Source organism: Pseudomonas sp. WS 5051, assembly GCF_012985715.1.
GTDB lineage: Bacteria > Pseudomonadota > Gammaproteobacteria > Pseudomonadales > Pseudomonadaceae > Aquipseudomonas > Aquipseudomonas bubulae.
In genome coordinates this window covers 113910-171580 of record NZ_JAAQWV010000005.1, presented here as the reverse complement: position 1 = coordinate 171580, position 57671 = coordinate 113910, and the positions used below count along the sequence as shown (strand labels likewise).

General features: G+C 58.6%; 41 protein-coding genes (1 of these 41 only partly in view). 18 read left to right on the top strand and 23 right to left on the bottom strand.

Going from position 1 to position 57671, the window contains the following annotated elements:
• Positions 1 to 3: 3 nt before the first annotated feature.
• The 10 genes from aceA to HBN79_RS10075 all read right to left on the bottom strand — a co-directional run bounded on the left by aceA (position 4) and on the right by HBN79_RS10075 (position 11063).
• Positions 4 to 1329 carry an isocitrate lyase gene (gene aceA / locus HBN79_RS10120; RefSeq protein ID WP_048365296.1) on the bottom strand — a complete coding sequence of 442 codons (1326 nt, stop codon included), beginning with the start codon at positions 1327 to 1329 and terminating at the stop codon, positions 4 to 6.
• A 241-nt stretch (positions 1330 to 1570) separates the two neighbouring features.
• Positions 1571 to 2314, bottom strand: a complete 744-nt coding sequence (locus HBN79_RS10115; protein ID WP_095026155.1) for a secretin N-terminal domain-containing protein — start codon at positions 2312 to 2314, stop codon at positions 1571 to 1573.
• Between the two features lie 190 nt (positions 2315 to 2504).
• Positions 2505 to 2927, bottom strand: coding sequence for a GNAT family N-acetyltransferase (locus HBN79_RS10110; protein ID WP_095003299.1), 423 nt, complete (start codon positions 2925 to 2927; stop codon positions 2505 to 2507).
• Positions 2920 to 4086, bottom strand: coding sequence for a cupin domain-containing protein (locus tag HBN79_RS10105; RefSeq protein ID WP_095003298.1), 1167 nt, complete (start codon positions 4084 to 4086; stop codon positions 2920 to 2922). Before HBN79_RS10105 ends, HBN79_RS10110 begins: the two co-directional genes overlap by 8 nt.
• An 83-nt stretch (positions 4087 to 4169) precedes the next feature.
• A complete protein-coding gene (gene purB / locus HBN79_RS10100) occupies positions 4170 to 5540 on the bottom strand; it encodes an adenylosuccinate lyase (protein WP_169916677.1) in 1371 nt (456 codons plus the stop codon).
• A 127-nt stretch (positions 5541 to 5667) separates the two neighbouring features.
• On the bottom strand, positions 5668 to 6291 hold the full coding sequence (hflD, locus tag HBN79_RS10095) for a high frequency lysogenization protein HflD (RefSeq protein ID WP_095003297.1): 624 nt from the start codon (positions 6289 to 6291) through the stop codon (positions 5668 to 5670).
• Complete coding sequence (gene mnmA / locus HBN79_RS10090) at positions 6288 to 7421, bottom strand: tRNA 2-thiouridine(34) synthase MnmA (RefSeq protein WP_095003296.1); 1134 nt, start codon at positions 7419 to 7421, stop codon at positions 6288 to 6290. The genes hflD and mnmA overlap by 4 nt, the downstream gene beginning before the upstream one ends.
• Positions 7422 to 7480: 59 nt before the next feature.
• A complete protein-coding gene (locus HBN79_RS10085; RefSeq protein WP_095003295.1) occupies positions 7481 to 7927 on the bottom strand; it encodes an NUDIX hydrolase in 447 nt (148 codons plus the stop codon).
• A gap of 194 nt (positions 7928 to 8121) precedes the next feature.
• A complete protein-coding gene (locus tag HBN79_RS10080; RefSeq protein ID WP_095003294.1) occupies positions 8122 to 10344 on the bottom strand; it encodes an NADP-dependent isocitrate dehydrogenase in 2223 nt (740 codons plus the stop codon).
• 440 nt (positions 10345 to 10784) lie between these two features.
• Positions 10785 to 11063 (bottom strand): cold shock domain-containing protein, encoded by a 279-nt coding sequence (locus HBN79_RS10075; protein WP_095003305.1) that lies wholly within the window; start codon positions 11061 to 11063, stop codon positions 10785 to 10787.
• 230 nt (positions 11064 to 11293) lie between these two features.
• On the opposite strand from HBN79_RS10075, the gene clpS reads away from it, so the two are divergent.
• Together clpS and clpA are read left to right on the top strand one after the other, a co-directional pair.
• Complete coding sequence (clpS, locus tag HBN79_RS10070; RefSeq protein ID WP_016780211.1) at positions 11294 to 11656, top strand: ATP-dependent Clp protease adapter ClpS; 363 nt, start codon at positions 11294 to 11296, stop codon at positions 11654 to 11656.
• 29 nt (positions 11657 to 11685) lie between these two features.
• Positions 11686 to 13956 carry an ATP-dependent Clp protease ATP-binding subunit ClpA gene (clpA, locus tag HBN79_RS10065; protein WP_095003293.1) on the top strand — a complete coding sequence of 757 codons (2271 nt, stop codon included), beginning with the start codon at positions 11686 to 11688 and terminating at the stop codon, positions 13954 to 13956.
• A 204-nt stretch (positions 13957 to 14160) separates the two neighbouring features.
• On the opposite strand, the gene HBN79_RS10060 is transcribed toward clpA, so the two are convergent.
• The 6 genes from HBN79_RS10060 to aat all read right to left on the bottom strand — a co-directional run bounded on the left by HBN79_RS10060 (position 14161) and on the right by aat (position 21325).
• On the bottom strand, positions 14161 to 15789 hold the full coding sequence (locus HBN79_RS10060) for a Na/Pi cotransporter family protein (RefSeq protein WP_095024122.1): 1629 nt from the start codon (positions 15787 to 15789) through the stop codon (positions 14161 to 14163).
• A gap of 78 nt (positions 15790 to 15867) precedes the next feature.
• On the bottom strand, positions 15868 to 18582 hold the full coding sequence (gene mgtA, locus HBN79_RS10055; protein WP_169916676.1) for a magnesium-translocating P-type ATPase: 2715 nt from the start codon (positions 18580 to 18582) through the stop codon (positions 15868 to 15870).
• A gap of 227 nt (positions 18583 to 18809) precedes the next feature.
• The gene (locus HBN79_RS10050) at positions 18810 to 19049 is read right to left on the bottom strand and encodes a hypothetical protein (RefSeq protein ID WP_095003290.1); all 240 of its coding nucleotides are present in this window, start codon (positions 19047 to 19049) and stop codon (positions 18810 to 18812) included.
• 516 nt (positions 19050 to 19565) lie between these two features.
• Positions 19566 to 19784 carry a translation initiation factor IF-1 gene (infA, locus tag HBN79_RS10045; protein ID WP_002553999.1) on the bottom strand — a complete coding sequence of 73 codons (219 nt, stop codon included), beginning with the start codon at positions 19782 to 19784 and terminating at the stop codon, positions 19566 to 19568.
• Between the two features lie 98 nt (positions 19785 to 19882).
• Entirely contained in the window at positions 19883 to 20590 is a 708-nt protein-coding gene (locus HBN79_RS10040) for an arginyltransferase (RefSeq protein WP_095003289.1), read from the bottom strand.
• Positions 20591 to 20647: 57 nt separating this feature from the next.
• Positions 20648 to 21325: a leucyl/phenylalanyl-tRNA--protein transferase gene (aat, locus tag HBN79_RS10035; protein ID WP_169916675.1), complete on the bottom strand. Its 678-nt coding sequence runs from the start codon at positions 21323 to 21325 to the stop codon at positions 20648 to 20650.
• Positions 21326 to 21693: 368 nt separating this feature from the next.
• Between aat and ftsK the strand changes: the two genes are divergently transcribed.
• The 6 genes from ftsK to cysG are packed head-to-tail and all read left to right on the top strand — an operon-like array spanning position 21694 to position 29172.
• Positions 21694 to 24096 carry a DNA translocase FtsK gene (gene ftsK, locus HBN79_RS10030; protein ID WP_095003287.1) on the top strand — a complete coding sequence of 801 codons (2403 nt, stop codon included), beginning with the start codon at positions 21694 to 21696 and terminating at the stop codon, positions 24094 to 24096.
• Between the two features lie 38 nt (positions 24097 to 24134).
• Complete coding sequence (gene lolA / locus HBN79_RS10025; RefSeq protein ID WP_046809214.1) at positions 24135 to 24755, top strand: outer membrane lipoprotein chaperone LolA; 621 nt, start codon at positions 24135 to 24137, stop codon at positions 24753 to 24755.
• A 28-nt stretch (positions 24756 to 24783) separates the two neighbouring features.
• Positions 24784 to 26109, top strand: a complete 1326-nt coding sequence (locus HBN79_RS10020; RefSeq protein ID WP_095019126.1) for a replication-associated recombination protein A — start codon at positions 24784 to 24786, stop codon at positions 26107 to 26109.
• Positions 26106 to 26480 (top strand): fluoride efflux transporter CrcB, encoded by a 375-nt coding sequence (gene crcB / locus HBN79_RS10015; protein ID WP_095003285.1) that lies wholly within the window; start codon positions 26106 to 26108, stop codon positions 26478 to 26480. The genes HBN79_RS10020 and crcB overlap by 4 nt, the downstream gene beginning before the upstream one ends.
• 16 nt (positions 26481 to 26496) lie before the next feature.
• Positions 26497 to 27777, top strand: coding sequence for a serine--tRNA ligase (serS, locus tag HBN79_RS10010; protein ID WP_095019127.1), 1281 nt, complete (start codon positions 26497 to 26499; stop codon positions 27775 to 27777).
• Positions 27778 to 29172, top strand: a complete 1395-nt coding sequence (gene cysG, locus HBN79_RS10005; RefSeq protein WP_095003283.1) for a siroheme synthase CysG — start codon at positions 27778 to 27780, stop codon at positions 29170 to 29172.
• A 52-nt stretch (positions 29173 to 29224) separates the two neighbouring features.
• On the opposite strand, the gene HBN79_RS10000 is transcribed toward cysG, so the two are convergent.
• The 3 genes from HBN79_RS10000 to HBN79_RS09990 are packed head-to-tail and all read right to left on the bottom strand — an operon-like array spanning position 29225 to position 33957.
• Complete coding sequence (locus HBN79_RS10000) at positions 29225 to 30412, bottom strand: osmoprotectant NAGGN system M42 family peptidase (RefSeq protein WP_169916674.1); 1188 nt, start codon at positions 30410 to 30412, stop codon at positions 29225 to 29227.
• A 23-nt stretch (positions 30413 to 30435) separates the two neighbouring features.
• Positions 30436 to 32181 carry an N-acetylglutaminylglutamine synthetase gene (gene ngg / locus HBN79_RS09995; protein ID WP_095025108.1) on the bottom strand — a complete coding sequence of 582 codons (1746 nt, stop codon included), beginning with the start codon at positions 32179 to 32181 and terminating at the stop codon, positions 30436 to 30438.
• 3 nt (positions 32182 to 32184) lie between these two features.
• Positions 32185 to 33957, bottom strand: a complete 1773-nt coding sequence (locus tag HBN79_RS09990; RefSeq protein WP_095019129.1) for an N-acetylglutaminylglutamine amidotransferase — start codon at positions 33955 to 33957, stop codon at positions 32185 to 32187.
• Positions 33958 to 34300: 343 nt separating this feature from the next.
• On the opposite strand from HBN79_RS09990, the gene HBN79_RS09985 reads away from it, so the two are divergent.
• Positions 34301 to 39115, top strand: coding sequence for an NEL-type E3 ubiquitin ligase domain-containing protein (locus HBN79_RS09985; protein ID WP_169916673.1), 4815 nt, complete (start codon positions 34301 to 34303; stop codon positions 39113 to 39115).
• Here the strand turns inward: HBN79_RS09985 and mnmC are convergent.
• A complete protein-coding gene (mnmC, locus tag HBN79_RS09980; RefSeq protein WP_169916672.1) occupies positions 39102 to 41081 on the bottom strand; it encodes a bifunctional tRNA (5-methylaminomethyl-2-thiouridine)(34)-methyltransferase MnmD/FAD-dependent 5-carboxymethylaminomethyl-2-thiouridine(34) oxidoreductase MnmC in 1980 nt (659 codons plus the stop codon). The genes HBN79_RS09985 and mnmC overlap by 14 nt on opposite strands.
• 139 nt (positions 41082 to 41220) lie before the next feature.
• On the opposite strand from mnmC, the gene pap reads away from it, so the two are divergent.
• Both pap and HBN79_RS09970 read left to right on the top strand, forming a co-directional pair.
• Complete coding sequence (gene pap, locus HBN79_RS09975; protein ID WP_095002821.1) at positions 41221 to 42738, top strand: polyphosphate:AMP phosphotransferase; 1518 nt, start codon at positions 41221 to 41223, stop codon at positions 42736 to 42738.
• 135 nt (positions 42739 to 42873) lie between these two features.
• The gene (locus HBN79_RS09970) at positions 42874 to 47052 is read left to right on the top strand and encodes a DUF6543 domain-containing protein (RefSeq protein ID WP_169916671.1); all 4179 of its coding nucleotides are present in this window, start codon (positions 42874 to 42876) and stop codon (positions 47050 to 47052) included.
• Positions 47053 to 47060: 8 nt separating this feature from the next.
• Here HBN79_RS09970 and HBN79_RS09965 read toward each other — a convergent pair whose 3' ends face one another.
• Positions 47061 to 48455, bottom strand: coding sequence for a class II fumarate hydratase (locus HBN79_RS09965; RefSeq protein WP_095002819.1), 1395 nt, complete (start codon positions 48453 to 48455; stop codon positions 47061 to 47063).
• Between the two features lie 192 nt (positions 48456 to 48647).
• Here HBN79_RS09965 and HBN79_RS09960 point away from each other — a divergent pair, with 192 nt between their 5' ends.
• The 7 genes from HBN79_RS09960 (at position 48648) to HBN79_RS09930 (ending at position 56532) form a co-directional block, all read left to right on the top strand.
• Positions 48648 to 49163, top strand: a complete 516-nt coding sequence (locus tag HBN79_RS09960; protein ID WP_169916670.1) for a DUF2059 domain-containing protein — start codon at positions 48648 to 48650, stop codon at positions 49161 to 49163.
• 11 nt (positions 49164 to 49174) lie between these two features.
• Positions 49175 to 49471, top strand: a complete 297-nt coding sequence (locus HBN79_RS09955; RefSeq protein WP_130871743.1) for a BolA family protein — start codon at positions 49175 to 49177, stop codon at positions 49469 to 49471.
• A 114-nt stretch (positions 49472 to 49585) separates the two neighbouring features.
• On the top strand, positions 49586 to 50524 hold the full coding sequence (locus tag HBN79_RS09950; protein ID WP_095019032.1) for a rhodanese-related sulfurtransferase: 939 nt from the start codon (positions 49586 to 49588) through the stop codon (positions 50522 to 50524).
• Position 50525: 1 nt separating this feature from the next.
• Positions 50526 to 51161: a DsbA family protein gene (locus HBN79_RS09945; protein ID WP_095019031.1), complete on the top strand. Its 636-nt coding sequence runs from the start codon at positions 50526 to 50528 to the stop codon at positions 51159 to 51161.
• Between the two features lie 28 nt (positions 51162 to 51189).
• Entirely contained in the window at positions 51190 to 52971 is a 1782-nt protein-coding gene (locus HBN79_RS09940) for an ABC transporter ATP-binding protein (RefSeq protein WP_169916727.1), read from the top strand.
• A gap of 270 nt (positions 52972 to 53241) precedes the next feature.
• Positions 53242 to 55701: an EAL domain-containing protein gene (locus tag HBN79_RS09935; protein ID WP_169916669.1), complete on the top strand. Its 2460-nt coding sequence runs from the start codon at positions 53242 to 53244 to the stop codon at positions 55699 to 55701.
• Positions 55702 to 55746: 45 nt separating this feature from the next.
• On the top strand, positions 55747 to 56532 hold the full coding sequence (locus tag HBN79_RS09930; RefSeq protein WP_095019029.1) for an iron-containing redox enzyme family protein: 786 nt from the start codon (positions 55747 to 55749) through the stop codon (positions 56530 to 56532).
• A gap of 74 nt (positions 56533 to 56606) precedes the next feature.
• Here the strand turns inward: HBN79_RS09930 and HBN79_RS09925 are convergent, their stop codons facing one another.
• Both HBN79_RS09925 and mupP read right to left on the bottom strand, forming a co-directional pair.
• Entirely contained in the window at positions 56607 to 57347 is a 741-nt protein-coding gene (locus HBN79_RS09925) for a YciK family oxidoreductase (protein WP_095002811.1), read from the bottom strand.
• A gap of 27 nt (positions 57348 to 57374) precedes the next feature.
• Positions 57375 to 57671, bottom strand: partial view of an N-acetylmuramic acid 6-phosphate phosphatase MupP gene (gene mupP, locus HBN79_RS09920; protein ID WP_095002810.1) — the 3' end only. 375 nt of this gene lie beyond the right edge of the window; 297 of the gene's 672 nt are visible here — the last part of the coding sequence; its start codon lies off the right edge, out of view — the gene reads right to left on this strand; its stop codon occupies positions 57375 to 57377.

Sequence of the window (57671 nt, the reverse complement as noted above, 5' to 3'; positions counted from 1 at the left end):
TTATCAGTGGAACTGTTCTTCTTCTGTAGAGCCGGTCAGGGCGGTAACCGAAGACGAACCACCCTGGATCACGGTGGTCATGTCGTCGAAGTAGCCAGTGCCCACTTCCTGCTGGTGCGCCACAAAGGTGTAGCCTTTGGCTGCGTCAGCAAATTCCTGCTCTTGCAGTTTCACGTAGGCGGTCATGTCGTTGCGGGCGTAGTCGTGCGCCAGGTTGAACATGCTGTGCCACATGTTGTGGATACCCGCCAGGGTGATGAACTGGTGTTTGTAGCCCATTGCCGACAGCTCGCGCTGGAATTTGGCGATGGTCGCGTCGTCCAGGTTTTTCTTCCAGTTGAAGGAAGGCGAGCAGTTGTACGACAGCAACTGGTCCGGGTATTCCTTTTTGATTGCTTCGGCAAAGCGGCGCGCTTCTTCCAGGTCCGGCTTGGCGGTTTCGCACCAGATCAGGTCGGCATACGGCGCGTAAGCCAGGCCACGGGCAATGGCTTGATCAAGGCCGGCACGTACTTTATAGAAGCCTTCCTTGGTGCGCTCGCCAGTCACGAATGGCTGGTCGTACGGGTCGCAATCGGAAGTCAGCAGGTCAGCCGCGTTGGCGTCGGTACGAGCCAGAATGATGGTCGGCGTACCGGCAACGTCAGCTGCCAGACGTGCTGCTGTCAGTTTTTGCACAGCTTCCTGGGTCGGAACCAGTACCTTGCCGCCCATGTGACCGCATTTTTTCACCGAGGCCAGCTGGTCTTCGAAGTGAACGCCTGCAGCGCCCGCTTCGATCATGCTTTTCATCAGCTCGTAAGCGTTGAGTACGCCGCCGAAACCGGCTTCAGCGTCAGCCACGATCGGTGCGAAGTAGTCGATATAACCCTGGTCGCCCGGGTTTTTACCGGCTTTCCACTGAATCTGGTCGGCACGACGGAATGAGTTGTTGATGCGCTTGACCACGGTTGGAACGGAGTCCACCGGGTACAGCGACTGATCCGGGTACATGGATTCGGCAGAGTTGTTGTCTGCCGCCACTTGCCAACCCGACAGGTAGATAGCCTGGATACCGGCTTTAACCTGTTGTACCGCTTGGCCCCCGGTCAGGGCGCCCATGCAGTTGACGAAGTCTTTCTCAGGACGGAAGGACGGGTGTGCGCCCTGTGTCACCAGTTTCCACAGCTTGTCGGCACCCATTTTTGCAAAGGTGTGCTCGGGTTGAACCGAGCCGCGCAGGCGGACCACGTCAGCAGCGGAGTAATCGCGAGTCACGCCTTTCCAGCGTGGGTTTTCGGCCCAGTCTTTCTCAAGGGCTGCAATTTGCTGTTCGCGTGTCAGTGCCATGGTGATAAACCTCGTCGCATAGGTCTGGGTTGAAAAATGGTTGCTCCACCAGGCACACAACACTGTTGTTTGTATAAGTGCGTGAATGGCGGCTCGCTACGGGCAGTACAGGCCCCAGGGCCTTTGCGGGGCCTCTGATCAGCGGGAGCGGGGCCATCATGCCTTTGCATTTTTGAGGCGTCAAATGTTTTGTAGTGCTTTTTTTATAACACTACATAATTTGCGAAAAACGACTCTTCGGTCAGTTTTGGCCCTTTTGGTCGAGTACATCGACTTTGACCCGAATGGTCATGTCATCCCGGCTTTGCGTAGAGTAGCTGCGGGTTTGCGGCGGATTGTCAGTCTGGTTAAGAGCGTTGTTGCCCGCCACGGTTATCCATTGCCCCAGAGGGCCGCTGACTTGTGTGTCGGTACTTTGCGTGTTCACTACATCGGGTTGCTCCTGGCTCATGCGATCGCGAGTCGTACTGATCGCCAGGTGTACCGTTTCACCTGTGACGCTGGCGGTCACGTAAAAACCCCGGGTGACGTTGCGGTAGTCGGTCTGGGTAAGCAAGCGGCCGTAGGCGTCGGTCTGGGTGCTGGTCAGCGGTACGCTCTGGCCGATCTGGATAAATGCCGGGGTGCCTTCGCTGGTCTGGATTTGCTGGGTGCCGCCGTCGCGGCTGGCGGTGCTGATCACCCGGGTGTCCGGATCATTAGTGGCCAGGTTGTTGTCACTGGTATCGACCGTGATCAGCAGGCGCCGGGCGGGTGTGTCGAGTTGCGCCAGCAGGTCTTCGAGGTTCTGGATTTTCGAGGCGCCTGCCTCGACGATCAGTTGGTTGCCATAGGCGCTGACTTTGCCGTTTTTGCCGATAAAGTTCTGCGCGATGGGCAGCAAATCGGCGCTGGTGCGGTTTTGCAGGGTGATGACGCGGGTGTCGGCGATCGCGCTGAAGCTAGCGATCAGCAGCAGGCCAGCGATGAAGGGGCGTAGGGACATGTCCATTATCTCCGCAATGCTTGAAAGGGCTGGGTCTGAGTGTGCCAGATAGCAAAACGCCCTGCGATCCGGGGATGGCAGGGCGTTTTGCAAAACTGCTGTGGGAGCAAGCCTGCTCGCGAAGTTCTCAAGAGTGCCGCGCTAGCAGCCTTCGCGAGCAGGCTCGCTCCCACAGAGATGGGCGTGGCTGTTAGCTCACCCGCACCATATCAACGTGGGGAATCCCTGCTTCGAGGAATTCATCGCTGACGATCTTGAAGCCAAGGCGCTCGTAGAAGGGTGTGGCATGCACTTGGGCACTGAGCATTTGTTGCTTGAGGCCACGTTTTTCGGCTTCAAGAATCGTGGCCTGCATCAGTGCGTCGCCAACCTTCAGGCCGCGCCAGTCCTTGAGAACCGATACGCGGCCGATATGGCCGTCCGGCAGGAGCCGGGCGGTACCAATCGGGAAGTCGCCTTCATAGGCCAGAAAATGCACGGCATCGGCATCGTCTGCATCCCACTCCAGTTCTGGAGGTACAGATTGTTCGGCAATAAATACCGCCTCACGAATGCGTCGAAGTTCGGCGTTGTCCTTTTGCCAGTCGGCGACACGTACGTGAATGCTATTCATCAGCGAACCCCAGGCTTCCTTGTTTAACCAGCTCGCAGAGCAGGTTGCGTCCATCTTCATCGGCCAGCCATGTGCCGAGGTTGTCACTGTGCAGCGCGTCGGCGGCACAGATCATTTTCAGCAGTTCGCGCAGCTTGCCCGGCAGCAGGCGGCTTTGGCCGCTGGCGAACAACAACAGGTCGTCATCGACCTCGGACCATGCCAGGCGTGCGCTCGGGTTGCGGATCAGGATTGCGCCCTGTTCCAGGCTACCCAGCAGGTCTTCTTCTTCGAGTTCAGGGCCGACCACGAGTTCCGGATAACGTGGCTCGGTCATGAACTGGCCGAACCAGGTCAGCAACATGCGCTCGTCGCTCATGTGCTCGGTCAGCAGGCTCTTGAGGCGATCAAGGGCGTCGTGCTGGATCTGGTGCGGGTCGCTGACCGGTTGCGCGTCAGCGTCGGTGTAGCGATCTTCGTCCGGCAGGTACTGGCTGAGGAAGTCGGTGAAGTGGGTCAGTACTTCAGCGGCGCTCGGTGCACGGAAGCCCACCGAGTAGGTCAGGCAGTCGTCTACGGCTACGCCACAGTGGGCCAGGCGCGGTGGCAGGTAGAGCATGTCGCCGGGCTCAAGGGTCCACTCGTCGGTGGCCTGGAAATCAGCGAGGATACGCAGGTCCGCGTGCTCCAGCAGCTTGCTGTCGGAGTCGCACATCTGGCCGATCTGCCAGTGACGCTTGCCATGACCCTGCAGCAGGAACACGTCGTAGTTGTCGAAGTGCGGACCAACACTGCCACCTGGGGCGGCGTAGCTGATCATCACGTCGTCGATACGCCAGCTCGGCAGGAAGCGGAAGTTTTCCAGCAGTTCATTGACTTCAGGCACGAACTGATCAACGGCCTGCACCAGCAGAGTCCACTCGCGCTCTGGCAGTTTGCCGAATTCGTCTTCGGCGAACGGACCGCGGCGCAGTTCCCATGGGCGCTCGCCGTGTTCGATGATCAGGCGCGATTCGACTTCTTCTTCAAGGGCCAGACCGGCCAGTTCGTCGGCGTCGATCGGGCTTTCGAAGTCAGGAATTGCCTGGCGCACCAGCAGCGGTTTTTTCTGCCAGTAGTCGCGCATGAACTCGCGCGCAGTGATGCCGCCCAGAAGTTGAAGAGGAATGTCAGGATTCATGTGTAACCTATTGAAAAATTGCACTTTGTAATCGGGAATAAAAACGCCCGGCACGGCCGGGCGTTAATAGGTCGTTGCAGCGATCAGATGCGCTTGGCTTGCTCGACGGCGTTGCCAATGTAGTTGGCCGGAGTCAGCAGCTTCAGCTCGGCTTTGGCCGCTTCCGGCATTTCAAGGCCGTCGATGAAAGTTTGCAGTGCTTCAGGGCTGATGCCCTTGCCGCGGGTCAGCTCTTTGAGCTTTTCGTACGGGTTTTCGATGTTGTAACGACGCATCACGGTCTGGATCGGCTCGGCCAGGACTTCCCAGCAGGCGTCCAGGTCAGCAGCGATTTTCTGTGCATTCAGTTCAAGCTTGCTGATGCCCTTGAGGATGGCTTCGTACGCGATCACGCTGTGAGCAAAGCCCACGCCGAGGTTGCGCAGTACGGTGGAGTCGGTCAGGTCGCGCTGCCAGCGGGAGATTGGCAATTTGCTGGCCAGATGCTGGAACAGGGCGTTGGCGATACCCAGGTTGCCTTCGGAGTTTTCGAAGTCGATCGGGTTGACCTTGTGCGGCATGGTCGAAGAACCGATTTCGCCGGCAATGGTGCGCTGCTTGAAGTAGCCCAGGGAGATGTAGCCCCAGATATCGCGATCGAAGTCGATCAGGATGGTGTTGAAGCGGGCGATGGCGTCGAACAGCTCGGCAATGTAGTCGTGCGGCTCGATCTGGGTGGTGTACGGGTTGAAACCCAGGCCCAGCTCGTCTTCGATAAAGGCGCGGGCGTTTTCTTCCCAGTCGATCTGCGGGTAGGCCGACAGGTGGGCGTTGTAGTTGCCCACGGCGCCGTTGATCTTGCCCAGCAACGGTACAGCAGCGACTTGAGCGATTTGACGCTCCAGACGGTAGACCACGTTGGCCAGCTCTTTGCCCAGGGTGGTCGGCGAAGCCGGTTGACCGTGGGTGCGGGACAGCATGGGTACGTCGGCGAACTTGATCGCCAGTTCGCGGATGGCTTCTGCGGTTTGACGCATCAGCGGCAGCATCACGTCATCACGACCTTCACGCAGCATCAGGGCGTGGGACAGGTTGTTGATGTCCTCGCTGGTGCAGGCAAAGTGGATGAACTCACTGACGTTGGCCAGTTCAGGCAGCTTGGCGGCCTGTTCTTTGAGCAGGTACTCAATGGCCTTCACGTCGTGGTTGGTGGTGCGCTCGATCTCTTTGACGCGTTCGGCGTGCTCAAGAGAGAAGTTCTCGGCCAGTTCATTCAGAACGGCGTTGGCTTCGGCAGAGAAGGCCGGGACTTCAGGGATGGCAGCGTGGGCGGCCAGGCGCTGGAGCCAGCGAACTTCAACCAGAACGCGAGCACGGATCAAGCCGTATTCGCTGAAAATTGGGCGCAGGGCCTGGGTTTTGCCGGCGTAGCGGCCGTCAACAGGGGAAACCGCAGTGAGCGAAGAGAGCTTCATGGGGTGTTCTCGGACAGTCGGGCAACGAAATGGGGCGCGTATCATACATGAAAAAACGGCCGGTCCGTTGCCAAGTGACCGGCGTCATACGCGTATCGATTTTAAATTCTGTGCCTGCCGGCGTGTTTCAGTTGCCGCGCAGCATCGGGTAAAGCTCTTTGAGCAGCTTGCGTCGGCTGATGACCAGCTGCCAGCGGTGGCCGCCCAATTGGCGCCACAGCCTTGCGCAGCGGATACCGGCCAGCAGCAGGGCGCGAATTTTTGCCGCGTTGTTCGGTTGTTGCAGGTTGCGCATGTCGCCGTGCACCTGGATACGCTGGCGCAGGGTGCTCAGGGTGTCCTGGTACAACGCGCCACAGGCGGCCACCACGTTTTCATGGGCCGGGCCGAAATGCTCGACCTGGGACTGGATCTGCGGCAGGCGCTTGCCGATCAGCTCCAGCATGTCGTCCCGCTTGGCCAGTTGGCGCTCAAGGCCGAGCATCGACAGTGCGTAACGCAGGGGCTCGCGCTGCAGGGTGTTGGGATCGCGCTCAAGAGCACCGATCAGGGCACGATAGCCTTCGCGCAGGTTGATGTCGTCGCCGCCAAAGACTTCCAGGGTGTCCTTGGGGTCACGCACCAGCAGGCTGCCGAGCATGCAGCTCAGGTCGGCTTCGCTGACCTGGCCGGTCTTGGCAATTTTATCCACCAGCACCGCGGCCAGAAATACGCCGCCGAGGGCTACCAGTTGCTCCTGAGTGGCGTTCATGGGCGTTTGCCCTTGCTCGACCAGGGCTCGGCCACTTCGATCACGCCTCCGCCCAGGCAGACTTCGCCGTCGTAGAACACCACGGACTGGCCGGGGGTGACCGCGCGTTGCGGGTCGTCGAAGGTGGCGCGGTAGCCGTTGGCGGTTTTTTCCAGGGTGCAGGGCTGATCGCTCTGACGATAGCGAACCTTGGCCGTCAGGCGCAGCGGGGTGCTCAGGTCGATCGGATTGACCCAGTAGATCTCGGAGGCGAGCAGGGCGCCGGAGAACAGCCACGGGTGGTCGTTGCCCTGGCCGACGATCAGCTCGTTGTGCTCCAGATCCTTGACCAGCACGTACCACGGCTCGTCGCTGGCGTCCTTGAGGCCGCCAATGCCCAGGCCCTGGCGCTGACCGATGGTGTGGTACATCAGGCCATGATGGCGGCCGATCACTTCACCTTCTGTGGTCTTGATCTCGCCCGGCTGTGCCGGCAGGTATTGCTTGAGGAAGTCGCTGAAGCGGCGTTCGCCGATAAAGCAGATCCCGGTGGAGTCTTTTTTCTTCGCGGTGGCCAGATCGTGTTTTTCCGCAATGCGGCGCACTTCCGGTTTTTCCAGCTCGCCTACCGGGAACAGGGTGCGGGCGATCTGTTCGCCGCCGACGGCGTGCAGGAAGTAGCTCTGGTCTTTGTTCGGGTCCAGGCCCTTGAGCAGCTCGGTACGGCCGTCAATGTCGCGACGGCGCACATAGTGGCCGGTAGCAATCAGGTCGGCGCCCAGCATCAGGGCGTAGTCCAGGAAAGCCTTGAACTTGATTTCGCGGTTGCACAGGATGTCCGGGTTCGGCGTGCGACCGGCCTTGTATTCGGCCAGGAAGTGCTCGAACACGTTGTCCCAGTACTCGGCGGCAAAGTTGGCGGTGTGCAGCTTGATGCCGATTTTGTCGCACACGGCCTGGGCGTCTGCCAGATCATCCATGGCGGTGCAGTAATCCGTTCCGTCGTCTTCCTCCCAGTTCTTCATGAACAGGCCTTCCACCTGGTAGCCCTGCTCCATAAGCAGAACGGCGGAAACGGAAGAGTCGACACCGCCGGACATGCCGACGATGACGCGCTGTTTTTCGGGGGCGACTAGGGCTGGATCACGCATAAGGATTCAATGAGTGTCTTGAAAAAGGACGCGATTCTAGCAGGCCCGAGCGCTCAAGGCTAAACCGAAGGGCGGATTAACGTCAGGTCGAACAGTTTGCCGCCCAGATAATCATCGATGCACTGCAGGGTCAGCTCGCTGCGCCAGCGTTCGCGCTGTGCAAGCAGTTCGTCGCGAGTCAGCCACAGCGGGCCAATGATGCCGGTGTCCAGCTGGTAGTCGGGGTGGTGCTTGAGCGCCTTGCCGGCAAAGCAGATGCGCTGGTAGGTCACGCCGTTGCTGGGAGCGGTGTAGAGGTAAATGCCGATCACACCGGTCAGTTCGACGTCATAGCCGGTTTCTTCGAGGGTTTCGCGGATGGCGGCCTCGATCAGGCTTTCGTCGGGGTCCAGATGACCGGCCGGTTGATTGAGCACGGCGCGGTCGCGCTTGAGTTCTTCGACCATCAGGAAGCGGCCATTGTCTTCGACGACAGTGGCGACGGTGATGTGGGGTTTCCATTCCATGGGGTGGGTCTCGGTTTATAGGTGGATGCATATCCCCTGTGGGAGCGGGCTTGCTCGCGATGCAGGCGCTTCGGTCTGTGCTTTTTACGCGGTGATGCTATCGCGGGCAAGCCCGCTCCCACCGGGTTTGTGTAGGCCGTAAAAACACAAACCCCGGCGTCGTGGGCCGGGGTCTGTGGTGTTGCCTGTTGCCCTTACACCGAAGCGATGATCGCGTTCAGTGTGGCGCTAGGGCGCATTACTTTGCTTACCTTGTCGGCATCGGCGTGGTAGTAACCACCGATATCGACCGGCTTGCCCTGCACGGCGTTGAGTTCGGCAACGATTTTTGCCTCGTTCTCGGCCATGGCTTTTGCTACTGGAGCAAATTGGGCTTGCAGCTCTTTGTCTTCAGTCTGGGCAGCCAGGGCTTGTGCCCAGTACAGCGCCAGGTAGAAGTGGCTACCGCGGTTGTCGATGTTGCCGACTTTGCGCGATGGCGATTTGTTGTTGTCGAGGAACTGACCGGTAGCCTGGTCCAGGGTCTTGGCCAACACCAACGCTTTCGGGTTGTTGTAGGTTGTGCCCAGGTGCTCCAGGGAAGCCGCCAGTGCCAGGAACTCACCCAGCGAGTCCCAGCGCAGGAAGTTTTCTTCCAGCAACTGTTGAACGTGCTTCGGGGCCGAGCCGCCGGCGCCGGTTTCGAACAGGCCGCCGCCATTCATCAGCGGTACGATCGACAGCATTTTGGCGCTGGTGCCCAGTTCCATGATCGGGAACAGGTCGGTCAGGTAGTCACGCAGCACGTTGCCGGTTACCGAGATGGTATCCAGGCCAGCGCGGGTGCGCTCCAGGGTGAACTTCATGGCCTCTACCGGCGCCATGATGCGAATGTCCAGGCCGCTGGTGTCGTGATCTTTCAGGTAGGTTTCAACCTTTTTGATCATTTCGGCGTCGTGGCTACGCTTTGGATCGAGCCAGAACACGGCCGGAGTGTTGCTGGCGCGGGCACGGTTGACGGCCAGCTTGACCCAGTCGCGGATCGGCGCGTCTTTGGCCTGGCACATGCGCCAGATATCGCCTTCCTCGACGTTCTGTTCCATCAGCACGTTGCCGTTGCTGTCAGTTACCCGCACAACGCCCGGGGTCTTGATCTGGAAAGTCTTGTCGTGGGAACCGTACTCTTCGGCTTTTTGCGCCATCAGGCCAACGTTTGGCACGCTGCCCATGGTGGTCGGATCGAAGGCGCCGTGTTTCTTGCAGTCTTCGATGGTGGCCTGGTAGATGGTGGCGTAGCAGCGATCCGGGATCACGGCCTTGGTGTCTTGCAGCTGGCCTTCGGTGTTCCACATCTTGCCGGAATCACGAATCATGGCCGGCATCGAGGCGTCGACGATTACGTCGCTCGGCACGTGCAGGTTGGTGATGCCTTTGTCGGAGTTGACCATGGCCAGCGCAGGGCGGTTGGCGTACACGGCTTCGATGTCGGCTTCGATTTCAGCCTGCTTCTCGGCTGGCAGCGCCTTGATGCGGGCGTACAGGTCGCCGATACCGTTGTTCAGGTTGAAACCGATTTCTTTGAGGACGTCAGCGTGTTTTTCCAGCGCATCCTTGTAGAACTCGGCCACGATCTGACCAAACATGATCGGGTCGGAAACCTTCATCATGGTGGCTTTCAGGTGAACCGAGAACAGTACGCCCTGCTTTTTGGCGTCTTCGATTTCGGCCGCTACGAACTCGCGCAGGGCTTTTTTGCTCATGACCGAGCAATCGATGATCTCACCAGCCTGGACGGCGGTTTTTTCTTTCAGTACGGTGGTGGTGCCGTCTTGAGCGATCAGTTCGATTTTAACGCTGCCCGGTGCTTCGATCAGGGCGGCTTTTTCGCTGCCGTAGAAGTCGCCTTCGCTCATGTGAGCAACGTGGGACTTGGAGTCTGCAGCCCAGGCGCCCATTTTGTGCGGGTGCTTGCGCGCGTAGTTCTTGACCGACAGCGGTGCGCGGCGGTCGGAGTTGCCTTCGCGCAGTACCGGGTTTACGGCACTGCCCATCACTTTGCTGTAACGCGCCTTGATTTCTTTTTCAGCGTCAGTGGTGACGGTTTCCGGGTAGTCCGGGATGTTGAAGCCCTGCGCTTGCAGTTCTTTGATCGCGGCCTGCAACTGCGGGACCGAGGCGCTGATATTGGGCAGCTTGATGATGTTGGCTTCAGGGGTAACGGCCAGGGCGCCCAGTTCGGCGAGGTGGTCTGCTACAGCCTTGTCACCCAATTGCTCGGGGAAGCTTGAGAGGATGCGGCCAGCCAGAGAGATGTCGCGCGTTTCAACGGCGATATCGGCGCTGGCGGTAAACGCCTCGATGATAGGCAGCAGTGAATAGGTGGCGAGCGCCGGAGCTTCGTCGGTGAAGGTATAGATGATCTTCGAACGGTTGGGCATTTCGGATTAACTCTCTTCTTTGCTGAGCGTGCTCAGATACTCGAGATGCGCAGGGTAGGCGCTTTCGTTCACAGTGAACAATGAGCCGAAAGTCGAGGTTCTTCGCGGTGATGTGAATGCATCAGTAGAGCGTCAAGCGGTCGGGCCGGGGTAACGGCCCAGCCTTTCTAGGCCTGAAAGACTCATTCCAGCATGTGTTTGCAGGTGACTCCATGGTCACCGGCGCAGTATACATAGGTCACCAAGGTTGCTGCGAGGGGGGCGGCCTAACACGAATCATCCATTGGTCTAAGTCCCTGCGGCAAAATGCCCTGATTTTTCGCGGTTTGCCCCGTGATTACGGGGTTTTTCGGCAACCTCAATTTTTCCTCGTGATGGCGCGGGCATAAAAAAACCGGCCGATTCGCATGATCGAATCGGCCGGTTTCTTGGGCAGCGGGTCAGACCGGGAGGCTGGTCACCTCTTGCGCGGTCGCTGAAGCGCTGGCTGGAACTTGAGCGTTGGTGATTGCAACAGCATGCAGGCCCTTGGGGCCCTGGATTATTTCGAAGCTCACGGGTTGGCCTGCCTTGAGCGTCTTGTAACCGTCCATCTGGATTGCCGAAAAATGCGCAAAAAAGTCGATCGGGTTTCCGTGTTCATCGATGCCTTCCTTGGCCTGCGTATTAATGAAGCCGAAGCCTTTGGCGTTGTTGAACCACTTGACCTTGCCTTGCATACTCATATCCCTCTGCTGCAAACAACTCCATCACTGGAGTATCATCCAGTCAACTCGCACAGAAACCAGTAAAAGTGGTTGACTGCGCGGACCATTTTTCCCCACTGTGGGTACTATATGGTTGTAACACCGTTTTACCGATAGTCAAGGTCACGCGGCGGCGGTGTTGAAATTTGACACCTTTGCCTCCATCACTGTAGTTGCACAACCAACGACGAACCTTTCTTTCCATGCATGCAATCAGCCAGACTCGACTAACATTTAATCAGGATCACCCCGATTTTGATGACGAAGACTCCGCTGGCTTGGCTGTGCAAGAGGCTAAGCCTGCGCTTCAGGCGCCGCCGATGTACAAGGTGGTTTTGTTTAATGATGACTACACGCCAATGGATTTCGTTGTAGAGATCCTTGAGGTGTTTTTTAACTTGAATCGCGAATTGGCGACCAAGGTCATGCTGGCCGTCCATACAGAAGGACGGGCTGTGTGCGGCATCTATACCCGCGACATTGCCGAGACCAAGGCAGCGCAGGTAAATCAGTACGCACGTGAAAGCCAGCATCCGCTACTCTGTGAAATCGAGAAGGACGGTTAACGCCGACCACTTGGGTATGAGGTGAAGCCATGTTAAATCGCGAGCTCGAAGTCACCCTCAATCTTGCCTTCAAGGAAGCCCGCTCCAAACGTCATGAATTCATGACGGTTGAGCACCTCCTTTTAGCGCTTCTGGATAATGAGGCGGCCGCAACCGTTCTACGCGCCTGTGGCGCAAACCTCGAAAAACTCAAGCATGACCTGCAAGAGTTTATTGATTCCACAACCCCCCTGATCCCCGTCCATGACGAAGACCGCGAAACGCAGCCAACCCTGGGTTTTCAGCGGGTCTTGCAGCGTGCCGTGTTCCACGTGCAGAGCTCTGGCAAGCGTGAAGTCACCGGCGCCAATGTGCTGGTAGCCATCTTCAGCGAACAGGAAAGCCAGGCCGTATTCCTGCTCAAGCAACAGAGCGTGGCGCGCATCGATGTGGTCAACTTTATTGCCCACGGCATCTCCAAGGTGCCCGGGCATGGCGAGCACAGCGACAGCGATCATGAGATGCAGGATGAAGAGGGCGGCGAATCGTCGTCTTCCAGCAATCCTCTGGACGCTTATGCCAGTAACCTGAATGAACTGGCCCGCCAGGGCCGGATCGATCCGCTGGTGGGTCGGGAAATGGAAGTTGAGCGTGTCGCCCAGATCCTGGCGCGTCGGCGCAAAAACAACCCGTTGCTGGTGGGTGAGGCAGGCGTGGGTAAAACCGCGATTGCCGAGGGTCTGGCCAAGCGCATCGTCGATAACCAGGTGCCTGACCTGCTGGCTAACAGCATCGTCTACTCCCTGGATCTCGGCGCCTTGCTGGCAGGTACCAAGTACCGTGGCGATTTCGAGAAGCGCTTCAAGGCGCTGCTGGGCGAGCTGAAGAAACGCCCGCAAGCGATCCTGTTTATCGACGAAATCCATACGATCATCGGTGCCGGTGCGGCTTCGGGCGGGGTGATGGATGCGTCCAACCTGCTCAAGCCGCTGCTGTCTTCGGGTGACATTCGCTGCATCGGTTCCACCACGTTCCAGGAATTTCGCGGGATCTTCGAAAAAGACCGCGCCCTGGCGCGCCGTTTCCAGAAAGTCGACGTATCCGAACCTTCGGTTGAAGATACCATCAGCATTCTGCGCGGGCTTAAAGGTCGTTTCGAGCAGCACCATGGCATCGAGTACAGCGATGAAGCCCTGCGCGCAGCGGCGGAGCTGGCCTCGCGCTATATCAATGACCGGCACATGCCCGACAAGGCCATTGATGTGATCGACGAGGCGGGTGCCTTCCAGCGTCTGCAACCGGTTGAAAGCCGGGTTAAACGCATTGAAGTCGCGCAGGTTGAAGATATCGTGGCGAAAATCGCCCGTATTCCGCCTAAACACGTCTCGGTCTCGGACAAGGAGCTGTTGCGCAACCTCGAGCGCGACCTGCGCCTGACCGTGTTCGGCCAGGATGCGGCAATCGATTCGTTGTCCACGGCAATCAAGTTGTCCCGTGCGGGGCTCAAGTCGCCGGACAAACCGGTCGGTTCGTTCCTGTTCGCAGGGCCCACCGGTGTCGGTAAAACCGAGGCAGCACGCCAGTTGGCCAAAGCTTTGGGTATCGAGCTGATTCGCTTCGACATGTCCGAGTACATGGAGCGCCACACCGTATCGCGTCTGATCGGTGCGCCTCCGGGCTATGTCGGTTTCGATCAGGGCGGTTTGCTGACCGAGGCCATCACCAAGCAACCTCACTGCGTACTGCTGCTCGATGAAATCGAGAAGGCGCACCCTGAAGTCTTCAACCTGCTGCTGCAGGTCATGGACCACGGCACGCTGACCGACAACAACGGGCGCAAGGCGGACTTCCGCAACGTGATCGTCATCATGACCACCAACGCGGGTGCCGAAACCGCCTCTCGGGCTTCGATGGGCTTTGCCCATCAGGATCATGCTTCCGATGCCATGGAAGCGATCAAGAAGAGCTTCACCCCCGAGTTCCGTAACCGTCTGGACACCATTATCCAGTTTGGTCGCCTCAGCCATGAGGTTATCAAGCATGTGGTGGACAAGTTCCTTACCGAACTGCAGGCGCAGCTGGAAGACAAGCACGTGCAGCTCGAGGTGTCGGATGCGGCGCGTGGCTGGCTTGCAGCGGGTGGTTATGACGCGCTGATGGGGGCACGGCCGATGGCCCGTTTGATCCAGGACAAGATCAAGCGTCCGTTGGCTGAGGAGATTCTCTTTGGTGAACTGGCCGATCATGGCGGTGTGGTACACATCGACCTGGAAAACGGCGAGTTGACCTTCGAGTTTGAAACCGCAGTCGAAATGGCTTGATGTAACACCGTAGTCATAAAAGGCGCCTTCGGGCCAGTGACGATCAGTTGGGCGGGATGCAAAATCCCTGTGGGAGCGGGCTTGCTCGCGATTGGAACAGCGCGGTTTGATAGTTGAACCGCGTCTGGATCGCGGGCAAGCCCGCTCCCGCAATGCCCATGACTGGTTTGCATGGGTGCTTGGGCGCCTTTTTGCTGTCTGCGATCAAGCGGCCTGGGCCGACGCGGTATTGCGCTCCAGTACCGTATAGCCGAGTGCGGCAATATGATGATGGACGCGTCGGTAGTCGCGCAGCACCCGCTGGAAGATATCCCCGGATTCGGCCCAGGCCGTCTTGTCGTTCTGCAGCTTGCGAAAGTGCTCGCGGCTGGCGCTGGCTTCCAGCTTGCGCACGGTCTCCTTGTGGCCGATCAGTGCCTTGGCAGCGCTCACGTCCTCACGCAAAAACGCGGTAATGGCCAGGTTCAGGCTGTCCAGCAGGGCCAGGTGCATGGCCTGGATCTGGATCAGTTCGAATGAGGAAAAGCGTTCGCCACGGCGTGTGCGGCGAACAGCCAGTTGCGCGAGGTTGCCGAGGATGTCGCCGGCGTGCTCAAGGTTGATCACGAACATCAGCACTTCCTGGGCGCGATCGGCATCGTCATCGCTCAGGCCATCCTGGCCAATGTCTGCAAGATAGGCGCGGATCGCGGCACTTAGCAGGTCGATGGAGTGATCCAGTTGGCGCACCTTGTCCGCTGTGTCCGGATCGGGTTTCTCGAACAGCTGCAACACCTGGTTGAGCATCAGTGAGGTCATGTCCGCCAGGCGCAGGGCTTCGCGTACGGCATTGGACAGACCGATATTGGCCACTTCAAGCCCGGCCTCGTCCAGGTATTGCGGCATGCCGGGGTCTGCTGGTGGCTCCTGCTGGGGAAACAGGTAAGTCAGCAGGCGTGCGCAAGGTTCGGTCAGGCCGATAAACACCACGGCCAGCAGCAGATTGAACGCGGTATGCAGGTAAACCACCCAATGTGCCAGGCCGATATCGCTGCGAGCCAGCAAGTTGGCTATCAGCGGCAGGCAGGGCAGCAGCGCCAGGGAGCCCAGCAGGCGCGCCAGCAAGTTGCCCATAGGCAGGCGTCGCGCCACTGGCGAACTGGCGCTCATCACGGAGGGCAAGGCGCCGCCGATATTGGCGCCGAGCATCAAGGCGATGGCGGTGGCGGGCGTCATCAGGCCAGCACCTGCCAGCGAGGCGATCAACAGCACCACCGCGACGCTGGAGTGGCAGATCCAGGTCAGCAGCACGGCAGCGACCACCGCGATGATCACATCGCCTTCCAGGCTTTGCATGATGGCGCGAAACACCGAGGTGGCTTCCATATGGCCCAGAGTGGCGCTGAGCAAGCCCAGGGCCAGCAGCATCAGGCCCAGGCCTATCAGTGCGCAGCCGACGCTTTCAAACCGCGAATCATCGCGCAGGCGAAAGACGATATAACCTGTCAGCAAAGTCACCGGCATTGCCAGCGAGGTATCAAAACTCAGCAGTTGTACCACCAGGGTCGAGCCGATATTGGCCCCCAGCATCACGGCCAGGGCGGGCGCCAGGCCCAGGGTGCCGGCTGCGGTAAAGGACGTGGCCATGAGGCTGACCGCCGTACTGCTTTGCAGTACGCCGGTAATGCCTATGCCGCTGATCAGTGCCATCCAGCGGTTATTCAGATTGCGCCCCATCCAGTTGCGCAGCTGGGTGCCAAACCCGCGCAGCAGGGCCGTGGAAATCATATGGGTGCCCCACAGCAAAAGTGCGATGGCGCCCGCGAGGTTGAGTAACAGAGTGGTTCCCGACATGAGGAATCTCCACAGAACACGCATTCATTTTTTGCGCGCGGGCTGGCGCGGTGTGGCGCCGGCCTGCGTTGTTTCAACTCAGTACCACTGCTTGAAACGGCGGATGTAGATCGTTTTCATCAGTTGCGCGACACAGCAATAGCTGAACAGGGTGGCCACCAGCCAAGGGAAATACGACAACGGCAGTGGTTCCAGGCCCACCATGGTGCCCAGGGGCGAGAACGGTACGTAGATACCCAGCACGATCACGATGAGGGTCATCATGATCACCGGCCATGCTGCAGTGCTCTGGAAGAACGGAATCTTGCGCGTGCGCAGCATGTGCACCACCAGGGTTTGTGACAGCAGTCCCTCAATAAACCAGCCGGACTGGAACAGGGTCTGCATTTCCACGCTGTTGGCCGAGAACACGTACCACATCAGGGCGAAGGTAGTGATGTCGAAGATCGACGACGTTGGCCCGATCCAGATCATGAAGCGGCCGATGTTCTTGGCGTCCCACTTGCGCGGTTTTTGCAGGTATTCCCTGTCCATCTTGTCCCACGGCAAGGCCAGCTGGGAGATGTCGTACATCAGGTTTTGCAGTAGCAGGTGGATCGACAGCATTGGCAGAAAAGGGATGAAGGCGCTGGCTACCAATACCGAGAACACGTTGCCGAAGTTGGAGCTGGCGGTCATGTTCAGGTACTTCATGATATTGCCGAAGGTCTCGCGCCCCTTGAGCACGCCTTCTTCGAGCACCATCAGGCTCTTTTCCAGGAGGATGATATCAGCCGACTCCTTGGCGATATCCGTGCCGCTGTCTACCGAAATGCCTACGTCGGCATCGCGCAGGGCTGGCGCGTCATTGATACCGTCACCGAGAAAACCGACGGTATGGCCATTGGCTTGCAGCGCTTTCAGCACCCGGGATTTTTGCAGCGGGGTGAGCTTGGCAAACACCGTGCGCTGCTCAACCTCCAGTTGCAGTGCGGCGTCGTCCATGGCCTCGATCTGTGGGCCAAGCAGTGGCGTGCCTGGCTCCAGGCCCACCTGCCGGCAGATTTTGCCGGTGACTACAGCGTTGTCGCCGGTCAGCACCTTGATCGCTACGCCGATTTCTTGCAGGGCAGCAATCGCCGGCCCGGCAGTTTCCTTTGGTGGATCGAGGAAGGTGAGCATGCCGCGGATGACCAGGTCGCGCTCGTCTGCGGTGTTGTACTGCTTGTGCGCCTGTGCCTTGGGGATTTCGCGGGTGGCGACCAGCAGTACGCGGAAGCCGTCCTCGTTGTACTCGTTGGCCAGGGCCAGCAGTTGCTCGCGGCGTGTGGGGTCCAGAACCACGCGGGTGTCGCCTTCCATGACATGGGTGGCGATGCCGAGCATTTCTTCGACTGCGCCCTTGCACACCAACAGGTGGTCGCCACGGTTGTCCTTGACGATGATCGACAGGCGCCGCCGTACGAAGTCAAAGGGCAGTTCATCGACCTTGCTGTAGTTGTGCGGCGCGTTGAATTTTGGGTCCTGCAGGGCAAACTGCACCACGGCCTGATCCATCAGGTTGCGGATGCCGCTTTGGTGATGGCTGTTGAGCCAGGCCAGGGCCAGTACCGACTCATCGCGCTGGCCACTGGCGTCGATGTGATGCTCGAGGATGATGTGATCCTGGGTCAGGGTGCCGGTCTTGTCGGTACACAGCACGTCCATCGAGCCCAGGTTCTGGATGGCATTGAGGCGTTTGACCACCACCTTGCGTTTGGCCATGGCCGTTGCGCCCTTGGCCAGGTTGGCGCTGACAATCATTGGCAGCATTTCCGGGGTCAGGCCCACGGCCACTGCCAGGGCAAACAGGAAGGCATCGCCCCAGTCGCCCTTGGAGAAACCATTGAGGAAAAACACAATGGGCACCATAACCAGCATAAAGCGGATCAACAGCCAGCTGACGCTGTTGACTCCGCGATCGAACGCGGTTTGCGTGCGCGAGCCGACGATGGCCTTGGCCAGCGAGCCAAAGTAGGTGCGCGGGCCGGTGGCCACGACTACGGCGCGAGCAGTGCCACTGACCACGTTGGTGCCCATAAAGCAGATATTGGGCAGATCCAGCAGGTTGCTCTGGTCGGCGGCGGTGCTGGAGGCGGACTTTTGTGTCACATCGCCCAGGGTGTCGTACTTCTCCACCGGCAAGGCTTCGCCGGTGAGCACGGCCTGGCTGATAAACAGATCGCGGGACTCGATCAGGCGAATATCCGCCGGGATCATATCGCCGGCCGACAGCTGCACGATATCGCCGGCCACCAGTTCGCGCATCGGTACTTCGTGCACCGAGGTGCGGGTACCGCTGTTGTCGCGCCGCACCACGGTCGCGGTGGTGCGGACCATGGCCTTGAGGGCTTCGGCGGACTTGGCCGAGCGGTGCTCCTGCCAGAACCGCAGCAGGCTGCTGAGGCCAACCATCAGGCCAATGATGATGACTTTGGTCAGGTCGCCTTCTTCGCCATCGCGTTCTGGCAGCCAGTAGTCAGTGAAAAAGCTGATCACACCCAGGGTCAGCAGCACATAGATAAAAGGGTTATGCAGGGCCAGCAGAAACTGCACCAGTGCGTGAGGCGGCTTGTCGTGAGCCACTTCGTTGTAGCCATCGCTTTGCAGGCGTTCAGTGGCTTCCTGCTCCGTCAGGCCTGCGGTAGTGGCGCGTACATTGGCCAGGGTGGCTGAAAGGCCGTTTTGTGCTTCCCTAGCGGCACGCATGGACAGTTTATTGCTGTCGCTGGCGCTGTTCTTGTCCCGAACTTTAGTATTTTTTACGGCGCTCATGATGAGTACTCCTGTCGCCAACTCTTGACCGGGCATATATTGAATGGCCTTTTAACAGGCGTGCCAATGTATGCCGAGTCGCAAACTTCGCAATCGGTTTAATTGAAGTGTTAAGTGCGCTTTAAAGTCCCGCTGCTGCGAAGTAATTAATACGCGGGCAGCGGGTGACTACTGGCTTCTTCCATAAGGAACTCCAGTGGGTTGGCAGGGTTTTAATTAATTATGAATCAGCGCAAGAACCGACTCTGCGGGTCCTGGGTGTCGGCCATGCTCCAGCGCTGCTCCAGTTGGCCTGTGGCAGGGCTGACGCGCCAATGCACCTGGCGGTGCGCAGGTTTTGCGTCGGCAACGGATGTGGAAAAGGGTGAGCGGGTCGAGCGGGCCAGGGTGGGCTCGCGTGAAAGTTTCACGCGCATGCTTGAGGCAAAGGCTTGAACGCCGGGTAGTACATGGGTTTTAAAGGTCATAACACACCTCGTGACCGGACTGTCGCCGGTGAGGTCGTTACGATGGAGCGTCAGGCTCTAGCGCAGTTGACCCCGCCGTGCAGGCGAGTCCTGTCAATGTCTGGATTTAGCGCCCGGATCGCCGTAGTGACGGTGACCGGACAGCGACTAGATACTGTGTCCATTGGCTTCTTTTGTGAAGTTTATAGGCGGCCTGAATGACCGGCCTGTGCAATCTACTCAGGCCGCGGGTGCAAGACAATGTTTAAACCCGGCAAGTGTGGCTGGTACAGCCAGGGTTCAGGAAGTTTGGAAGTTAGGTTTGGGTATATAGCTAATAAGACAAAACAGTTACAGGAGTTCAAACTTTATATGTTGAGCCCTGATTGTGGGAGCGAGCCTGCTCGCGAAGGGATCACTGCGGTTTGCCCGAAAAATTGCGTCGTTTGCTTCGCGAGCAGGCTTGCTCCCACGGCAGGCTCAAATCGCAGACAAACAAAAACGCCCGGCAGAGCCGGGCGTTTTGTATTGACTTGCTTAGCGAGCGCGGTAAGTGATGCGCCCTTTGCTCAAGTCATAGGGCGTCAGCTCGACGCGCACTTTGTCACCGGTAAGAATACGAATGTAGTTCTTGCGCATCTTGCCGGAGATATGCGCGGTTACGACGTGCCCATTTTCCAACTCCACACGAAACATGGTGTTGGGCAGGGTGTCGACGACAGTGCCTTCCATTTCGAAGCTGTCTTCTTTCGACATGCAGTAAAGCCCTCGGTGTCCAATGAATGGCCCGGTGCAACTGCGCCAGGCAAAAGCGGCGTGCATTGTGCCCGAAAAATGGGGGTTAAGCCAAGGGTTCAATCAAGAGAGCTCCATCTCTGATTGATTAAGAGCTCAATGGGCCGATATTCGGTCTTGTAATTCATCTTCTTGCAGTTCTTGATCCAGTACCCCAGATACAGCGCATCCAGCTCCAGGCGGCGCGCTTCGGCGATTTGCCAGAGGATTGCATAGCGCCCCAGGCTGCGCCGCTCTTCGTCGGGATCGTAGAAGGTGTAGACCGCCGACAGGCCATTGGGCAGCACGTCCGTGACGGCGACCGCCAATAAACGGCCATCAAGGCGGAATTCGTAAAATCTGGAAAACGCCAGGTCGCGCACCAGGAAGGTCGAAAATTGATCGCGACTGGGCGGGTACATATCGCCATCGGCATGGCGCTGCTCGATATAGCGCTGGTAAAGATCAAAGTTCTCTTCACTGAACGCCGGTTTTACCGCCTCTACCTGCAAGTCGGCATTGCGCTTGAAAATGCGTTTTTGCTGGCGGTTGGGCAGGAAGCGGGCAACCGGGATGCGCGCCGGGGTGCAGGCATCGCACTTCAGGCAATGCGGGCGATAAAGATGGTCGCCACTGCGCCGGAAACCCATCTCGGACAAATCGGCATAAACCTGCACATCCATCGGCTGGCTGGGGTCGAGGAACAGCGTGGTGGCCTGTTCGCCAGGCAAGTAGCTGCATGCGTGAGGTTGAGTGGCATAAAACTTCAAGCGCGCCAACTCGGTCATGATGAACCCTCGGAAAATCTTTAAATTAAGTGTAAGCCAGCGCGCAAAAGTCGCCTACTAAACCCACTGCGCAGTTGTGGGAAGATCCAGATGTTTTTGCAAATACTCAGCAAATATCTGGCGCGGGATTGAACGCGCTCCCAGGCTTTGCAGGTGATCTGTGGGCATCTGGCAGTCAATCAGCACAAACCCCCAGGCCTGCAGCTGTCTGACCAGCGTGGCGAAGCCGAACTTTGAGGCGTTGTCGGCACGGCTGAACATGGACTCGCCAAAAAACAACTGGCCCATGGCCAGGCCATACAATCCGCCCACCAGCTCACCGTTGTCCCAGACTTCCACCGAATGGGCATGGCCGCGGGCATGCAGTTCGATATAGGCGTTTTGCATGTCGTCGGTAATCCAGGTGCCATCCGCATAGTCTCGTGGAGCGGCACAGGCCTGGATCACGGCTGCGAAGTCGCGGTCAAAACTCACCTGGTAGCGTTGCTTGTGCAGCAGTTTGCCCAAACTGCGGGAGATATGCAGCTCTTCGGGAAACAGCACCGTGCGCGGATCAGGCGACCACCACAGGATTGGCTGGCCCTCGCTGAACCACGGAAAACAGCCATGGCGATAGGCCTGGATCAGCCGGTCGGCGGACAGGTCACCGCCAGCGGCCAGCAGGCCATTGGGTTCGCGCATGGCGTTGGCCAGTGGCGGAAATGTCAGGGTGTCGCGTTTTAACCAGGTCAGCATGGCATTGAGTCTTGCACAAGAAGGGGAGGGCGGCTGCAACTCTGTCACGCAAGTGCGGTCTCAGTCGATCTGCCAGTTAATTACAAGCTGTGTTTTGGTGGTGGTATAAGTCTTTGTCACAAAAGGTAATACATGCTCAAATTGGCGCTTCCCGGCGAGTTATGGCCAGCATGGCATCAGCGGCTCAAACCCGTACAATGGCCTGCCTGTATGAGCTGATCTAAACTGCTCCACGTTGCAGCACGCAATAATAAGGGCAGGGCTCATTTCAAGTCCGAACTTGTCGTCTGCTCGCTATGAGCAGTATTTTGCAGTCACATTAGTCAATTAATAGTTGGGCGCGCCACAGGCGCAGGAAAAGACCCGTTTTGAAGAAATCCACAGCAGCACCCAAAGCAGTTCCTCTCTGGCGTCAGCAATTGCACTACCGGCTCAAGGAAGGTGCATTGATCGCTATCGGCGCCCTGTGCCTGTTCCTGATGATGGCCCTGCTGACCTATGGCAAGGATGACCCCGGCTGGAGCCATAACAGCCGGGTTGTCGATGTACAGAACTTCGGCGGGCCAGCCGGCTCCTACAGTGCCGACATCCTGTTTATGGTGCTGGGTTACTTTGCCTATATTTTCCCGCTGCTGCTGGCGGTCAAGGCCTACCAGATCTTCCGCGAGCGGCATCAGCCCTGGCAGTGGAGCGGCTGGCTGTTTTCGTGGCGGCTGGTCGGCCTGATTTTTCTGGTGCTCTCCGGTGCGGCGCTGGCCCATATCCATTTTCACTCTGCCTCGGGTCTGCCTGCGGGGGCGGGCGGTGCGCTGGGCGAAAGCCTGGGCGACCTGGCCAGGAATGCACTGAATATCCAGGGCAGTACCCTGCTATTGATTGCCTTGTTCCTGTTTGGCCTGACGGTGTTTACCGACCTGTCATGGTTCAAGGTCATGGACGTGACGGGCAAGATCACCCTCGACCTGTTCGAGCTGATCCAGGGCGCGGCCAACCGTTGGTGGGCCGAACGTAACGAGCGCAAGCAACTGCAGGCCAAGCTGCGCGAAGTGGATGCCCGGGTCAATGAAGTGGTCGCGCCAAGCGTTTCCGACAAGCGTGAGCAGGCCAAGGCCAAAGAGCGCCTGATCGAGCGCGAGCAGGCGTTGAGCAAGCACATGTCCGAGCGTGAAAAACACGTGCCGGCAGTGATTGCCCCGGCACCGCCCAAGGCGCCCGAGCCGAGCAAGCGCGTGCAAAAAGAGAAACAGGCGCCGTTGTTTGTGGACAGCGCGGTTGAAGGTACCTTGCCGCCGATCTCGATTCTGGATCCGGCCGAGAAAAAACAGCTCAATTATTCCCCCGAATCCCTGGCGGCCGTTGGCCACTTGCTGGAAATCAAGCTCAAGGAATTCGGCGTCGAAGTGACGGTGGACTCCATCCACCCGGGCCCGGTGATTACCCGTTACGAAATTCAACCTGCTGCTGGCGTAAAGGTCAGCCGCATTGCCAACCTGGCCAAGGACCTCGCGCGCTCGCTGGCCGTGACCAGTGTGCGGGTGGTTGAGGTCATTCCTGGCAAAACCACCGTCGGTATCGAGATTCCCAACGAAGACCGCCAGATCGTGCGCTTCTCCGAAGTGTTGTCGACCCCTGAGTACGATAACGCCAAGTCGCCGGTAGCTCTGGCCCTGGGCCATGACATTGGTGGGCGGCCGGTGATCACCGACCTGGCGAAAATGCCGCACTTGCTGGTAGCCGGTACTACCGGTTCTGGTAAGTCTGTAGGCGTTAACGCCATGATCCTGTCGATCCTGTTCAAGTCTGGCCCGGAAGACGCCAAGCTGATCATGATCGACCCGAAAATGCTTGAATTGTCGATCTACGAAGGCATCCCGCACCTGCTGTGCCCGGTGGTAACGGACATGAAGGACGCCGCCAACGCCTTGCGCTGGAGCGTTGCCGAGATGGAGCGCCGCTATAAGCTGATGGCCAAAATGGGCGTGCGTAACCTCGCCGGCTTCAACCAGAAGGTCAAGGACGCCCAGGATGCCGGCGAGCCACTTGTCGATCCGCTGTACAAGCGCGAAAGCATTCACGACGAAGCGCCGCTGCTGGTGAAGTTGCCGACCATCGTGGTAGTGGTCGACGAATTTGCCGACATGATGATGATCGTCGGCAAGAAAGTTGAAGAATTGATCGCCCGTATTGCCCAGAAGGCTCGGGCTGCGGGCATCCACTTGATCCTCGCGACCCAGCGCCCGTCGGTGGACGTGATTACCGGCCTGATCAAGGCCAACATCCCGACCCGCATGGCGTTCCAGGTATCGAGCAAGATCGACTCGCGTACCATCATCGATCAGGGTGGCGCCGAGCAACTGCTGGGTCACGGTGACATGCTCTATATGCCGCCAGGTACCAGCTTGCCGATCCGGGTTCATGGCGCGTTTGTGTCCGACGATGAAGTTCACCGCGTGGTTGAAGCCTGGAAGCTGCGCGGCGCTCCGGACTACAACGAAGATATCCTCAACGGTGTTGAAGAGGCGGGCAGCGGCTTTGAAGGCGGTGGCAGCGAAGGCGGGGACGACCCTGAAACGGATGCCTTGTATGACGAAGCCGTACAGTTTGTACTGGAAAGCCGTCGTGCCTCCATTTCTGCTGTACAACGCAAATTGAAGATCGGTTACAACCGCGCTGCGCGAATGATTGAATCCATGGAAATGGCCGGGGTCGTAACCTCTATGAACACTAATGGCTCGCGCGAAGTACTGGCGCCGGCCCCGATGCGCGATTGATCAGCCCCAGGGCTTCTAACTAATCAATGAGGATGTCCATGCGTTTTGTCAGCATGCTGTTGCTACCGGTACTGGCCTTTTCCTCGCTGTCGGCCCATGCCGACGCCGAGAGTGTGAAGCGTCTTGGCCAACTGTTGGGCTCTGATACCATCACGGCCCGTTTTTCCCAGCTGACCCTCGACGGCAGTGGCACCCAGTTGCAGGAAACTGCCGGCGAAATGTCGGTAAAGCGTCCTGGGCTGTTCTACTGGCACACCGATGCTCCCCAGGAGCAACTGATGGTCTCCGATGGCCAGAAAGTCTCGCTGTGGGACCCGGACCTGGAGCAGGTTACGATCAAGAAACTCGATCAGCGCCTGACCCAGACCCCGGCCTTGTTGCTGTCCGGTGATGTATCAAAAATCAGCGAAAGTTTTGACATCACCTCCAAGCAGGCCGGTGATGTAATGGACTTCACCCTCAAGCCCAAGACCAAGGACACCTTGTTCGACTCCCTGCGCCTGTCGTTTCGCGGCGGCAAGATCAACGACATGCAGTTGATCGACAGCGTGGGTCAGCGCACCAACATCCTGTTCACCGGGGTAAAGGTCAACGAGCCGATCCCGGCTTCCAAGTTCAAGTTCGATATCCCGAAAGGGGCTGATGTCATCCAGGAATAAGCCCTGGAAGAGGTTTCAAACGCTGCCCATGGATCTGTTTCGAAGTGCCCCGATAGCCCAGCCACTGGCTGCCCGATTGCGGGCGGCCAACCTGGACGAATACGTCGGTCAGCAGCACCTGCTCGCCCGCGGCAAGCCCTTGCGTGAAGCGCTGGAGCAGGGTGCACTGCACTCCATGATCTTCTGGGGCCCGCCGGGCGTGGGCAAGACCACCCTGGCGCGGCTGCTGGCGGAAGTCTCGGATGCCCACTTTGAAACGGTCTCGGCGGTCCTGGCCGGGGTCAAGGAGATTCGCCAGGCCGTCGAAATCGCCAAGCAGCAGGCGGGCCAGTATGGGCGCCGCACCATCCTGTTTGTCGACGAAGTGCATCGCTTCAACAAGTCGCAGCAAGATGCCTTTTTGCCCTACGTCGAAGATGGCACCCTGATCTTTATCGGTGCCACCACGGAAAACCCCTCGTTCGAACTGAACAACGCCTTGCTCTCGCGGGCGCGGGTCTATGTGCTCAAAAGCCTGGACGAAGCGGCGCTACGCAAGCTGGTGCAGCGTGCGCTGACCGAAGACAAGGGCCTGGGCAAGCGCGGCCTGACCCTTGGCGAAGAAAGCTTTCAGATTTTGCTGCGGGCGACTGACGGCGATGGCCGGCGCATGCTCAATCTGCTGGAAAACGCTTCGGACCTCGCCGAAGACCACAGCGAAATCGGCACCGAGCTGCTGCACAACCTGCTGGGTGATACCCAGCGTCGTTTCGACAAAGGCGGCGAAGCCTTTTATGACCAGATCTCTGCCTTGCACAAGTCGGTGCGCGGCTCGAATCCTGACGGTGCCCTGTACTGGTTTGCACGCATGATCGACGGCGGCTGCGATCCGCTTTACATCGCCCGGCGCGTGGTACGCATGGCCAGTGAGGATATCGGCAACGCCGACCCGCGAGCTCTGAGCCTGTGCCTGTCGGCCTGGGATGTGCAAGAGCGGCTCGGCAGCCCGGAAGGCGAACTGGCAGTGGCCCAGGCCATCACTTACCTGGCCTGCGCACCGAAAAGCAACGCGGTGTACATGGGTTTCAAGGCCGCACTGCGCAGCGCGGCAGAACACGGCTCGCTGGAAGTGCCGCTGCATTTACGCAATGCGCCGACCAAGCTGATGAAGCAACTGGGTTATGGCGACGAGTATCGCTATGCCCATGACGAGCCTGACGCGTACGCGGCCGGGGAAGACTATTACCCGGACGAACTTGAACCCTTGAACCTGTATCAGCCGGTGCCACGGGGCCTTGAGCTCAAAATCGGCGAAAAGTTGAAATACCTCGCCGCACTGGACCGGGCCAGCCCCAAACAGCGGAGAAAACCGTGATTCCATTGATTGCAGCGGTCTCGGTGGGTGGCATTGCAGGTACATTGTTGCGCTTCGCTACGGGTAACTGGATCAACGCCAATTGGCCGCGGCACTTTTATACCGCGACATTGGCCGTTAATATCGTGGGCTGCCTGCTGATTGGCGTCCTGTACGGACTTTTTCTGATACGCCCGGAAGTACCGATTGAAGTCCGCGCCGGGCTGATGGTCGGTTTCCTGGGTGGCTTGACCACTTTTTCATCCTTTTCACTGGATACGGTGCGCCTGCTGGAAAGCGGGCAGGTGCCACTGGCATTGGGCTATGCGGCCCTCAGCGTATTCGGCGGGCTGCTCGCAACCTGGGCTGGCCTGTCCTTGACCAAACTTTGATAAACGAGAAACCGACATGCTTGATTCCAAACTGTTACGTAGCAACCTGCAGGACGTAGCGGATCGCCTGGCATCCCGTGGCTTCAAGCTGGACGTGGCGCGCATTGACGCGCTGGAAGCCAAGCGTAAAGAAGTCCAGACCCTGACCGAGAAGCTGCAGGCCGAGCGCAATGCCATCTCCAAAAGCATTGGCCAGGCCAAGGCTCGCGGTGAAGACATCGCGCCACTGATGGCCAGCGTCGAGACCATGGGCAGCGACCTGGCCAATGGCAAGGTTGAACTGGAAGCCATCCAGACTGAGCTGGACGCCATCCTGCTGGGCCTGCCGAACCTGCCGGATGCGTCCGTGCCGGTAGGCGCTGACGAAGACGGCAACGTCGAAATCCGTCGCTGGGGCACCCCGACTGCCTTTGATTTCGAGATCAAGGACCATGTCGCCCTGGGCGAGCAGCACGGCTGGCTGGACTTTGAAACCGCCGCCAAACTGTCCGGTGCCCGTTTTGCCTTGCTGCGCGGCCCGATTGCCCGTCTGCATCGTGCTCTGGCACAGTTCATGATCAACCTGCACACCGGTGAGCATGGCTACGAAGAGGCCTACACGCCTTATCTGGTACAGGCCCCGGCGCTGCAAGGCACTGGCCAGTTGCCAAAGTTCGAAGAAGAGCTGTTCAAGATCAGCCGTGAAGGCGAAGCCGATTTCTACCTGATCCCGACCGCTGAGGTCACCCTGACCAATATCGTTGCCGGCGAAATCGTTGAACACAAGGCTCTGCCGATCAAGCTGGTGGCGCACACGCCGTGCTTCCGCAGCGAGGCCGGTGCATCGGGGCGCGATACCCGCGGCATGATCCGTCAGCACCAGTTCGACAAGGTCGAGATGGTCCAGATCGTTGAACCGTCCACCTCGATGGACGCCCTTGAAGGCCTGGTCGGCAATGCCGAGAAGGTTCTGCAACTGCTGCAACTGCCTTACCGCACCCTGTCGCTGTGCACCGGTGACATGGGTTTCAGCGCAGTTAAAACCTACGATCTGGAAGTGTGGGTCCCGAGCCAGGACAAGTACCGCGAAATTTCGTCGTGCTCCAACTGCGGTGATTTCCAGGCCCGTCGCATGCAGGCGCGTTTCCGTAACCCGGAAACCGGCAAGCCGGAACTGGTTCACACCCTTAACGGTTCCGGTCTGGCGGTAGGCCGCACCCTGGTAGCCGTGCTGGAAAACTACCAGCAGGCTGACGGTTCGATCCGTGTGCCGGACGTGCTCAAGCCTTACATGGGCGGTATTGAGGTCATCGGCTAAATGGAGTTTCTGCCGCTGTTTCATAACCTGCGTGGCAGCCGTGTACTGGTGGTTGGCGGTGGGGAGATTGCCTTGCGCAAATCCCGCCTGCTGGCCGATGCCGGTGCCGTGCTGCGGGTGGTCGCACCCGCCATGGAGCCACAGTTGTGCGAGTTGATAAACAGCAGCGGTGGCGAACAGGTGCTGCGCGGATATGCCGAGGCCGACCTTGAAGGGTGCGTCCTGATCATCGCCGCCACCGACGATGAGCCACTTAACGCTCAGGTTTCCGCCGACGCCCATCGCCGTTGCGTACCGGTCAACGTGGTCGACGCGCCCGCCTTGTGCAGCGTGATCTTCCCGGCGATTGTCGACCGTTCGCCGCTGGTAATTGCCATTTCAAGTGGTGGTGATGCGCCCGTGCTGGCGCGGTTGATCCGGGCCAAGATCGAAACCTGGATTCCGTCGACCTACGGCCAGTTGGCGGGCCTTGCGGCGCGCTTCCGTAGCCGGGTCAAAGGCTTGTTTCCGGATGTGCAGCAGCGTCGCGGGTTTTGGGAAGATGTGTTCCAGGGCCCGATTGCCGATCGTTTGCTGGCCGGGCAGGGCGCTGAAGCCGAGCGCTTGCTGCTGGCCAAGATTGAAGGTCAGGCTGTCGAAACCACCGGTGAGGTGTATCTGGTGGGTGCCGGGCCGGGTGATCCCGATCTGCTGACGTTCCGTGCACTGCGCCTGATGCAACAGGCAGACGTGGTGCTCTACGACCGTCTGGTGGCCCCGGCGATTCTTGAACTGTGCCGTCGCGATGCCGAACGTATTTATGTGGGCAAGCGTCGCGCTGAGCATGCGGTGCCACAAGACCAGATCAACCAGCAACTGGTCGATCTGGCCAAGCAGGGCAAGCGCGTGGTGCGGCTCAAAGGTGGCGATCCGTTCATCTTTGGCCGTGGCGGTGAAGAAATCGAAGAGCTGGCCGCCCACGGGATTCCGTTCCAGGTGGTGCCGGGTATTACCGCCGCCAGTGGTTGCGCGGCGTATGCCGGTATTCCGTTGACCCATCGCGACTACGCGCAGTCTGTGCGCTTTGTTACCGGCCACCTGAAAGACGGCACCAGCAACCTGCCCTGGAGCGACCTGGTTGCTCCGGCGCAAACTCTGGTGTTCTACATGGGCCTGGTGGGCTTGCCGATCATCTGCGAGCAGTTGATCAAGCATGGTCGTTCGGCAGATACCCCGGCTGCGTTGATTCAGCAGGGCACTACGTCCAACCAGCGCGTGTTTACCGGTACCCTGGCCGACTTGCCGACATTGGTGGCGGAGCATGAAGTGCATGCGCCTACGCTGGTGATCGTGGGCGAAGTGGTATTGCTGCGTGAGAAACTGGCGTGGTTTGAAGGGGCTCAGGCTCAGGTCTGACGTTTGCCCTCACCCCAACCCTCTCCCTCTGGGAGAGGGTTGGGGCTTTGCTTCAGCTCCGATTTTCCCCCACCAGACTCTCTACCGACGGCACTCGCGTATCGCTTTCCATCTGCGCATCATGTTCGATCTGATGGCTGAAGCGGTCCAGTGAGCCCTGCGCCGGCTGGGCATCGCTGGCAAACACCGGCGGGCTGAGGATGTAGGCACCCAGCAAACGACTCAACGCCGCCAGGCTATCAATATGGGTGCGCTCATACCCGTGGGTGGCATCACAGCCAAACGCCAGTAACGCACAGCGAATATCATGCCCCGCCGTCACGGCCGAATGAGCATCGCTGAAGTAATAACGGAACATGTCCCGGCGCACCGGCAACTCATTGTCACTGGCCAGCCCCAGCAAATGCCGCGACAGGTGATAGTCATAGGGGCCGCCCGAATCCTGCATCGCCACACTGACCGCATGCTCGCTGGAATGTTGGCCCGTAGCCACCGGAGCAATATCAATCCCGACAAACTCGCTCACATCCCACGGCAAGGCCGCTGCCGCACCATTGCCGATTTCTTCGGTGATGGTAAACAGCGGATGACAGTCGATAAGGGGCTGTTCGCCACTGTCGACAATGGCTTTCAGGGCGGCGAGCAGGGCCGCCACACCCGCCTTGTCATCCAGATGCCGCGCACTGATATGGCCACTTTCGGTAAATTCCGGCAGTGGGTCGAACGCTACGAAGTCACCAATATTGACCCCCAGGGAATCGCAATCCGCGCGGGTGGCGCAGTAGGCATCCAGGCGCAACTCGATATGGTCCCAACTGATCGGCAGTTCATCCACGCCGGTATTGAAGGCATGGCCAGAAGCCATTAATGGCAGGACACTGCCACGGATCACGCCGTTGTCGGTAAACAGGCTGACGCGGCTGCCTTCGGCAAACCGGCTCGACCAGCAACCAACAGGTGCCAGCACCAGCCGGCCGTTGTCCTTGATCGCCCGCACGCTGGCGCCAATCGTATCCAGATGCGCGGACACGGCGCGGTCCGGGCTGTTTTTCTGGCCCTTGAGGGTGGCGCGCAAGGTGCCGCGGCGGGTCAGTTCAAAAGGGATCCCCAATTCGTCGAGGCGTTCGGCGACATAGCGCACGATGGTGTCGGTAAAACCGGTGGGGCTGGGAATGGCGAGCATTTCCAGCAATACCCGTTGCAGGTAGTCGAGGTCGGGTTCAGGGAGGCTGCGGTTCATAAAAACTCCTGAGGGCCGGTCAGCTATTGAGCAGGCTGACTGTGGGGAAACAACAGATCGATAAAGCGCTCGGCGGTGGGCTGTGGTTCATGGTTGGCCAGCCCGGCGCGTTCGTTGGCTTCAATAAATACATAGTCGGGTTGGTCGGCGGCGGGCACCATCAGGTCGAGCCCCACCACCGGAATATCCAGGGCCCGGGCTGCGCGAATGGCGGCGTCGGCCAGCACCGGGTGCAGCACGGCGGTGACGTCTTCCAGGCAGCCGCCGGTGTGCAGGTTGGCGGTGCGGCGCACGGCCAGTACTTGCCCTGCGGGCAGGATGCTGTCGTAGTCATAGCCTGCGGCCTGCACGGTGCGCAGGGTTTCGGCGTCCAGCGGGATGCGGCTTTCGCCACCGGTGGCGGCCTGGCGTCGGCGGCTTTGCGCCTCGATCAGGCGCTGAATGCGGTGCTGACCGTCGCCGATCACTTGCGCGGGACGGCGGATGGCGGCAGCCACCACCTCAAAGCCGATCACCACGATGCGCAGGTCGAGGCCTTCGTGAAAGCTCTCGAGCAGCACCCGGCTGTCGAACGCCCGCGCTGCCTCGATGGCCTGTTGCACCTGTTCGATGCTGTCCAGGTCCACCGCTACGCCATTGCCTTGCTCGCCATCCACCGGTTTGACCACCACCCGGCCGTGCTCTTCGACAAACGCCAGGTTGTCATCGGCATTGCCCGCCAGTTGCTGGGTCGGCACGTTCAGGCCGGCCTGGCTGAGCACCTTGTGGGTCAGGCACTTGTCCTGGCACAGGCTCATGCTGATGGCGCTGGTCAGGTCGCTGAGGGACTCGCGGCAACGAATCCGTCGCCCGCCGTGGCTAAGGGTGAACAGGCCGGCGGCCGCGTCGTCAATTTGCACGTCGATGCCACGTTTGTAGGCTTCTTCAACGAGGATGCTGGCATAGGGGTTGAGTCCGACCTCGGGGCCAGGCCCCAGAAACAGCGGCTGGTTGATGCCGTTCTTGCGCTTGATGGCAAAGGTCGACAGGGTGCGAAACCCCAGTTTGGCATATAGGTTCTTGGCCTGGGCATTGTCATGCAGCACCGACAGGTCGAGATAGCTCAGGCCGCGGCTCATAAAGTGCTCGACCAAATGCCGCACCAGCACTTCACCCACTCCCGGGCGTGAACAGAGCGGGTCGACCGCCAGGCACCAGAGGCTGCTGCCGTTTTCGGGGTCGTTGAATGCGGTGTGATGGTTCAAGCCCATGACACTGCCGATCACCGCGCCGCTGTCCTCGTCTTCGGCCATCCAGTACACCGGGCCGCCGTCGTGGCGCGAGGTCAGCAGGGTCGGGTCGATGGGCAGCATGGAGCGTGAGAGGTACAGGGTGTTGATCGCGTTCCAGTCCGCCTCGCTTTGTGCGCGGCGGATACGGAAGCCGCGAAACACGCGGGTGGCCTGGCGGTAATCGGTAAACCACAGGCGCAGCGTATCCGAGGGGTCGAGAAACAGTTGTTGCGGCGACTGCGCCAGCACCTGCTGGGGCGCGGCGACATACAGGGCAATATCGCGCTCGCCGGGCTGCTCGTTGAGCAGCTCTTCGGCCAGGGTGACGGGATCGGGAAAGGTATGCCCGATCAACAGCCGGCCCCAGCCGCAGTGTACGGCCACGGGGCAGGCATTCAGTTCGCTGCCATCCTCGGCAAAGCGGGCTTGCAGGCGTTCATAGGAAGGCGTCTGGCCACGCAGTAAACGCTGGCTATAAGCCGTAGCGAGAGGTTTCATCGATCAGATTCCTTGTTCGCTCAGCCACAGGTTCAGGGCGGCCAGTTGCCACAGCTTGGAGCCGTTGAGGGGGGTCAGCTGGCTTTGCGGGTTGGTCAGCAACTGGTCAAGCATGGCTGGCTGGAACAGGCCGCGATCCTGGCTCGGGTCCAGCAGCAGGTCGCGCACCCAGTTGAGGGTGTTGCCCTGCAAGTGCTTGAGCCCCGGCACCGGGAAATAGCCTTTTTTGCGGTCGATGACTTCGCTGGGGATCACCAGTCGTGCGGCTTCCTTGAGTACCTGCTTACCGCCGTCGGGCAGTTTGAAGCGCGCTGGAATCCGCGCTGACAGCTCGGCCAGGCGGTAATCGAGAAACGGCGTGCGGGCTTCCAGGCCCCAGGCCATGGTCATGTTGTCCACCCGTTTGACCGGGTCATCCACCAGCATCACGGTGCTGTCCAGGCGCAAGGCCTTGTCCACCCCGGCCTGGGCCCCCGGCTGTGCGAAATGCTCACGCACAAAGTCGCCAGCGGCGTCATTGGCTGTCAGCCATTGTGGCTGGACGGTGGCCTTGTACTCGTCGTAACTGCGGTCGAAAAAGGCTTCGCGGTACGCGGCATAAGGATCGCTGGCGCCATCTACTTGTGGATACCAGTGATAGCCGGCAAACAGTTCGTCAGCGCCCTGGCCGCTTTGCACCACCTTGCAATGCTTGGCCACTTCACGCGACAACAGATAAAAGGCGATGCAGTCATGACTGACCATCGGCTCGCTCATGGCGCGGAAGGCCGCTGGCAGTTGCTCGATGATTTCGTGCTCGCCAATGCGCAGTTGGTGATGGCGCGTGCCGTAATGCCGGGCAATCAAATCCGAATACTGGAATTCATCCCCGCGCTCGCCGCCTGCGTCCTCAAAGCCGATGGAGAAAGTCGACAGATCCTGTACGCCCACATCGCGCAACAACCCCACCAACAAACTGGAGTCGACACCGCCAGAGAGCAGCACGCCGACATCCACCGCCGCCCGTTGGCGGATAGCCACGGCTTCGCGGGTGCTGTCGAGGACACGATCGCGCCAATCTTCCAGGGTCAGATTGACTTCATCGGCACGGGGGCCGTAGGGCAGGGTCCACCAGGTTTTTTGCTCGGTGTGGCCATTGGCGTCAATACGCAACCAGGTCGCGGGTGGCAGCTTTTCGATACCGGCAATCAGCGTGCGTGGCGCTGGTACAACGGCATGAAAATTCAGGTAGTGATTAAGCGCCACCGGGTCGAGCATGGGGCTGATATCACCGCCCTTGAGCAGCGCCGGCAGGGTCGAGGCAAAGCGCAAGCGCTCACCGGTACGCGACAGATACAGCGGCTTGACCCCCAGACGATCGCGGGCCAGAAACAGGCGCTGGGCATCGCGTTCCCAGATGGCAAAGGCAAACATGCCATTGAGCTTGGGCAGCAGCGCTTCGCCCCAGGCGTGATAGCCCTTGAGCAGAACTTCGGTATCGCCACCCGAATAAAAGCTGTAGCCCAGGGCTTCAAGCTCGGCGCGCAGCTCGGGGAAGTTATAGATCGCGCCGTTGAAGGCCAGCGACAAACCCAGCTGGCTGTCGATCATCGGTTGGGCTGAACCATCCGACAAATCCATGATTTTCAGGCGGCGATGGCCCAGGGCTATCGGCCCCTGGCTGTGAAAACCCCAGGCATCGGGGCCACGTGGTGCAAGGTGGTGGGTGATGCGTTCGATGGCTGCCAGGTCGGCAGGGTGTTGATCAAAACGTAACTCGCCAGCTAATCCGCACATGGTGTGTAAATCCTTGGTCTTTCGGCATGTGGTGCTACAGGGATGAGTCAGCGTCTTTGCAGGACGCCTGGTAGCGCTTTGGGCCCGGTTTTAAAGGGCGATGCAGTTTTTGACTGCATCGCCAGCCCTTGCGGTGCAAGGCACAAGGCACTCGCTCCGGCATAAATGACCGTGTTTTATCGAGTGACCTGTGCCCGGATCGTTCAATAAAAGTTACAAGTGGTTGTTTTGTCGGGGCTTGGGAGGCCAGCAGGGTTTTGGCTGAAGAGCACTATTTATCTATGTCACATCCCCTGCGACGCCACGTTAGGTTAGGCGCTCTCTGACCTGCAGAAGACCGGATATGCCCCGCCATATGCCCCCGCTGGATGCTCGCGATACCACGCTCAGTGACCTGGAACCCCTGGAGCTGGTCCACAGCCATATGCCCAAATGGTTGTTGGGCGCTGATCCACAGGTCATTGCGGCCATGAATGCATCCATGGCCAGTAGCCGTTTCTATCATGGCCTGGTCGGCAAGAAGTTCGGTGAGCTGCAAAGTGTCGAGGTGTACTGCGGGGCATTGCTGGCAGCCGAGGTCAGGCGTGAGTTCGGGTCGTCACTGAATATTCACCGTGACTATCTGGCGGTGGTGCATGTTCACCTGATCCCCAATATCACGTTGTTCAGTTCCGTTCGCCATTACCTAGTGCATGACGAGCCGAAAACCCTGCTGTGGGCAGCCCTGCAGAATTTTTCGGCCGACGAGGCCCTTGCAAACGGCTTTAATCCGCAAAGCCATATCCGCTACGGTGGCCATCCTCAGCAGATCAGCCCTCTCGAGCCCTGCCACTTTGCCGCGCTATGCCGCAGGCTGGATCTGGGGCTCAAGTATCAACAGTATCTGGAGCATGCTTTGGGCGTTACGGCGTCGGGAACTCCCGGGCCCAGGCATTTGGCGACAGAGTCGAACCTCAGGCTTTTAAAAACCCATGACATGGCGGTCGACGCGCATGTCGCCTACCTCAAGAAACAAATCAGTCAGGCAGCCTATACCACACTGCTTGCCGCCCTGGCTCTGCCCGCCAGTACTGCCCAGGTGCACGGGGTGCAACTGGACGGCAAGCCGATGGTGCCAAGTTCCTTGTCGATACTGGACACGGAAATTGACGGGGTGGTGGTCTTCTCTTCCGACACCTTGTTGTTGCACCCCGGCAACCGCTTGATTGCCTATATCCCCAATGACCCGCGGGCACCCTTGTTCGAGTTCAGTTCATTGCAGGTATTCACCGATGAGTTGAAGCATCGCCTGCTGGATCCGGCGTATGCCAGGTTTTTCTCCCGCTTCACCGCCTTGAATGTACGGCCGCTGTTTATGCAAAAGGTCGCTGGCAGGCCCGAGCATCTGGCCCTTACCGCAACCCCTCTGACCATCAGCGCAGCGCATTACCTGTGCACGGTGCAGCTCAGGAACATGTTTGCCGATGCCCGGCAATTGGCCGTGCCCACCGGCGTGCTGGACGAGCGCGAACGCGAAGAGCGCTGGCAGATGTACAAAACGGCAGGGTTGTTTCTGGTAAACGTCGCGGCCCTTTTTGTGCCGGTGCTGGGCGATCTGATGCTGGCGGTGGCCATTGGGGAGATGCTCAAAGAAGTCTATGAGGGGGTGGAAGACTGGGCCCAGGGCGATGTTGACCATGCTCGCGAGCACTTGCTCAATGTCGCCACGGATCTGGCCGTCAACGCAGGGGTAGTGGTCGGGCTGGGAGCTGTCAAAGCCGCTGCCAGTCGTTTGAGCGCAGCCACCCGGGCGCACTTTGAAGGCTTTCAACCCGTCAGTCGTGATGATGGCACCACCCGGTTATGGAATAAAAACCTGCAGCACTACGAGCATAAAGTAATGGGCGAGCATCGCTATACAGCTGATGCCCAAGGTTTACTCAGCCTTCATGGCAGGCAGTATGTAGACGTGGACGGCAAGCACTATCCTGTCGAATTCGACAGCGAGCGCAGGCAATGGCGCATACCTCATCCGCGCAGGGCCGATGCTTTCAGGCCTGCCTTGCTACATAACAACGAAGGGGCCTGGCAGCATGCCCATGAGCGGCCACTGGAGTGGCAAGACAGTGCGACGCTGCTGGGCCGTTTGGGATCGGCAACAGCAGCACTGGACAGGCAGACACTGGAACGGATTCGGGAACTGACTGACACGGCACCGGGCGTCCTGCGCCGCATGCATCTGGAAAGTCTGGCGCCGCCTTCCTTGCTGAAAGCCAGCCTCAAGCGCTTTGAAATCAACCAGCTTATCGACACCTTTGTCGCACAGATGAGTACCGACCAGTATGCCTCCCGGCGCTGGAGCGAGCTGCAATTACAGCTCTTGCCGGCATTGCCGAAATGGCCAGCGGGCAAGGTGTTGACGGTTGCCGACGATACGGGAAACCGCCTTGCGCACTATGCCAGTGTGATGTGGCCGGCTACGTCCCATATCAACCTGACAAGCTCTGTCGTTGAGCAAGGCAAGTTGCTGGATGCTGTTCTTGCGGCCTTGTCCGACTCACAGGTCAGGGAACTGCTGGGCAATGACCTGCCTGCTCCGGGGGCACTGGCCCGCAGACTGGCCCTGGTATTGGGCAGTCATGCGCGGGATAACAAACGTCAGGTCTTCGAGAGGTTGTATGGGCTTTTCAATATCTCGTCTGCGGCAGAAGCCTTGCCCATCGAACGTGACTTTCCGGGGTTGCCCCGTACGGTAGCGCAAGCGTTGGTTGAGTCGGCCAGTAATCCGCAGCTTGAACATTTGCGCAGGGGCAGAGTGCCGCTGGAACTGGCCGAGCTGGCGCGCATGCACCTGCGTGAGGCCAGGATAAACCGGGCGATCGAAGGCTTTTATCTTGAGCATCAGGCCAATGACGACACTGAGCGGCTGGCCTTGCATTATCTGGATCAACTGCCCGGCTGGCCTGCTGACAAGGCGCTGGAGATTCGCGAAGATTCGATTTCAGGCGCCATGACTCATTATTGGGGCGGCGTACAGACGACCCCACCGCACGTGCTGGTCAAAACGCTGCGGGGCTACGAGCGTTACCGGCCACGCGGTCATGTCCATTTGCTTGAGCCTGGCGGTCCTCTGCCATTATCCACTGCCGTGTTTGAATCCCTGACCGATCTTGAGCGCGATGCCATGGGCTTTGCTGCAAACACGGATGCCCCGGCGTTCAATGCGGCCCTGGCAAAGCGGGCGGCCAATGCCCGTCAGGAGTCCGCCCAGGTGTTGCGCATACAGCCGATCAAACCGGGGTTCAAACCGCCGATTACCCTGGCAGATGGTCAGGTGGGCTACCCCCTGTGCGGAATGACATCCGGTGAGCACTCCTGGGAATTGCAGCGCCGTGTGCGCAGGATTTACTCCGACTTTGAAGATGAGCAAGTCATTGAATACCTCGACACCCTGGTCGAGCGGGGGCTTGAACCGCTCAATATCCTGCGTGAGCGCAAGCGCGAGAGAAGGGCCTTGCTAACGAGCCTGCAAGCCTGGATCGATGCCACTCCGGGTGAAGTTGTTCCGACCGATACCCTATATGACTACCCCGAGAACCGATATCAGGCTGCAGGGCTGATTGAGCGTTGCTGGCGTAAAAACCCCGCTCATATTCCCTGGGCTCACAACGAAGAGTTGCACAGCCTGAGCCTGGACGGCTTTCGATTGGGCAACTTTCCGGATCTGCCAGCCATTGCCGACTTCAGCCATGTGCGGGAATTGAAACTCAGCAACATGAATTGCCGGGACACGGCCAATGCATTCCTTGAACATTTCAGCGGGCTGGTTGCCCTTGAAATGGATAACAATCGCATGGTCAACCTGCCCAGGCAGTTGGAGCGCATGCCCAATCTGCAGCGTTTGTCCCTGGCCCGTAACCTGTTGTATCTGAACCCGGGCAACCTGTCGGTATTGAACTCGCTGGGCAAGCTGCAAGTGCTCAACCTCAATGACAACCTGCTGGGTCCGAACCTTAGCCTCAGTAATCTGGGTTTTTTGCGTCGGGTCTATTTGCGTCGTACCTGGATCGACCAATGGCCGCAAGACCTGATATCCCGCCCGTTTCTTGAGTCGGCCGATCTGCGGGAAAACCGTATTATCGACATACCTGAACATGTCTATCAGGCCTCACCCACTGTGACGCGCAATATTTCCCTGGCCGGCAACCCGTTGTCCGCCACCAGCCGCCTGCGTCTGGCCCGCTATGCCATGCAGGGTGGCAGCAGCATGGGCATCAACAGCGAACAGTTGATGAGCGAGGCGGCGGCGTTCGAGTTCTGGACGGCGGGTATTACCGCTCAGGAATTGCGAAGAAGAGAGCTGTTATGGAACAGCTTGCGAGCCGATGCGGCTTCAGACGATTTTTTTACGGTGCTCAGCCGTTTGACATCGACTGCGGACGCCCATGAAGTGCGTCAGGATTTCAGCCGACGTGTCTGGGAAATGATTGAAGCGGCCAACGAGAGCTCCTCCTTGCGCCGTGATGTGCTGGATATTGCGGCTTCGCCGCGTAGCTGTACAGACAGTGTGGCTTTTACGTTCAGCGAGATGGAAGTGCAAATGGAACTGTCCGGGCTTTCAGGCGCGGGCTCGCCTCAGAAGCAGCAACTGCTGACTCTGAGCAAAGGGCTTTTCAGGCTCGACAGGCTCGCCAGAATCGCCCACGAGCACTTTTTGTTACGCCTTGAGGGGGCAGGCCCGGCACCGGACGAGCTTGAGATGCACCTGGCTTACCGTGTGGGCCTGGCGCGAGCCCTTGAGCTGCCGGGGCAACCTGAAAGCATGGCGTTTAAATCACTGGCCGGGGTGACTCAGGCAGATCTGGACATTGCGCGGCTGGAAGTCGAAAAGGCCGAGAAAACGGCCTCGCTGAACATCTTTATCAGCACCCGCCAGTTTTGGCGGGAGTACTTGATACGTACCCACAGGACGCAATATGGCGCGCTGACCGAGCCGTACTTCGAGGCGTTAAGCAACTTGCTTAAAAGATCTCCAGAAATGAACAGTGAGCGCTATCTGCGCGAGGTCAGCGAAGTTCGCCATCAGATGGACGCGGCTGTCGATGTCTGGAGCCTGCAAAAGACCGAGGCGCTGCTGGCGCCCAAGTCCCTTGAGGGGTCGCCCTCTACAGCCCTTTGATCAGGGCCCGCAGCCCGAACCGGTTCGGCAGGCAGGCTTCGGCCACTGCTCTGGATACGGGCAGGGGTTCATCGTTGATCCAGGCGGCGAGTATTTCGCCAGACAGGGGTGCGGTGATGAGCCCGCGAGAGCCGTGGCCGCTGTTGACGTACAAGCCATCAAGCCACGGGCAGGGGACGTCAGGCACCTGTCGGGCATCCTTGCGCAACACGCCATAGGCGCTGGCGAACTGCTCCGGATCCGCGAGCGGGCCTACAATTGGCAAGTAGTCCGGGCTGGTGCAGCGGAACGCTGCCCATCCACGCAGGGTGTCAGGGTTGAGTTGTTCGTCACCGAGCCGATGGGCCAGGTCCGGTGAGATTTCCTCGAGCAGCTCGAGGTTACCTTGATGCCCCTGCGGGGTGGTGGTCAGGTCTTCGTTATCAAAGTCGAAGCTGGCGCCCAGCGTGTGCTCACCGAGGCGGCCAGGAGCCACATAGCCCTCGGCACACACTACGGTTTTCAATACGGCGCTGGCAGGGGTTTCTACCAGTTGAGTGATTTGCCCGCGAATCCGTTTGAGTGGCAGGCCGCTGCTGGCCGGGAAGCGCTTGACCTCGGCAGCGCCAGCCAGAATGACAACCGGAGCGCTGGCCAGTACCTGGTCGTTGTGGCACGCCTGCCATTGCTCATTGACCTTGTGCAGTTGCAAAATGTCATGGTGGGTCAGCACCCGAACCTTGGGGTGCAGGGCCTGGTAGTGGCAAAGCGCTGGAGGGTGAACCCAGCCGCCTTCGGGGTAGAACAGGCCGCCGTGGGCCAGTTCGATCCCGGCCAGGGCTTGTGCCTGGGGTTGGTCAAGCAGATGCACCAGCGCCGGGGGAAAGGCTGCGGCCAGTTGGGCCTGTCGTGCGGCTTCCTTGGCGTTGAAAGCCAATTGCAGGACCCCGCAATCATCCCAGTCGCGCCCGCGCTGCAGGTGTTCCAGCAGACGACGGGTGTAGCCAAAGCCGCTGACGATCATCTGCGACAAAGTCGTACCGTGTGCCGAGAGCTTGAGGTACAGAACGCCTTGCGGGTTGCCCGACGCTTCCTTGGCCAGTCTTTCGTGGCGCTCCAGCAATATCACCGTCCAGCCGCGGCGGGCCAGGCTATTGGCGCTGGCGCAACCCGACAGGCCGCCACCGATGACCAGTGCTGTACGCGGGCCTTTGACCCGGGGCGGGCGGGCAAACCAGGGTTTGACTGTGGGTGCTGTTGAAGCGGTGTCTGGCAAGCCGACAAAGGTGCCGCGCAGGATTTCCCACTTATGGCCTATGCCTGGCGTGCGGCGCATCTTGAATCCGGCGTCATTCAGTGCGCGGCGTACCCAGCCGGTGCTGGTGAATGTGCTGATTGTCGAATCGGGTGCCGCCAGGCGTGCCAATTGCGCGAACAGTTCCGGGGTCCACATGTCGGGGTTTTTCGCCGGGGCAAAACCGTCTAGAAACCATGCATCAACTTTGGCGTCGAGTTGCGGCAACTGTTCAAGTGCATCGCCGATCAATAACGTGAGCGTGACCCGGCCATCGGCCAGGGTCAGGGTCTGAAAGCCCGGATGGATTGCAAAATACACGGCCAGCAATTGTTCGCTGAGGGGCGTCAGCTCCGGCCACAGGGCCAGCGCGCGTTGCAGGTCGTTGCGGGTCAGCGGGTATTTTTCGACGCTGATGAACTGCAGGCGCGCATCGGGGTGGGCATGTTGCTCGAACAGCTGCCACGCGCACAAATAATTCAGCCCGGTGCCGAAACCGGTTTCGCCAATAACCAGATGGCCGTCAGCGGGCAGGGCGGCGAAACGCTCTGCAAGGGCGTTCTGTTCGATAAAGACATAGCGGGTTTCTTCAAGCCCCGACTTGTCCGAAAAATACACGTCATCAAACACCCGTGAATGGGGGCGACCTTGGTCATCCCAGTCGATCTGGGCATTGGCAGTTTCAGTAGTCATGTGTGGCTCGGCAACGGCAAGGCAGCCATTCTAGCCGATCAGTCAGGCCGGGACTGATCCATGACAGGTTTGCTCGGTTTCTTCCTGCATATTGCAGAGCAATCCGCTAGGCTTGGTTCATCTTGCCAGGGAGCATTCCATGTTCGAATCAGCTGAAATCGGCCATTTCATCGATAAAGAAACCTACGACAGGGAAGCCCCCGCTTTACGTGAAGCGTTGCTTGAAGCCCAGTTTGAGCTCCATCAGCAAAAGCGTGCTTCGGTCATTGTGCTGATCAATGGCATTGAAGGCGCCGGCAAGGGTGAAACGGTCAAACTGCTTAGTGAATGGATGGATCCGCGCCTGATCGAAGTGCGGACTTTTGATAGCCAGACCGATGAAGAGCTGGCTCATCCGCCGGCCTGGCGTTACTGGCGTCAATTGCCCGCCAAGGGGCGGATGGGCGTGTTTTTTGGCAATTGGTACAGCCAGATGCTCCAGGGCCGGGTTCACGGCCTGTTCAAGAATGCCGTGCTTGATCAGGCGATCACGGGCGCCGAACGCCTGGAAAAGATGCTGTGCAATGAGGGCGCAGTGATCTTCAAGTTCTGGTTCCACCTGTCCAAAAAACAAATGAAGGAACGCCTGCAAACCCTCAAGGATGACCCATTGCACAGCTGGCGCATCAGCCCGCTGGACTGGCAGCAGTCCAAAACTTATGACAAGTTCGTACGCTATGGCGAGCGGGCGATCCGCCGCACCAGTCGTGATTACGCACCGTGGAATATCGTCGAAGGTATTGACCCCTATTACCGCAGTCTGACTGTGGGCAAAATCCTTCTTGAAGGGTTGCAGGCGGCGTTGCATACCCCCAAGGTTGCAGCCCGCCCGGCGGGTGTGCCGCCGTTACCGGACAAGCAAGGCGAATTGACCCTGCTCGATTGCCTGGACCTGACCCGGCATCTTGAAAAAGAGGATTACCAGGAGCAATTGATCACTGAGCAGGCGCGTCTATCGGGCCTGATGCGTGACAAACGGATGCGCCGGCATTCATTGATTGCCGTATTTGAAGGCAATGATGCCGCAGGCAAAGGCGGCTCTATCCGGCGGGTGGCGGCAGCGCTGGACCCGCGTCAGTACATCATTGTGCCTATTGCTGCGCCTTCCGAGGATGAGCGAGCACAACCTTATCTTTGGCGTTTTTGGCGACATATCCCGGCGCGGGGCAAATTCACCATTTTTGACCGCTCCTGGTATGGCCGGGTGCTGGTTGAACGGGTCGAGGGTTTTTGCACGAAAGCGGACTGGATGCGCGCTTATGGCGAAATCAACGATTTCGAAGAACAACTTACGGCAGCAGGCGCGATTGTCGTCAAATTCTGGCTGGCAATCGACAAGGACACCCAGCTTGAGCGTTTTCAGGAGCGTGAAGAAATCCCGTTCAAACGCTTCAAGATTACCGAGGAAGACTGGCGTAATCGCGAAAAGTGGGATGTGTACCGCAGTGCGGTATGCGACATGGTGGATCGCACCAGCACCGAAATCTCGCCCTGGACCCTGGTTGAAGCCAATGACAAGCGCTGGGCACGGGTAAAGGTGCTACGCACGATCAACGAGGCTCTGGAAGCAGCCTTCGAGAAACGCGACAGGCAGGAAAAAAAGCGCAAGAAGAAGTAACACGGTACTTACCCTGTGGTGCTTCGCTTGTGCGCGGCAACACGGGGTTAGCCTGCGACTATATATCTACCACTGATGCACTCCGGGTTTCTGTTCAGATCAGGTGACTGTCGATCACTTGGGATGAACGCTTTCATGTCCGAAAACAGCCACACCCTTAACGCTGACCAGTACCTTTCATTTGGCAGCCTGTCTATCAATTTGCCCGGTACTCTGCGAGAGCGAAAAGTCTCACGCTACGAAGCAAGCCTGCAGTCATTTATAGGCACTGCTGATCAGGCGATGACTCGCTTGGCCGCTTACCGGGATACTCATGAGCAGGCTCTGACCCAGTGTGCCGAAACTCAACAGGCAACGGACAGGCTGCTCGAGGGGGCCGAGTCTCAGGGCACCGACTTCTGGACCCGGCTGGATGCCGGCGGGCTTAGTCTGTTGCAGCGTTTGTCTACGGGCAGGTCGCGCAGCTTGCTGGCCGAAGCACAGTTGCAAGTGTATGAAGGCCGGTTGAGCGAATCCGCGTATCAACAGATAAAAGAAGTTGTCAGCGAACCCTGGTCTTCACTCCGCGGGCAAAGTGTCAGCTGCGTTTGCGACCTGTCCCTGGGCACCTCGCAACGCTCTTATTTGCTGCAGGGGGCGATGGTGATAACTCGTCAGCCTGCGCTTGATGACCATCAACATCCGGAGCCCGTATTTCTGTTCGTTCCGGGCAATGCGGGCGGTTTGCAAGCATTCACTTCCGTGGCTCAGCTCAAGACCCAACTGGCCCGCAGCGTTCGGGCCGATCCGGACGGGTTCTGGCTCGGCCATGTTTCGCTGAAAAACCGCGCTGCTGCCCGGGCAGCGATAATGCTCGAGGGTACTGAAAGCCCCGTTATCCTGCGTGTGCTCGATGGTCATGCCTTCAGTCTGGGGGTTGAGGATCAAATCGCCGGCTATAAAGAAATTGCTTCGCTTATAGCCAGGGGCCAGTTGTTGTACAGCGAATCGACGGTTGCGCAGTCTCTTGAGCGCTTGCGTCTGGAAACCGCACAAAACCTGCTGGCGCCGGGCAATGAGGCCCGTGAACAGGGCATTGACCTTGTGGCGGAACAATTGCGTACGGCACAGGCTACGCAGGACTTGCCGGACTGGTTGCTGCGGGCATCGGTCGAAGAGCGGGCCGAATATGCCAAGGGACTTGTGGTTTACGCACGTAATGCCCTTTGGCTGGAGGACGATCTGAACCGTCATCTGCCGTCATTCGAGGTGTTTACCCGCGATAAGCTGGCTGAGCGGCTCAAGGCCGATTTAAAACGAGATATCGATCCGGATGCGATCAGGGTCGATATGCCCGATCGGGTCATCGTTGAGGTGTTGCAAACGAGCGAGAGGGCCGAGCGTCCGCATCTGGCGGGCGATACGTCGGAAAGCATAGCGATCACCGGCTTTTCAACCTGGGATGACGTCAGTCTTGCGCGTCACACCTTCAGCTTGTCCGAGCTGGCTCGCAAGAATATTGATGTGAATGACGAACAGCAGATGCTGCGTCTCAAGCACAGCTACTTCACTCTGGATGGCGTGGATACCAAGGCGCTGGGTATTGACCTTAAGTATCTGCTCAAAACCATTCCGGATCTGGATGTTGCCATGCTTTACAGCATGAGGATCACCCGTGCTTTTCTGGGTCGCACAGTAGGGGGTAGCCAGCCCGGAGCTCCCGATATTGCCAGGCGACTGGGAGTGTTCAGGCAAGCCATCAACCTTGAGGCCTGGGTCGCACGTCAGCGCAGCCACCTGTCAGAGCGGGGGTACAGGCTGGCGCAGGCAGCGACCGCACCCGGCAATGGTAATCACAAACCTGACGCCGAATTCGACATCGAATACCGTTATACCTGGTTACGCTCACCAGACCGGGGGGACAGTTCCTATACCGAACAAGCCTTGATCGGGGTGTCTGTGGTGCATGACAAAACCTCGGGGCTGGCGCTGATGTATCTGGCGGGCGCTCCGGGTAATCAGAAGTTCTTCGAAGGTTCCGGGTTCCAGCATCTGATTGAACGTCTCTCCAATCATGTGCTGCTCAACAGGGAGCTGCTCACCTACTTCGCAAACAGTACAGAGACCGGTTCGAGCGTTGCGCGGAATATTCAGAACATCAATGCCATTTTGCGTGTCGGAACTTACGGTTTTCTGGTGATTGACCCGGTCAAGGCGTCCCATGTGTCGCTGACGGACATGCAGTACCTGGCACGCATGGGGCGGCTCAAGGAGCAGGTCTATGGTTCCTCCAGATCGGCGCTGGATATCGAGCGCCGTCAGATGGAGCGTATTGCGCAGCGGGATCTGAGCTACATAAAGATTGGCCTGTCGGTTATTCCGGGTATTGGCACAACCATTGGTGTCTATGACGGCTGGAATGACGCATCTGCGGCCATCAGTGCGTTTGCCCGAGGCGATTACAAGGCGGGAGCGTGGCTGGCTTTCTCTGCCGCGCTTAATTTGGGCGAGGCGGTTCTTACGCTCGCACCTCTGGTGGCGCGCCCCAGAGCAGTAAGCGCAGTGCTGGGCAGCCTGGATGAAACGGTGACCAAGGCCGTAGCAACCCTATATGACGCAGGGTGGAGAGCCAGTAAATCGTTGCAGAAAAAACGCCTGAAGGATCTATTGCCGTCTGTCACTTCCCGCAAGCCCTGGCGTACCAAGGCATTCGAGGGCTATGAGGTCAAAGTCCCGCTCTATGACGCCGTGAGGCTCAGGGGGAAAAACGAAAATGTCTATCTCTTGAATAACAAGATGTACATTCAGATCGATGAAAAAGTGTACGAAGTGTATCGTCGCTCAGGTGAGAAAACCCTTCGCCTCAAGGCGCGCCCGCCCAAGAACTATGAACCGCCGATCAGGATGGATGCACGGGGGCGCTGGGAGTATCACGCCGATGTCGGGGGCAAGGGAGGGGCGCCGTTTCCGGAGCTGGAAGAGCTGATTGTTGATTCAACCCCCGTTACATCCACGCGCAAGGTTCCTGATGGATACGCTGTGACGGCCGCGGTTACCCCGGCGCCAATTCCTGCCGTACATCCTCAAGGCGTCGAGTCGATGGACAGGGTGGTTATCGGCCATCGGGATTTGTTTGTTTCCAGCGAACTTGATAGTGCAGGCAATTTTGGAATCTATCGTATTGATCCTGCTGATCCGACCCGACTGCAGGCTCAGGGTGTATTAACGCCCGAAGGGGTATATCGCCTCACCGATCAGCCTCTAGTCTCCGGTAGCGATCTGTTTGAAGAAGTCGCCGAAGATTTTGTCTTTATGGACAACAAGTTCTATCGGGTGCAACTGGATACTGAGCAGTTTTCCTGGAAAGTGGTGCGCACGGGTGATGAGGGTAGCAGCACGCTGTTTATCGAAAGTGATGGGGTATTTGATCCGGTCACACAACGGTTGGTCATCAGCAACTGGCACCTGATGCCAAGGCTCGGAGAACATCCCAGTCTGGAGGCCCTAGTGCGCCAGGCGCTTGACTTGCCTGCAACTGGTCTTGACCACGAAGTCTATGCATTTTTGCGCAACTACACGCGCCAGATCATCCAGTCTGTCGACACACAGGTGATACGGGCACCTGATGTGCTGGAGCTGGAGCGTCTGTGTGAGCAGAGCCTGCGCCGCAAGCAATTCCCGGTGGGCAGGCTGGACGAAGCCTTGACGGCCATGGCCAACAAGCAGCCCCTGCCGATCTGGGCACCGGTCTATGACGAACTGCAGGGTATGCGCTCGGTATTCCCGACGACATCCGGAAGGTATTACAACATTGATGCCGTGCGTCAATTGCGCAGTCATATGTCGATCCGCGATCTGGATGTGGAGGTTGCCGCCCTTATTGACAACTATGCAGCAATGCGTGCCGGATTGATCTCTACGTTTAATATGAGAACCACTCTGGCCAAAAGCGTCATGCAGTTGGTCTTGAAAAAGCGTGGCTACACATTGCTTGATGGCGGTCGCTACAAAGTGGGGGCTGCCGGTTTCGGTATGGTGCTACGTGGTCCCAACGGTGATCTGTATCTGATGGAAGTCAGGCATATACGGGCTACCGGCAACACCTGGGGGCATGTTTTTTTTGATCGTGGATCCGCGAGCAAACTAGTCATGATGTCTGACGAATGGGTCGATATCGTCGTGCGAAAATCCCTGGAGGAAGTGCCATTCAATCCTGCAGCTGTGGCAGTACAGCAAGCCAGGGCAGATGGCCGCTTGTTCAAACTGGTTGGCACCATCACCCCCGACAAGGAAGTGATGGTGTTCAAGGTTGCAACCCCGGGCCCAGGATTGTAAAAAACCGCCTAGCCGTGCTTGCCCGCGCCCAGCATGTTTTCAGGACGAACCCACTGGTCAAACTCGGCGTCCGTGAGGTAGCCCAGTTCCAGTGCTGCTTCGCGCAGGGTCAAACCTTCGGCGTAGGCCTTTTTGGCAATCTCGGCTGACTTGTCATAGCCGATATGGGGGTTGAGTGCGGTCACCAGCATCAGGCCGCGCTCCAGGTGTTCGGCCATTTTGGCGGCATCGACCTCAAGCCCGGTGACGCAGTGTTTGAAAAAGTTGCTGCAACCGTCTCCCAGCAACTGGATGGATTGCAGCAGGTTGTGAATGATCACCGGTTTATAGACGTTCAGTTGCAAATGCCCCTGGCTTGCAGCAAAGCCGATGGCAACATCGTTGCCCATCACCTGGCACGCCAGCATCGACAAGGCTTCGCACTGGGTCGGATTAACCTTGCCCGGCATGATCGAACTGCCCGGCTCATTGGCGGGCAGTTTGATTTCGGCCAGCCCGGCGCGGGGGCCGGAACCCAGCAGGCGGAAGTCATTGGCCAGTTTCATGAGGGTCACGGCCAGTGTTTTGAGGGCGCCTGACAAGGTGGTCAAGGGCTCGTGGCCGGCCAGCGCGGCAAATTTGTTCGGCGCGGTCACAAATGGCAGGCCAGATAACGCAGCCAGTTCAGCGGCAATCGCTTCGGCGAAACCGTGGGGTGCATTCAGCCCGGTGCCCACCGCGGTACCCCCCTGTGCCAGCTCGCACACTGCGGGCAAGGCCGAACGTATGGCTTGCTCGGCGTAGTCCAGCTGCGCGATATAGGCTGACAGCTCCTGGCCGAAGGTGATCGGCGTGGCGTCCATCATATGGGTGCGGCCGGTCTTGACCAGTTTCATATGCCGTGCCGACAACTCGGCCAGGCCTCCTGCCAGTTCATTGATCGCGGGCAGCAAATGATTGTGCACAGCCTTGGCGGCGGCGATATGCATGGCGGTGGGGAAGCAGTCGTTGGAGCTTTGCGAGCGGTTGACATGGTCATTGGGGTGGACTGGCGACTTGCCGCCACGGCCTTTGCCCGCCAGTTCATTGGCGCGTCCTGCAATGACTTCGTTGGCGTTCATGTTGCTCTGTGTACCGCTGCCTGTCTGCCACACCACCAGCGGGAACTGGTCGTCGTGTTCACCGTTGAGCACTTCATCGGCGGCCTGTTCGATCAGGCGGGCGATATCGGCAGGCAAATCACCGTTGCGGTCATTGACCCGCGAGGCAGCCTTTTTGATCAAGACCAGGGCATGCAGAACCGCCAGCGGCATTTTTTCGTTGCCGATGGCAAAGTTGATCAGTGACCGCTGTGTCTGCGCCCCCCAATAAGCCTCATCGGCCACGCTTACTTCACCCAGGCTGTCGGTTTCGATACGGCTCATCGGCTCTTTCTCCTTGAAGTCTGACCTGACAGCTTAGGCGTTGATTCACACTAAGGGTTCAATCTTGCGTTTTCGGTGCTTTTGGTCGGCTGATGAGAACGTCTATCAGTGTCGGGGTTGAGTGACACACTTTATTAGGCGCAGAATGGCCGCCCTTGGGGTTAAACCTCGCTTGCTAGAAAAGGAAACTCGATGACCCGTCTTCGCGCCATCTGTACAGCGGTAGCTCTGGTTTGCGCCAGCGGCCAGGTTTTCGCCGATGCAGCTAGCCACGCTGCCAGTGCTGAAACGTTCCTGAAACTGACACATGCCGATAAGCTGGGTACCCCGGTGTATATGCAAGTGCAGCAAATGTTCGCTCAGCGTTTCGAGCAAACCAAAGCACCAGCCTCCAAGAAAGCCCTGCTGGAAACTTACCAGGCCAAAGCCAGCACCGCTCTGGATCAAGCCATTGGCTGGAACAAGCTGAAGCCGGACATGGTCAAGCTCTACACCACCAATTTCACCGAGTCTGAGCTCAAGGACCTGGTAGCGTTCTACCAGTCGCCTCTGGGCAAGAAAGTGCTGGAAAAAATGCCGCAACTGACCCAGCAATCGGCACAAATGACCCAGGCCAAACTGGAAAGTGCAGTGCCGGTTGTCAACAAGCTGCTAGAAGACATGACAGCCGAGCTGGAGCCAAAAGCGGCCCCGGCCAAAAAGAAGTAAGCGGAGCCTGAATGAGCATGCAACAGCGTATTGAAGCGGCGCTAGGCGCTCTGCAACCCGAGCACCTGAGCGTGCTGGATGAAAGCCATATGCACAGTCGTGGGTTGCAGACCCACTTCAAGGCAGTGGTGGTCAGCGAGCAGTTCGCCGGGCTCAACAGCGTCAAGCGTCATCAAAAGGTCTATGCCACCCTGGGTGACCTGATGGGCGAGTTCCATGCGCTGGCTTTGCACACGTACACGCCTGTGGAATGGGCGAAAATCGGCACGGCCCCGGCATCGCCGACCTGTGCTGGCGGTGGGCACTGAGTTGGCGTAATCCGCCTGCTTTTTGTTAGAATCCGCAACGCGCCGCTTCGTCGGCGCGTTTTTTTTTGCGCCCGGTTCACCCTTTACGAGGGTAGCCACCTGGAGATTGATGCGATGACTTCGCCTGTTGTTGTAGCTGCACTGTATAAATTCGTCACCCTTGAGGACTACGTCGAGCTGCGTGAGCCACTGCTCAAGGCCATGGTCGACAACGGTATCAAGGGCACCTTGCTGATCGCCGAAGAAGGCATCAACGGTACGGTATCCGGCAGCCGTGAAGGTATTGACGGGCTGATGGCCTGGCTCAAGACTGATCCGCGCATGGTCGATATCGATCACAAGGAATCCTACTGCGATGACCAGCCGTTCTATCGGACCAAGGTCAAGCTCAAGAAAGAAATCGTCACCCTCGGTGTTGAAGGCGTGGACCCGAACAAGAAGGTCGGGACCTATGTCGACCCCGAGAACTGGAATGCGCTGATCAGCGATCCAGAGGTGTTGTTGATCGACACCCGCAACGATTACGAGGTTTCGATCGGTACGTTTGAAGGCGCTATCGACCCGAAAACGACCAGCTTTCGCGAATTTCCCGACTATATCAAAGCCAATTTCGACCCTGCCAGGCACAAGAAAGTCGCGATGTTCTGCACCGGCGGCATTCGCTGTGAAAAGGCTTCGAGCTATATGCTCAGCCAGGGTTTTGACGAGGTTTATCACCTCAAGGGCGGTATCCTGAAGTACCTCGAAGAGGTACCCCAGGAAGAAACCAAATGGCAGGGCGACTGCTTTGTATTTGATAACCGCGTTACCGTGCGCCATGACCTCAGCGCCGGCGAATACGATCAGTGCCATGCCTGCCGCACCCCGATCAGCCTCGCTGATCGCGAGTCCGAGCACTATCAGCCCGGTATCAGTTGCCCGTATTGCTGGGACAGCTTGAGCGAGAAAACCCGTCGCAGCGCCATTGATCGCCAAAAGCAGATCGAGCTGGCCAAGGAGCGTAATCAGCCGCACCCGATCGGTCACAACTACCGTAAAGCTGCCGAGGCCTGATATGACAGCGCGCCTGCTCTATGTGATGGATCCAATGTGCTCCTGGTGCTGGGGTTTTTCGCCCATCGCCCAGGCGCTGGTTGAGCAGGCGCAGGCCGCAGGCGTTGAGTTGCATCTGGTAGTGGGAGGTTTGCGCACCGGCAGTGGCTCGGCGCTTGAGCCTGCTACGCGGCGCTATATTCTTGAGCACTGGCAGGCGGTCACAGAGGCCACCGGGCAACCTTTCAACTTCGAGGGGGCCTTGCCCGACGGCTTTATCTACGACACCGAACCTGCCTGCCGGGCTATTGTCGCGGTACGCAGCCTTGCCCCCGATTGCGCCTGGCAGCTGGTCAAACTGATACAGCAGGCGTTTTACGTACAAGGCCGTGATGTGACCCAGGCCAGTGTGCTGGTCGAACTGGCTGAAATCGCGGGAGTGCCGCGTATCGAATTTGCTGCCGCTTTTGACTCTGCCGAGCAGCATGCAGCGACAGCCGCGGATTTTACCTGGGTGCAGGATCTGGGGATTGCCGGTTTTCCGACCTTGCTTGCCGAGCGCAACGGCCAGCTGGCGTTGTTGACCAACGGCTATCAGCCGCTTGCGCCCTTGTCTGACTTGCTTGCTCGCTGGCTTGAACGCGCTGCACGTGTTTGATCCTTCTGCTGTACCGCCTGCGGCTGCGGTGACGGATCGCCTGACCTGGGCCGAAATCCGCCGCCTGGCTCTGCGCCATAAAAAAGCCCTGTGGCTTGCCAACGGCGTTGCCGTGCTGGCGACCCTGTGCAGTGTGCCGATCCCCTTGCTTCTGCCTTTGCTGGTGGACGAGGTGCTGTTGGGTAACGGGGACGCTGCGCTGAAGATCATGAACCACTGGCTGCCGACTGCGTGGCAAAGCGCGGCAGGCTATATCGGCCTGATGCTGGCGATTACCCTGTTGCTGCGCTGCGGTGCTTTGCTGTTTAACGTGCTGCAGGCGCGGCTGTTTTCGCGGCTGGCCAAGGACATTGTGTTTCGCATTCGCCTGCGCCTGATCGAACGCTTGAAGCGAATATCACTGGCCGAGTACGAAAGCCTGGGCAGCGGCACGGTGACGACTCATCTGGTCACCGACCTCGATACGCTCGACAAGTTTGTCGGAGAAACCCTGAGCCGATTTTTGGTGGCGATGCTCACTCTGGTGGGCACTTCGGCGATTTTGTTGTGGATGCACTGGCAGCTGGCGCTGCTGATTTTGCTGTTCAACCCGCTGGTGATTTACGCCACGGTGCAGTTGGGCAAGCGGGTCAAGCACCTGAAAAAGCTTGAAAACGACAGCACGGCGCGCTTTACCCAGGCCCTTACCGAGACGCTGGATTCCATCCAGGAAGTGCGTGCAGGTAACCGTCAGGGCTTTTTCCTGGGCCGTCTGGGGTTACGGGCGCGAGAAGTGCGGGACTTTGCCGTGGCTTCACAGTGGAAGAGCGATGCCTCCAATCGCGCCAGCGGTTTGTTGTTCCAGTTCGGGATCGATATTTTTCGAGCCGCCGCGATGTTGACGGTATTGTTTTCGGATCTGTCGATCGGTCAGATGCTCGCAGTGTTCAGTTATCTGTGGTTCATGATCGGGCCGGTTGAGCAGTTGCTCAATTTGCAATATGCCTTCTATGCCGCTGATGGAGCCGTTACGCGGATCAATCAGTTATTGGCGCGCAACGACGAGCCACAATACCCCGGCGGCGCCAATCCATTTGTGGGGCGACAGACGGTCGGCATCGAAGTGCGTGACCTTAGCTTCAGCTATGGCGACGAAAAGGTACTCGATCACCTTAACCTGACCATTGCTCCTGGTGAGAAGGTGGCCATTGTCGGCACCAGCGGTGGTGGTAAAAGCACCCTTGTGCAACTGTTGCTGGGCTTATACACGCCGCAGTCGGGGAGTATCCGCTTTGCTGATGCCAGCCAGCCCGAAATCGGCCTGCAGACCATTCGCGAGCATGTGGCGGTGGTGCTGCAACACCCGGCATTGTTCAACGATACCGTGCGTGCCAATCTGACCATGGGCCGTGAACGAACCGATGAAGCGTGCTGGCACGCCCTGCAAATCGCTCAGCTCGATGGCACCATTGATGCGCTGCCCCAGGGCCTGGACAGCATCGTGGGGCGTTCGGGGGTGCGTTTGTCCGGCGGTCAGCGTCAGCGCCTGGCGATTGCGCGCATGGTATTGGCCGAACCCAAGGTGGTGATCCTCGACGAGGCCACCAGTGCCCTGGATGCTGCCACCGAATACAACCTGCATCACGCTTTGGGAAAATTTTTGAGCGGGCGCACAACTTTAATCATCGCTCACCGTTTATCTGCGGTAAAACAGGCTGACCGGGTGCTGGTGTTTGATGGTGGGTGCATTGCCGAAGAGGGCGATCACCAGCAGTTGATTGCAGAGGGTGGGCTCTATGCCAAGCTCTACGGGCATCTGCAGCAGACGTGATGTCGCAGGGTTGTGGGGGCGAGCCTGCACGCGAAAGCCCATGAACATCGCAGTTATCCGGCCAATACACGGTATTGCTCATGATCTTCTGGAGCAGGTTCTTTTGCACAGGCGCATTGCTTGCTTCAATGAACATAATGATGCGGCTGCACGCTTATTGAAGATTTAGATCGGCTCAGACTACTCAATTTTTGAAAAATTGGCCTAGGCTGACTTGTAGTGAGATTTTCTCTCTGGTTTTCATTTGACTCCATGAAGCAAAGGGAACTCATGAAATCTAAACGCCCCCTTGGTACACCACGCTTATTGGGCATTGTTTGGCCTTTTATTGCTGTCGTGCTGTTCCAGGCGTTATTGGGGTGCGTGAGTCTGTATATGCTTTCTGCCGTGAGGAGTTATGTCGGTGGCGAAAGTTTATGGTCCAAGGGGCAGAAGGACGCCATCTACTTTCTCTATCTGTATTCCGATACCCATGACCCGGTTTATTACGAAAAATACACACAGGCCATAAGTGTTCCCCAGGGCGACCATAAGTTACGCCTGGCGATGGATGAGTCCCCACCCAATGAAGTCGCTGCCCGCGAAGGCATTCTGCAGGGCGGCAACAGCGCGCAAGATGCCTCGAGCATTATCTGGTTTTACCGCTACTTCCGCCATGTAAGCTATATGGAAACCGCCATCGAGAAGTGGGCCATAGGTGATGCTTACCTGCTCAAGCTCGACAATCTGGCCCAGGAGATGCACAAGGCCATCCTCGCCGGCAGTGCCGATGCTGCGGAGTCCCAGCGCTGGGAAGACGAGATTTTCGCCATCAACGAGGGTATTGCGCCTTCTGCCAAGGCTTTCAGTGATGCGCTGGGTGAAGGCTCGCGCTTTATCTGGCGGTTGCTGGTGGTCATAAACCTGGTCACGGCGGTGGCGCTGATCCTGCTGGTACTCAAGCGCACCCATAAAGTGCTCAAGCAGAGCCGTGCTTTTGCCGAGGCGCTGCAGCTGGAAAAAGAGCGGGCGCAAATCACCCTGCAGTCGATTGGCGACGGTGTTATCACCACCGACGTCAATGGCGCGATTGCCTATATGAACCCTGCGGCCGAGAACTTGACCCAGTGGAAGTCCGAGCAGGCGCAAGGCATTTCCCTGGCTGCGCTGTTCAAGTTGCTTGATGACAACGATCAGGACGAAGGCCCCAGGCTGGTCGAGCGTATTCTCACTGGCGAGCTGAGTAACAGTCGCGAGCACTCCCGGCAGATTCAACGCATGGATGGTAGTACCGTTGCGGTAACCCTTGTGGGTGCGCCGATCCTTCACGATGGCGATGTCAGTGGCGCAGTGCTGGTGCTGCATGACATGACCCAGGAGCGCCAGTACATTGCCAACCTGTCCTGGCAGGCGACCCATGATGCACTGACCGGGCTGGCCAACCGACGTGAGTTCGAATACCGCCTGGAGTTGGTACTGAAGAACCTGGGGCGCCAGCAGGGCCGGCATGCCCTGATGTTTCTTGATCTGGACCAGTTCAAGCTGGTCAATGACACCTGCGGTCACGCGGCGGGTGATGAGCTGTTGCGGCATATTTGTACGTTGCTGCGTACCGGCCTGCGTGAAGGCGATACCCTGGCCCGGCTGGGTGGGGATGAGTTTGGCATCCTGCTGGAAAACTGCCCGGTGGACATGGCGGAAAAAATCGCCGGCGGTTTGCGTCAGGCGGTGCAAAGCCTGCATTTTGCCTGGAAAGGGCGCCCGTTCATGAGCACCATCAGCATCGGCCTTGTGCATATCCATAAAGCGCCAGTCACCCTTGAGTCTTTGATGCGGGCTGCGGACATGGCCTGTTATATGGCCAAGGAAAAGGGCCGTAACCGGGTGCAGGTTTATCATGTAGATGACACGGAGTTGTCATTGCGCTTTGGTGAAATGGCCTGGGTGCAGCGCTTGCATGTCGCACTGGAAGAAAACCGCTTCAGTCTGTATGCCCAGGAAATAACCCCCCTGGGACCTGTGCAGGACGGGGGCGGGCATATCGAGATTCTGTTGCGCCTGCAAGATGAAAACGGTCGCATTGTATTCCCGGACAGTTTTATTCCTGCGGCGGAACGTTATGGCTTGATGAGTTCGATAGACCGCTGGGTGGTCGAAAATGTGTTCAGGATCATTGCGGAATGTTCAGCCCAGGCGGGTGGGCGGCCAATGGCCATGTGTGCGATCAACCTGTCTGGGTCAACCATTGGCGATGATGACTTTCTTGCGTTTTTGCATGAACAATTTGACTGTTACGGCGTGTCGCCAAAACTCATCTGTTTTGAAATTACTGAAACCAGTGCAATTGCCAACCTGGGTAATGCCATCCGTTTTATCAATGATCTTAAAACCCTGGGTTGTCACTTTTCGCTGGATGACTTTTGTGCCGGGATGTCCTCATTTGCCTATTTGAAACATCTTCCTGTCGACTTTTTGAAGATCGACGGCAGTTTCGTCAAGGACATGTTGGACGACCCGATCAATCGTGCCATGGTTGAAGTCATTAATCATATTGGCCATGTCATGGGCAAACGCACGATTGCCGAGTTTGTTGAAAGCACACAGATTGAAGAGGCCTTGATTGAAATCGGCGTTGATTATGCGCAGGGCTATATTGTCCAGCGGCCACAGTTATTCACGTTCGATAGTTTGTTGCAGCGTCCTCAGCGTGCCCGGGCGTTGGCATTGAAGTCCCCGGGCACGTTGCGTTGATCTGTTCTACATTTCTAAAGTCTATTATCAAAAAGGATTTGGATTGTGAGTGAAGTCTTCAACCGAACGGGGCCTCTTATGGAGGAAGCCAGTTACCCCCAGTGGGCCCGGCAGTTGATTCGGGACTGTAGCGAAAGCAAGCGTCGGGCAGTCAAACACGAAATTTACAAGCGCATGCGTGACAACACCTTGAGCCCCAGAGCAATGCGCATGTTTCTCGTGGGCGGCTGGCCGGTAGTCGAGCAGTTTTCGTTGTACATGGGCCATAACCTGGGCAAGACCCGCTACGGGCGTCACCCTGGCGAAGACATGGCTCGCCGCTGGTTGATTCGCAATATCCGGGTCGAGCTTAATCATGCCGACTATTGGGTGAACTGGGCGCTGGCGCACGGGGTCAGCCTTGAAGACCTCAATGCCCAGGACCTGCCTGCCGAGTTTCAGGCGCTGAACGACTGGTGCTGGCATAGCTGTTCCAAGGATTCGCTGGCCGTGGCGATGGCTGCCACCAACTACGCCATCGAGGGTGCCGTGGGTGAGTGGGCGGCGATTGTCTGCTCGGCCGATATCTATGAAGAGTCGTTTGCGGTCGATCAACGCAAGCGCGCGATGAAGTGGCTGAAGATGCACGCCCAGTACGATGACGAGCATCCCTGGGAGGCGCTGGAAATTGTCTGTACCCTCGTGGGAATGAATCCGAGCCAGGAGCAGATCACTGAACTGCGCAAAGCCATCTGCAAGAGCTACGACTATATGTATCTGTTTCTGCAAAGTTGCCTGTTGTTCGACAAGGCCGCTGTGGCGCGTGAGCATCGGGAACTGGTCGAGAGCTGAACACCGGCTTTTCAGTGCATAAAAAAACCGCGGGCTGCATGGGATGCAGCCCGCGGTTTTTGTTTGTAGCCCTGTTACTGTGCGTTGAAAGCCTGCCCGTTGATCCCGGTACTGTCCGGGCCCATCAGGTACAGGTAAACCGGCATGATTTCGTGTGGCTCTGGATTGTTCTCGGGGTTTTCACCCGGATAGGCCAGGGCGCGCATGCTGGTGCGGGTCGCGCCGGGGTTGATGCTGTTGGCACGTACCGGGGCCACGCCGTCGACTTCGTCGGCCAGGGTTTGCATCAAGCCTTCGGTGGCGAACTTGGAGACGCCATAGGCACCCCAGTAAGCACGGCCTTTGCGCCCGACACTGCTGGAAGTGAAGATCACCGAGGCGTCCTGCGACAGCTTGAGCAGGGGTAGCAGGGTGCTGGTGAGCATAAACATGGCATTGACGTTGATATGCATCACGCGCATGAAATTTTCCCCCGACAGCTGCTCCAGCGGCGTGCGCGGACCAATGATCGAAGCGTTGTGCAGCAGCCCGTCAAGGCGGCCGAACTCGGTCTCGATCATGGCGGCCAGCTCATCGTATTGATGGGGTTGGGCGGTTTCGAGGTTGAACGGGATAACCACTGGCTGCGGATGGCCCGCAGCTTCGATTTCGTCGTAGACCTGGCTTAGGTTGGCTTCGGTCTTGCCCAGCAGCAATACGGTTGCGCCGTGTGCGGCATAGGTCCTGGCTGCAGCAGCGCCGATGCCGCGACCGGCGCCGGTAACCAGGATCACCCGATCCTGGAGCAGGTTGGGGCGGGCTGAATAATCAAACATAAAAAACCTCAACAAAATCGGTCATCGTTAGCAGCTGCACATCGCGTTATCCAGCACTTTGCGCAGTTCGGCCGGATGATCGACCACCACGTCCGCACCCCAGTGATCAGGGTTGTCGTCAGGGTGGATATAACCAAAGCGCACGGCTGCAGTTTTGGTCCCGGCATCGCGCCCGGACTCGATATCGCGCAGGTCATCGCCTACAAACAGTACGCTGGCCGGGTCAAGGTCGAGCATTTTGCAGGCCAGAATCAGCGGCTCGGGGTCCGGCTTGCTGTTTTTGACGTGGTCGGGGCAAATCAGCAGCGCCGAGCGCTCGGCCAG

What these genes read in the sequence shown, in the direction of transcription:
- aceA (WP_048365296.1), bottom strand. Translation starts at nt 1,329, where the DNA reads ATGGCACTGACACGCGAACAGCAAATTGCAGCCCTTGAGAAAGACTGG.
- HBN79_RS09950 (WP_095019032.1), top strand. Translation starts at nt 49,586, where the DNA reads ATGACTTCGCCTGTTGTTGTAGCTGCACTGTATAAATTCGTCACCCTT.
- hflD (WP_095003297.1), bottom strand. Translation starts at nt 6,291, where the DNA reads ATGAACGCCACTCAGGAGCAACTGGTAGCCCTCGGCGGCGTATTTCTG.
- cysG (WP_095003283.1), top strand. Translation starts at nt 27,778, where the DNA reads ATGGAGTTTCTGCCGCTGTTTCATAACCTGCGTGGCAGCCGTGTACTG.
- mnmA (WP_095003296.1), bottom strand. Translation starts at nt 7,421, where the DNA reads ATGCGTGATCCAGCCCTAGTCGCCCCCGAAAAACAGCGCGTCATCGTC.
- infA (WP_002553999.1), bottom strand. Translation starts at nt 19,784, where the DNA reads ATGTCGAAAGAAGACAGCTTCGAAATGGAAGGCACTGTCGTCGACACC.
- HBN79_RS10115 (WP_095026155.1), bottom strand. Translation starts at nt 2,314, where the DNA reads ATGTCCCTACGCCCCTTCATCGCTGGCCTGCTGCTGATCGCTAGCTTC.
- mgtA (WP_169916676.1), bottom strand. Translation starts at nt 18,582, where the DNA reads ATGAGCGCCGTAAAAAATACTAAAGTTCGGGACAAGAACAGCGCCAGC.
- HBN79_RS09955 (WP_130871743.1), top strand. Translation starts at nt 49,175, where the DNA reads ATGAGCATGCAACAGCGTATTGAAGCGGCGCTAGGCGCTCTGCAACCC.
- HBN79_RS10000 (WP_169916674.1), bottom strand. Translation starts at nt 30,412, where the DNA reads ATGAACCGCAGCCTCCCTGAACCCGACCTCGACTACCTGCAACGGGTA.
- ngg (WP_095025108.1), bottom strand. Translation starts at nt 32,181, where the DNA reads ATGAAACCTCTCGCTACGGCTTATAGCCAGCGTTTACTGCGTGGCCAG.
- mnmC (WP_169916672.1), bottom strand. Translation starts at nt 41,081, where the DNA reads ATGACTACTGAAACTGCCAATGCCCAGATCGACTGGGATGACCAAGGT.
- lolA (WP_046809214.1), top strand. Translation starts at nt 24,135, where the DNA reads ATGCGTTTTGTCAGCATGCTGTTGCTACCGGTACTGGCCTTTTCCTCG.
- HBN79_RS09935 (WP_169916669.1), top strand. Translation starts at nt 53,242, where the DNA reads ATGAAATCTAAACGCCCCCTTGGTACACCACGCTTATTGGGCATTGTT.
- aat (WP_169916675.1), bottom strand. Translation starts at nt 21,325, where the DNA reads ATGCTGACCTGGTTAAAACGCGACACCCTGACATTTCCGCCACTGGCC.
- HBN79_RS10050 (WP_095003290.1), bottom strand. Translation starts at nt 19,049, where the DNA reads ATGACCTTTAAAACCCATGTACTACCCGGCGTTCAAGCCTTTGCCTCA.
- clpA (WP_095003293.1), top strand. Translation starts at nt 11,686, where the DNA reads ATGTTAAATCGCGAGCTCGAAGTCACCCTCAATCTTGCCTTCAAGGAA.
- HBN79_RS10060 (WP_095024122.1), bottom strand. Translation starts at nt 15,789, where the DNA reads ATGTCGGGAACCACTCTGTTACTCAACCTCGCGGGCGCCATCGCACTT.
- HBN79_RS09945 (WP_095019031.1), top strand. Translation starts at nt 50,526, where the DNA reads ATGACAGCGCGCCTGCTCTATGTGATGGATCCAATGTGCTCCTGGTGC.
- HBN79_RS09960 (WP_169916670.1), top strand. Translation starts at nt 48,648, where the DNA reads ATGACCCGTCTTCGCGCCATCTGTACAGCGGTAGCTCTGGTTTGCGCC.
- HBN79_RS09970 (WP_169916671.1), top strand. Translation starts at nt 42,874, where the DNA reads ATGTCCGAAAACAGCCACACCCTTAACGCTGACCAGTACCTTTCATTT.
- serS (WP_095019127.1), top strand. Translation starts at nt 26,497, where the DNA reads ATGCTTGATTCCAAACTGTTACGTAGCAACCTGCAGGACGTAGCGGAT.
- clpS (WP_016780211.1), top strand. Translation starts at nt 11,294, where the DNA reads ATGCATGCAATCAGCCAGACTCGACTAACATTTAATCAGGATCACCCC.
- HBN79_RS10110 (WP_095003299.1), bottom strand. Translation starts at nt 2,927, where the DNA reads ATGAATAGCATTCACGTACGTGTCGCCGACTGGCAAAAGGACAACGCC.
- HBN79_RS10105 (WP_095003298.1), bottom strand. Translation starts at nt 4,086, where the DNA reads ATGAATCCTGACATTCCTCTTCAACTTCTGGGCGGCATCACTGCGCGC.
- HBN79_RS10080 (WP_095003294.1), bottom strand. Translation starts at nt 10,344, where the DNA reads ATGCCCAACCGTTCGAAGATCATCTATACCTTCACCGACGAAGCTCCG.
- HBN79_RS10040 (WP_095003289.1), bottom strand. Translation starts at nt 20,590, where the DNA reads ATGACCGAGTTGGCGCGCTTGAAGTTTTATGCCACTCAACCTCACGCA.
- HBN79_RS09925 (WP_095002811.1), bottom strand. Translation starts at nt 57,347, where the DNA reads ATGTTTGATTATTCAGCCCGCCCCAACCTGCTCCAGGATCGGGTGATC.
- HBN79_RS10020 (WP_095019126.1), top strand. Translation starts at nt 24,784, where the DNA reads ATGGATCTGTTTCGAAGTGCCCCGATAGCCCAGCCACTGGCTGCCCGA.
- HBN79_RS10075 (WP_095003305.1), bottom strand. Translation starts at nt 11,063, where the DNA reads ATGCAAGGCAAGGTCAAGTGGTTCAACAACGCCAAAGGCTTCGGCTTC.
- HBN79_RS10085 (WP_095003295.1), bottom strand. Translation starts at nt 7,927, where the DNA reads ATGGAATGGAAACCCCACATCACCGTCGCCACTGTCGTCGAAGACAAT.
- HBN79_RS09965 (WP_095002819.1), bottom strand. Translation starts at nt 48,455, where the DNA reads ATGAGCCGTATCGAAACCGACAGCCTGGGTGAAGTAAGCGTGGCCGAT.
- pap (WP_095002821.1), top strand. Translation starts at nt 41,221, where the DNA reads ATGTTCGAATCAGCTGAAATCGGCCATTTCATCGATAAAGAAACCTAC.
- HBN79_RS09985 (WP_169916673.1), top strand. Translation starts at nt 34,301, where the DNA reads ATGCCCCGCCATATGCCCCCGCTGGATGCTCGCGATACCACGCTCAGT.
- HBN79_RS09990 (WP_095019129.1), bottom strand. Translation starts at nt 33,957, where the DNA reads ATGTGCGGATTAGCTGGCGAGTTACGTTTTGATCAACACCCTGCCGAC.
- purB (WP_169916677.1), bottom strand. Translation starts at nt 5,540, where the DNA reads ATGAAGCTCTCTTCGCTCACTGCGGTTTCCCCTGTTGACGGCCGCTAC.